This is a genomic window from Geodermatophilus aquaeductus, from assembly GCF_900182545.1.
GTDB lineage: Bacteria > Actinomycetota > Actinomycetes > Mycobacteriales > Geodermatophilaceae > Geodermatophilus > Geodermatophilus aquaeductus.
The window spans coordinates 342316-399559 of record NZ_FXTJ01000003.1 but is presented as its reverse complement, the minus strand read 5'-3'; the positions used below and the strand labels follow the sequence as shown (position 1 = coordinate 399559).

Here is a 57244-nt window from a genome sequence, read left to right as displayed (position 1 = left end):
CGAGGGCTTCTTCCGCATCCTGGCCGAGGCCAGCGAGACCGGCGGCTCGTTCGACGAGGCCTACCAGCGCGCCTCCCGGGACCACGGCGTCACCTGGCTCGGGCCGGACGACTGACCGCCCGGCCCGCGGGTACCGCGGCCGGCATGCCGAAGACGACGAAGAGCGGCGACGCGAAGGCCGAGGAGATCCCCAGCACGCTGGAGCGCTCGGACGAGAAGGCGCAGCGCACGTTCGCCAAGGCCCACGACTCCGCCGTCGAGTCCTACGACGGCGACGAGCAGCGGGCCAACCGGGTGGCGTGGGCGGCGGTCAAGCACACGCACGAGAAGGTCGGCGACCACTGGGAGCCCAAGGACCACAAGGGCCCGAGCGACGCGCAGGCCGAGGGCGGCGCGGACACCGACCGGGAGACGAAGGGCGGCGTCGACGCCAACGCCACCAAGGAGCACCTCATGGACGTCGCGAAGCGGCTCGACGTCCACGGCCGCTCGTCGATGAGCAAGGACGAGCTGGTCGACGCCATCCAGAAGGCCAACGACCGGGCGACGGCGAAGGCGCGCGAGAGCTAGCCGGGCGGGACCGTCCACAGCTCGCGCTGCGGCGCGCCCAGCGGCGCCGTCCCGGTGCGGGTGAGGACGACCTGCTCCTCCACCGCCAGCCGCAGGCACTGGCCGTCCCACTCGGGCACCGGCACGCGCACGGCCATCTCGAGGGCGAACACGGTGCCCGGGTGCAGCACCCGGTCGCCGTCGCCGGGGACGCCGCGCTGGTCGTCCCACCGGCCGATCGCCGGCCCCGCGCCGTGCCCGTGCACACCCACCGGGTGGGAGTAGACGTCAGTGGGCAGCCCCTCGGCGGCGGTCGCGGCCCGGGCGGCGGCCAGCACCTCGTTGCCGGTCCGGCCCGGGACGAACGCGGCCGCGGTGAGCTCCTGCGCCCGGAGGCCGGCCTCCCACGCCTGCCGCAGGCCGGCCGGCGGGCCCTCCTCTCCGGGCCGCAGCAGGTAGGCGCTGCGCTGCAGGTCGGTGGCCAGGCCCAGGCTGGAGAGGCCGGCGTCGCAGGTGACCAGGTCACCGGGCTCGAGGACGGCGGCCTGCGGCACGGCGGGCAGGTCGACCCCGCCGTCGGCGCGCAGGGGCACGCCGGCGCGCTGCACGGTGACCCCCGGGTGGAACCACGGCGGGGTGCCGAGGTCGGTCAGCCGCTCGCGCAGGCCCCAGGCCAGGTCGGCCGCGGTCGTCAGGCCCGGGACGAGCACGGCGGGGGAGAGGGTCTCGGCCAGCACCCGGTCGGTGAGCCGGGCCAGGGCGTCGAGCGCGGCGACCTCCTGCGGCAGCCGCGTCTCCAGCCAGCCGACGACGAGGTCCTCGGCCGGGACCAGCCGGTCGGCGAGGTCGCCGAGCGCGCCGGCGAGCAGCCGGTGCTCGGCCACCGACAACCCGTCGGCCAGCGGACAGCCGGCCGACACGTCGATGCCGATCCGGCGCGGGTCGGCCTGGGCCACGATCCGCCGCACCGCGGCCCACAGGGCGCGCTCGTCGCCCTCGCCGGTGTCGCCGTCCTCCTCGGCCGACCAGCCGGGCAGGTACTGGCCCACCGGGTAGCGGGAGACCGCCACCGGCGTGACGCCGTCGTCGCTGCGGTGCAGGACCAGGACGACCAGCCGGCGCGCGGACAGCCAGGTGGCCGGCAGCAGGGTGGGCAGCACCGGGTCCTCGCTGCCCTCGCGGCCGACGACCAGCCACAGGTCGATGCCGGCGCGGTCCATCAGGCCGGGCAGCAGGTCGAGCAGGCGCTGGGTCAGCCACCGGTCGCGGACGTCGGCCTGCTGACGCAGCGGCAGGGGCACCGTCCGCGTCGGGTCAGGGACGACGAGCGTCATGGGGACAGGGAAGCAGAGAACCGCCGCCGCCACCTGCTGGAAGTCAGCCCGGCTCGGTCGGGGGCGCGCCCGGCAGGCGCGGGACGGGGACCGTCGGCGGGTCGAACCGCTCGGCGGCCGGTGCGCGCCGCGGCGGGGGCGTCGGGGTCGGCGTCGGGGTGGCTCCCGACGGGGCGAGGGTGGCCACCCGGTCGCGGCCGCCCTGCTTGGCCACGTACATCGCCGCGTCGGCCCGGTCCACCAGCCGCCACAGCGCCCCGACCGCGTCCTCGCCGTCGCCGGGGCGGGCGAGCGCGACGCCGATGGAGGCGGTGACCGCGTGCCCGTGGCCGCTGCGCGCCGTCCCCACCGCGAGCCGCAGCCGCTCGGCGAGGTGCGCCGCCTCCCCGGGGTCGCCGACCAGCCCGAGCACCACCAGCTCCTCCCCGCCGAGGCGGGCGAGCACGTCGCTGGGGCGCACGGTGTCGGCCAGCACGCCGGCCACGGCCTGCAGGACGGCGTCGCCGGCGGCGTGCCCGTGCCGGTCGTTGACCTGCTTGAAGTGGTCGAGGTCGATGACCATCGCGGCCACCCGCTGGCCCTCGCGGCGGGCCTGGCGCCACAGGCGGGGGACCTGCTCGACCAGGTAGCGGCGGTTGGCCAGGCCGGTGAGCGGGTCGTGCTGCGAGAGCGCCGCGGTGGCCGCCAGCAGCCGCTGCTCGCGGCGGCGCAGCAGGTTCACGCCCACCGCGACGAGGTCGAGCATCCCCGCGGAGATCGCCACCTGGACGGCGAGCCCGCCCACGCTGTCGTAGCCGTGCTGCATGGCGATGAGGAGTGCCACCGGCACGGCGGCCATGTGCACCCCGAGCATCCACGGCACGAGGAACCAGGCGGCCACCATCGACGGGAACAGCAGCATGAGCGGCGTCGCGTAGCGGACCGGGTCCTCGACGCACAGCGCCGCGACGACGTAGACGAGGTCGGCGAGGAGCACCAGGCCGAAGGTCTGCCACAGCCCGGCGCGGCGGCGCACCACCAGCGGCACGGCCGCCAGCAGGCACGCGGCCATCGTGGCCGCGTATGTGGTGCGGACGACGCCGTCGCGGACGACCCCGTCGAGGGTGAGGCTCACCAGGCCCGTCAGGCCGCCGACGCAGAGCAGGACGGCGAGCAGGAGCGCGGCGACCCGGTTCTCGGGACCGCCGGGCCCGATGACGTTCCCGGACGGGGGCCCGTCGGGATCGCGTGGCCGGTGTGGGGTCACCGCCGCATCGTGCCCTACGGGGACGACGGCGGGGCGGTCGTCCGCGCGGCTCCCCCGATGGGACGACGGCGGCGTTCCCCGCCCGGCGTCGTCGCTGGCAGGCTCCCGGCATGTCGCTCCCGGAGCCCGGTCTCGTCGACGTCCGCACCCTGGCCGACCACCCGCTCACCGAGGCCGGGTCCGCGGCGCTGCGCATGGTGGCGCCCGGCGCGGTCACCGCGGGGCGCTTCGGGCTGGTCGAGTACCGCCTCGGCCCGCGGTCGCCGGGTGCGATGCCGCACTACCACCAGACGTTCTCCGAGTCCTTCTACGTGCTGTCCGGCGAGCTGACCCTCTACGCCGGTGGGCGCTGGCAGCCGTACCGGCCCGGCGACTTCGCCCTCGCCCACGAGCGCGGCGTGCACGGCTTCCGCAACGACTCCGACGAGCCGGCGTCCTTCCTCATCCTGTTCACCCCCGGCATCGCCCGGGAGGAGTTTTTCGCCGAGATGGCCGAGATGCGGCGCAGCGGGCGCCGGCCGGGCCCGGAGGAGATGACGGCCTTCTACGCGCGCCACGACCAGGTGATGGTCGAGGAGTGAGACCGGACGGGACGGCGGGGACCGGAGGAGCATGTCCGTCGCCGTCCCCGGGCATGCCGGGGTGGAGGCGTCCCCCGTCCGCGGGGACCGGCTGACAGGAGGCGCGCCCGTGGCGCAGGGACCGTGGTTCTACTGCCTGAAGCACAACACCGTCGAGACCCGCGACGGCTGCGCCGAGCGGCACCGCCTCGGCCCGTACGACACCCGCGAGGAGGCCGAGCACGCGCTGCAGGGAGTGGCCGAGCGCAACGAGAAGCTCGACCAGGAGGACCGGGAGTGGGAGGGCCGCTGACCGGCCCCGCCTGATCCGCCGGGCATGATCGGGCCCGGTGCGCCGGGACCGCCGGTGCCCGGGAGGAGGCAGCGTGACCACCGCAGCGGAGACTCGTCCGGTCGAGGACCTGGTCGTCGGGGTGCTCGGCGGCACCGGGCCCCAGGGGCGCGGGCTCGCCGTCCGGCTGGCCGCGGTCGGGCAGCGGGTGCTGCTCGGCTCCCGCGACGCCGACCGCGCCCGCGAGGTCGCCGAGGAGGTGGCCGGGCGGGCCGCCACCGTCTCCGGCGGTGAGGTGTCGGTGCAGGGCGGGTCGAACCTCGACGTCGCCGGCGCTGCCGACCTGGTCATCGTCGCCGTCCCCTACGCCGGGCACGCCGCCACGCTGGCCGAGCTGGCGGCGCCGCTGGCCGGCAAGGTCGTCGTCGACTGCGTGGTGCCGATGGGCTTCGACGAGCTCGGCGCCCACGTCCTCGACGTCGAGGAGGGCAGCGTCACCCAGCAGGCCGCGGCGCTGCTGCCCGACTCCGACGTGGTCGGCGCGTTCCACCACCTGTCGGCCCGGCTGCTCGAGGACCTCTCGCAGCCGACCATCGACGGCGACGTCATGGTCGTCGGCGACGTCCGCGCGGCCACCGACACCGTGCAGGCGCTGGCCGGGCGGCTGCCCGGGATGCGCGGCATCTACGCCGGCCGGCTGCGCAACGCCCGCCAGGTCGAGGCGCTGACCATCAACCTCGTCTCGGTCAACCGCCGCTACAAGGCCCACGCCGGCATCCGCGTCACCGACGTCTGAGCGCCCTCACCGGCCGGCCAGCGCCAGCAGGTCCGGGACGACGTCGGCCGGTGCGGGCATCGCGGCCATCTCGGCGGCGACCTCGCGGGCGGCGGTGGCCAGGGCCGGGTCGGACACCAGCCGCTCGAGCAGCGCCCGGGTGATCCCGCCGGGCTCGACGGCCAGGCCGGCGCCGCGGGCGGCGAGCAGGTCGCCGTTGGTGCGGCGGTCGCCGGCACCGCGGACCACCAGCTGCGGCCTGCCTGCGGCCAGCGCGGTGAGGACGGTGCCGGCGCCGCCGTGGTGCACCACGCCCGCGGCGGCCGGCACCACCCGCGGGAAGGGCAGCCAGTCCGCCGTCCGCACCGGGGGCGGCAGCCGGCGGCGGGTCACCCGGCGGTCGGGCCGGACCAGGACGACGTCGAGGTCGGTGCCCGCCGCGGCGGCGACGGCGTCGCGCATGAGCCGGTCGGGACCGGGCGAGGCCACGGTGCTGCGGCTGACCAGCAGGCGCGGGCGCGGGCCCGGGCGGGTGAACGACTCGTCGAAGGGCCGGTCCGGCGTCCACGGGACGGCGCGCATCGGGGTCCCCGTCCGCGGGCCCACCACGCTCGGCGGCGAGGAGGTGAGCACCCGCGCCGGCGGCGGGAGCCCGCCGAGCCCCCGGGCCGGGCGGTAGGTGGCGAGGGCCGCGGCGAGCAGCACCCCGGCGTCGAACAGGTTCCCCTCCACCAGGACCGAGGGCACACTGCGGCGGGCGGCGGCCTCCGCGCCCGCCGGCGCCAGGGACTCGTGCAGGACCAGGTCGGGGCGGTGCTGCCCGGCCGTGGTGAGGACGCCCTCGGCCATCCGGGCGCCGAGGGTGCCGAAGAGCAGCCCGACCGCCGTCGTCCCGCCCCGGCCGGCCATCTCGCGGCGGGCCAGCAGCGGCCGGCGCAGCATCAGCCGGCCGAACAGCGGGCCCAGCCGCAGGCCGGGGGCGACGTCGACGGGGGAGAGCTCCGGCGGGCAGGCCGCGACACCGTCCCCGGCCGTGGCCACGACCACCTCGGCGCCGGCGTCGCGCAGTGCCAGCGCGAGCGGGACCAGTGGCAGGACGTGACCGGTCAGCGGGGACGCGACGACCAGGACGCGCATGGGCCCAGGCTGGCCGCCCACGACCGGGCGGACAAGGGCACCATGGACGCGTGCTGCTCGCGAACGCGGTCGCGGTCCTGCACGCGGCCGTCGTGCTGTTCATGCTGACCGGCGCCCTGCTGGCGCTGCGGTGGCCGCGGCTGGTGCTCGTGCACGCGCCGGTGGCGCTGGCCGTGCTCGCGGTCAACGCCTCCGGGGCGCCGTGCCCGATCACGACCGTCGAGCTCGCGCTGCGGGAGCGGGCCGGCGCGGCGCCCTACGACGGCGGCTTCCTCGGGAACTTCCTGTTCGCCCCGCTGGGCCTCGACGTCCGCTCGGCCGGCGTCCAGATCGGGATGTACACCGTGGCCCTCGGCCTCAACGCCGTCGGCTACGCACTGCTGGCCGAGCGGGTGCGCCGGCGCCGGGCCGGGCTGCGCGTGCGGTGATGTGCGTTCGCGGCGCCTTCGGTGCCGGGAACGCGCCGCCGGCGCACACCACCCTGCCGGTGCGACCCGCGTCGGCACCCGCAGCCGCGTCGGGTGACTGAGCGGGTGCGCCGACGCCGGGTTGCCGGGCTCCGACAGCGGCGTCAGCGCACACGCTCGACCGGGGCGTCCCCGGCGGGATGACTACTCGAACGAGTGCTCGGGGCCCGGGAAGACGCCGCCGCGGACCTCGTCGGCGTACTCGCGGGCCGCGCGCAGCAGCTCGCCCCGCAGGTCGGCGTACCTCTTCACGAACTTCGGCACCCGGCCGCCGTTGAGCCCGGCCATGTCCGGCCACACCAGCACCTGGGCGTCGCAGTCCGCGCCGGCGCCGATGCCGATCGTCGGGATCGACAGCTCCTTCGTCACCTGGGCGGCGACGGGAGCGGGCACCATCTCGAGGACGACGGCGAACGCGCCGGCCTCCTGCACCGCGTGCGCGTCGGCGAGCAGCTGGTCGGCGCCGGCGCCGCGGCCCTGCACGCGGAACCCGCCGAGGGCGTGCTCGCTCTGCGGCGTGAACCCGACGTGCGCCATCACCGGCACGCCGTTGTCGGTGAGCATCCGGATCTGCGGCGCCACCCGGACCCCGCCCTCGAGCTTGACCGCCTGCGCGCCGCCCTCCTTCATCATCCGGACGGCGGTGGCGAAGGCCTCCTGCGGACCGGACTCGTAGCTGCCGAAGGGCAGGTCGGCCACGATCAGCGACCGCTTCGTCGAGCGGGTGACCGCCTTGGTCATGAGCAGCAGGTCGTCGACGGTGACCGGCACCGTCGAGCTGTGGCCGAGGACGACGTTGCCCGCCGAGTCGCCGACCAGCATCACCGGGATGCCGGCCTCCTCGAACACCTGCGCGCTGTAGGTGTCGTAGGCGGTGAGCATCGCCCACTTCTCGCCGCGCTCCTTGGCCTGCTGCAGGTGGTGGATGCGCACTCGCGCGGTCGACGTCCCGCCGTACAGCACCGACTCGGTCACGCTGTGCTCCCTGCCGAACTCGCGAGCTCGTTCACGCCTGGGCTCCTTCGCGGACGCTGGGCAGGCTCTCCCGCCAGCGGTTGGTGATCGGCAGCCGCCGGTCGCGGCCGAAGGCCTTGAGACTGATCTTGGTGCCGGGCGCGGACTGCCGGCGCTTGAACTCGGCGATGTCGACCATGCGCAGCACCCGGGCCACGATCTCGGGGTCGTGGCCGCGCTCGAGCAGCTCGGCCATCCCGAGGTCGCGGTCGACGTAGTCGGCGATGACGGCGTCGAGCTCCTCGTAGGAGGGCAGCGAGTCGCTGTCCTTCTGCCCGGGCGCGAGCTCCGCCGACGGCGGCTTGTCGATCGAGTTCTGCGGGATCGGCTCGGTCTCCCCGCGCTCCCGGGCGTACGCGTTGCGCCAGCGGGACAGCTCCCACACCAGCGTCTTGGGCACGTCCTTGATCGGCGCGAACCCGCCGGCGGCGTCGCCGTAGAGCGTCGAGTAGCCGACGGCGACCTCGCTCTTGTTGCTGGTGGCCAGCAGCAGGTGGCCGTGCTGGTTGGACAGCCCCATGAGCAGCGTGCCGCGGATGCGCGCCTGCAGGTTCTCCGCCGCTGTCCCCGACAGCTCGACCTGCCCCTCGAACGCGTCGACCATCGGCGCGATCGGCACGGTGGAGTAGTGCAGGCCCAACCGCCGGGCGCTGTCCCCGGCGTCGGCGAGCGAGTGCTCCGAGGACCAGCGCGAGGGCAGGGCGACGGCGTGCACCCGGTCGGCGCCGAGCGCGTCCACCGACAGCGCGGCCACCAAGGCCGAGTCGATCCCGCCGGACAGGCCGAACACCACCGACGGGAAGCCGTTCTTGTCGATGAAGTCCCGCAGGCCGAGCACCAGCGCCCGCCAGACCTCCTCGCAGTCGCTCAGCGGGTCGGCCACGTGCCCGGGCCGCGGCTCGAAGGCGGGCACCGGCTCCTCGGACAGGACCGTCCGGGTGACCGTCATCGGCCCGATCCGGCCCTCGCGCCGCTGCGGCACGCGCGCGGGGTCGAGGGTGAGGTCGACGCACAGCAGGTGCTCGACGAACTGCGGCGCCCGGGCGAGCAGCGCGCCGTCGGCGGAGACGGCGAGGGAGTCGCCGTCGAAGACCAGCTCGTCCTGCCCGCCCACCTGGTTGCAGTACAGGATCGGCGCGTTGGCCTCGGCGGCGCGGCGGCGGACCAGTGGCAGCCGCAGGTCGTCCTTGGCCCGCTCGTAGGGGGAGGCGTTGGGGGAGACGACGAGGTCGACGCCGGCCTGCCCGGCCACGCCACAGGGCCCGCCCTCGACCCACAGGTCCTCGCAGATGGTCAGCGCGACGTCGACGCCGTGGAACCGCACCACCTGCAGCTCGGTGCCGGGCACGAAGTAGCGGGCCTCGTCGAAGACGCCGTAGTTGGGCAGGTGCCGCTTGGCGTAGCGGCCCACCACGCGCCCGCCGTGCAGCAGGGCGGCGGCGTTGCGGGGCTGGCCGCGGCGGGGGTTGGCGTCGCCGGGCCGCTCGTCGTCGAGGGTCTCCTCGTCGCTCGGTGGCGTGTCGACCCGTGCCTGGCCCTCGGTGTGCGCCAGGTACCCGACGACGACGGCGAGCTCCCCGAGTCCCTCGCGCTCCAGCGTGCCGGCGAGGTCGGTGACCGCCTGCTCGCTGGCGCGGGCGAAGGACTCCCGCAGCACCAGGTCCTCGGCCGGGTAGCCGGTCAGCGTCATCTCCGGGAAGACGACCAGGTGCGCGCCGTCGTCCGCGGCCCTGCGCGCCCACTCGACGACGAGCGCGGCGTTGCCCTCCAGGTCCCCGACGCGGGTGTCGACCTGGGCCATCGCGACTCTCAGCTGCACCGGACCGCTCACACACCCAGTCTTCTCCCGCCCCCGGACGGGCGGGCGAGCGGGAGGTGTGACCAGCGCCACATCCGGTGCTGTACCGGGACGGGGCGGTGGGGCAGGGATCTCCGTCCCGCGCCGGCCGCGCCGCCGGAGCCGCGGAGCTGCCCGAACTGTATGACGAAGGCCGGTTGGTCCTAGAGTCGACCCGTGGATCCCCGCGCCGCGCAGGTCGCCGCCGTCGCCGCCCTGGCCGAGCCGACCCGACGCCGTCTCTACGAGCACGTCGCCCGCTCACCGCACCCGCTGAGCCGGGACGACGTGGCCGGCGCCCTCGGGATCGGCCGGCCCACGACGGCCTTCCACCTGGACCGGCTGGTGGCCGACGGCCTGCTCGACGTCCACTACGAGCGGCGGTCGGGCCGGACCGGCCCCGGCGCCGGGCGCCCGGCCAAGCTGTACCGCCGGACCGGGGACACGGTGTCGGTGTCCCTGCCGGAACGGCACTACGACCTGGCCGGTGACCTGCTCGCCACGGCGGTGGCGGGCGCCGAGCGGTCGGGGGAGCGACCGGCCGTCGTCCTCAGCGGGGAGGCCTTCCGCCGGGGCCGGGAGCTGGCCGCCGCGGAGGGCTCCGGGTGCGGCCCGGAGGGGGCGCTGCGCGTACTGGAGCGGCACGGCTTCGAGCCGCGGGAGGCGGACGGTGAGGTCGTGCTGGCCAACTGCCCCTTCCACGTCCTCGCCCGGGCGCATCCCGAGCTGGTCTGCGGCATGAACCTGCGCCTGGTCGAGGGGGTCCTCGACGGCGTCGGGGAGGCCGGCCTGACCGCGTCGCTGCAGCCGGACCCGGGTGCCTGCTGCGTCCGGCTCGATCGGTCCGGTCGCGGAGCGCGAACCGGTTGACAGCGGTGTGGCCCGGGTCTCTACTTCTAACCATCATTGGTTCTAGAAGGAGAGCGCCATGACGCTCGCGGACAGCAGCACACTCCGGCCGGGGGCCGGCACGACGGAGCAGCGGCCGGCACCGCTGCGGGTGGTCCGCGAGGGCGGGACCATCGACGTCCCCGCGGCCGAGCGGGCCGTCGCCGACCTCCTGTCCGCCCTGGGCCGCGACCCGGCCTCACCGCACCTGGCCGGGACACCGAGGCGGGTCGTCGACTCTTTCGCCGAGATGCTCACCGGCCCGTCGTTCGACCTGACGACCTTCCCGAACGACGAGGGGTACGACGAGCTGGTCCTCGCGACCGCGCTGCCCGTCCGGTCGCTGTGCGAGCACCACCTCCTGCCCTTCGCCGGGGTGGCGCACGTCGGCTACCTGCCCGGCGACCGGATCCTCGGGCTGTCGAAGCTCGCCCGCGTGCTGGACCTCCTCGCCCGGGACCTGCAGGTGCAGGAGCGGCTGACCCAGCAGGTCGCCGACTGGCTCCAGGAGCACCTGGCCCCGCGCGGCGTCGGGGTGGTCATCGAGGCGGAGCACCTGTGCATGTCGCTGCGGGGCGTCCGGGCAGCGGGCGCCCGCACCACCACCTCGGCCCTGCGCGGCGTGCTGCGCGACGACGCCCGGTCCCGCGGGGAGTTCCTCTCCCTCGCCCGGACCGCGGCCTGACGCCGGGACCCGGACCCGGGAGGAGGAGCCGTGGAGACGATCGTCCTGGTCGGTGGGGGTCTGGCCGGCGCCAAGGCGGCCGAGACCCTGCGCGCGGAGGGCTTCGACGGCCGGGTGGTGCTGGTCGCCGGAGAACCGGAGCTGCCCTACGAGCGGCCACCGCTGTCGAAGGGGTACCTGCTCGGCAGCGCGGAGCGGGAGAGCGCCCGCGTGCACGAGCCCGGCTGGTACGAGGCGAACGACGTCGAGCTCCGGACCGGCGTGGCCGCCGTCGGCCTCGACGTCGCCGCGCGCCGCGTCGAGCTGGCGACGGGGGAGGAGATGGCCTACGACCGGCTGCTGCTCGCCACCGGGGCGTCGGCCCGGCGGCTGCCCGTCCGCGGGGCCGACCTGGACGGCGTCCGGTACCTGCGGACCCTGGCCGACGCCGACCGGCTGAGGGCCGACCTCGCCGACGGCGGACGGCAGCTCGTGGTCGTGGGTGGGGGGTGGATCGGGCTGGAGGTGGCGGCGGCCGCCCGTTCCCGCGGCAACGCGGTCACCGTCGTCGAGCCGCAGCCGACGCCGCTGCACGCGGTGCTGGGGCAGCGGATGGGCGAGGTCTTCGCCCGCCTGCACCGGCAGCACGGCGTCGACCTGCTCACCGGGACGACCGTGCGGGAGATCCGGGGCGCCGGCGGCCGGGTCACCGCGGTGGTGACCGACCGGGACGTGGGGCTGCCCGCGGACCTGGTGGTCGTGGGCATCGGCGCCGTCCCGCACACGCAGCTGGCGGCGTCGGCGGGGCTCGAGGTCGACAACGGGGTGGTCACCGACCACGCCCTGCGGGCCTCCGCGCCGGGTGTGTTCGCGGCCGGCGACGTCGCGGCGTCCTTCTCCCTGCTCTACGGCCGGCACCTGCGCGTGGAGCACTGGGCCAACGCGCTGCACGGCGGGCCGGCCGCGGCGCGCTCGATGCTCGGGCAGGACGTCACGTACGACCGCGTGCCCTACTTCTTCACCGACCAGTACGACCTGGGGATGGAGTACTCCGGGCTGAGCGGACCCGGGGACACGGTCGTCTGCCGCGGCGACCCGGAGGACGGCGGTTTCATCGCCTTCTGGACGTCCGACGGTCACGTCACCGCGGCGATGAACGTCGACGTCTGGGACGTCACCGCGCCGCTGCAGGCGCTCGTCCGCAGCCGTCAGCGCGTCCCGGCCGCCGCGCTCGCCGATCCGGACGCGCCCCTGGAGTCGCTCGTCGTCTGACCGGCGACCGCGACACGGTGCCGGCTGCCGGTGTGCGGCCTGCCCCGACCGGGCAGGCTGTGCACCGACGACACGACCCGGAAACGAGCGGACCCGATCATGGCCAGCATGGACCGACAGCAGGAGTTCGTCCTGCGCACCCTGGAGGAACGCGACATCCGCTTCGTGCGGCTGTGGTTCACCGACGTCTCCGGCTACCTCAAGGCGGTCGCCGTCGCGCCGGCCGAGATCGAGGCGGCCTTCGCCGAGGGCATCGGCTTCGACGGCTCGGCGATCGAGGGCTTCGCGCGCGTCTACGAGTCGGACATGCTCGCCAAGCCCGACCCGGCCACCTTCCAGGTGATGCCGGCGTCGAAGGGCCAGGCCAGCGACACCGCCCGGATGTTCTGCGACATCACGCTGCCCGACGGGTCGCCGTCGTGGGCCGACCCGCGGCACGTGCTGCGCCGGGCGCTCGGCAAGGCCGCCGACATGGGGTTCACCTTCTACACCCACCCCGAGGTCGAGTTCTTCCTGCTCAAGGACCTCCCGACCGACGGCCGCCCGCCCGAGCCCGCCGACAACGGCGGCTACTTCGACCTGTCCACGCACAACGTGGCGCACGACTTCCGCCGCGAGGCGGTCTTCGCGCTCGAGGCGATGGGCATCTCGGTCGAGTTCAGCCACCACGAGGTCGCGCCCGGCCAGCAGGAGATCGACCTGCGCTACGCCGACGCGCTGTCGATGGCCGACAACGTGATGACGCTGCGGCACGTGGTCCGGGAGGTCGCCCTCGCCCAGGGCGTGCACGCCACGTTCATGCCCAAGCCGTTCACCGAGCTGGCCGGCTCGGCGATGCACACGCACGTGTCGCTGTTCGAGGGCGACCGCAACGCCTTCCACGACCCGGCCGACCCGATCCGGCTGTCGACCACCGGGCGCCAGTTCATCGCGGGCCTGCTCACCCACGCCCGCGAGTTCACCGCCGTCACCAACCAGACGGTCAACTCCTACCGGCGGCTGCTGGCCGGCACCGAGGCGCCGACGGCGGCCACGTGGGGCCGGGCCAACCGCTCGGCGCTGGTGCGGCTGCCCTCGTACAAGCCGAACAAGGGCCAGTCGGCGCGGGTCGAGGTCCGCTCGCCGGACTCCGCGTGCAACCCCTACCTCACCTTCGCCGTCCTGCTGGCCGCCGGTCTGCGGGGCATCGAGAAGGGCTACGAGCTGCCGCCGGAGGCCGAGGACGACGTCTGGTCGCTCACCGACACCGAGCGGCGCGCGGCCGGCTACGAGGACCTGCCGGTCTCCCTCGGCGAGGCGCTGACCGCGATGCAGGGCAGCGAGCTCGTGGCCGAGACCCTCGGCGAGCACGTGTTCGAGTTCTTCCTCCGCAACAAGTGGGAGGAGTTCAACTCCTACCGGCAGAACGTGACGCCCTTCGAGCTCAAGCGCTACCTGCCGGGGCTGTAGGGGCCGGCGCGCACCGCTCTGACGGTGTTCCTCGTGCTCCTGCGGTCCTGCAGGACCGCAGGAGCACGGAGAACACCCCCGGAGCGGTCCTGCCGGGCAGGGCGGTGAGGCGGAACTAGGCTCGGACACGTGCCGGACCGCCCCCGCCTGCTCGTCGTCGTGCCCAGCGACACCGCCCCGCCCGCCCGTCTGGGGGAGTGGCTGCGCGCCGCCGGCCTCGACCTCGACGAGCGGCACCTCGACGCCGGCGACGACGTCCCCGCCGACCTGTCCGGGTACGACGGGCTGCTGGTCACCGGCGGCCCGCAGTCCAGCCTCGACGACGACGCGGTCAGCGGCCTGGGTCCGGTGCGCGCGCTGCTCGCCCGCGCCCTGGCCGACGGCGCCCCGGCGCTGGGCGTCTGCCTCGCCGCGCAGCTGATGGCGCAGGCCGGCGGCGGCCGGGTGCGGGTCGGCGCCGACGGGCCCGAGGTCGGCGCCGCGCTGGTCGCGCGGCGCGACGCCGCCGAGACCGACCCGCTGTTCGCCGCGGTGCCGCTGAGCCCCGACGTCGTGCAGTGGCACCACGACGAGATCAGCGAGCTGCCCGCCGGCGCCACCCTGCTGGCCAGCGGCGTGCGCTACGCCCACCAGGCCTTCCGCGTCGGCCGCGCGGCCTACGGGCTGCAGTTCCACGTCGAGACGACGCCGGAGATCGTGCGGCGCTGGGCCGACAGCGACCCCGAGGGTGTCGCCTCCACCCCGTTCGACGCCGCGACCGTGGCCGAGCGCGCCGCCGCCGTGCACCCCGACCTCGAGGAGGTCTGGGCGCCGTTCGCCGCCCGCTTCGCCGACCTGGTGCGCGCGGCCCGCGGCGCCGCGGTCTGACCCGGTGACCACCGCTCGGGAGGTGCCCCGCCGCGCGGTCGTGCGGCTGGCCCGCTTCGGCTTCGAGGACGGCGAGAAGGCCGCCCTGCTGCTGTCCGACCCCGCCCTGGGGCTGTGGGACCTCGACCGCAACGAGCCGGCCGACCCCGAGGCCGCGCCGGTCGTCTCCGCGCTGGCCCGCGCCGGCGACCCCGACCTCGCCGTCCGCTCGCTGTCCCGCCTGGTCGAGGCCCTCGACGCCGCCGACCCCGACGGCGCCGCCGCCGCGGCCCTGCTCGCCCGGCTGCGCGGCTCCGCGGCGCTGCGCAGCCGGCTGCTCGCGGTGCTCGGGGCCAGCGCGGGCCTGGCCGACCACCTCGCCGCCCACCCCGGGGACTGGACGGTCCTCGACGACGAGGACCGCGGCCAGGTGCGCCCGGCCGCCTACGCGCTCGAGCGGGACATGCTGGCCGCCGTCGGCGCCGACCCCGACGACCCGCCGTGGGGCGTCCGGCTCGGGAAGGCGGCGCCCGACGCCTCCCCGCAGCGGGTCGCCGCGCTCCGGCTGGCCTACCGGCGGGCGGTGCTGAGCCTGGCGGGGCGCGACCTCGGCGAGGGCCTGTCGGCCGAGGACGTCGCCGCCGAGCTCGCCGACGTCGCCGCCGCGGTGCTCACCGCCGGGCTCGCGCTCGCCGTCGCCGAGCAACCCGACACCGCGGCGGCCTGCCGGCTGGCGGTCATCGCGCTCGGCAAGACCGGCGGCCGCGAGCTCAACTACGTCAGCGACGTCGACGTCGTGTTCGTCGCCGAGCCGGTCGACCCCAGCGACCCCGAGGCGCCGGCGCTGCAGAGCGCCACCCGGGTGGCCGCCGCGCTCATGCGGATCTGCCGCGAGGCGGCGTGGGAGGTCGACGCGGCGCTGCGCCCCGAGGGCAAGGCCGGCGCCCTGGTGCGCACGCTGGCCAACCACGCCGCCTACTACCGCCAGTGGGCGAGCACCTGGGAGTTCCAGGCGCTGCTGAAGATGCGCCCGGTGGCCGGCGACCCCGACCTCGGGCGGTCCTACGTCGACGAGCTGTTCCCGATGGTGTGGCAGGCCGGCGACCGGCCGGGCTTCGTCGCCGAGGTGCAGGCCATGCGGCGGCGGGTGGAGGACAACATCCCGCCGGGGCAGGCCGACCGGGAGCTCAAGCTGGGCCGCGGCGGCCTGCGCGACGTCGAGTTCGCCGTCCAGCTGCTGCAGCTCGTGCACGGGCGGGTCGACGTCCGGCTGCGGGTGGGCGGCACGCTCCCGGCGCTGACCGCGCTGCGGGCCGGCGGCTACGTCGGCCGCGACGACGCCGACACCCTCATCGCCTCCTACCGCTTCCTGCGCACCGTCGAGCACCGGCTGCAGCTGCTGCGGCTGCGGCGCACCCACCTGCTGCCCACCGACGAGCAGCAGCTGCGCTGGCTGGCCCGCTCGATGGGCTACAAGCCCGACGCCCGCGGCACCGCCGTCGACGTGCTGCGCGCCGAGCTGAACCTGCACACCCGCGAGGTGCGCCGGCTGCACGAGAAGCTCTTCTACCGGCCGCTGCTGTCGGCGGTGGCCAAGGTGCCGGCCGAGGCCGCGCAGCTGGGCAGCAAGGCCGCCGGCGACTGGCTGCGCGCGCTCGGGTTCGGCGACCCGCAGGGCGCGCTGCGGCACATGGGCGCGCTCACCGGCGGGGTGTCGCGGTCGGCGTCGATGCAGCGCTACCTGCTGCCGGTGGTGCTGCAGACCCTCGCCGACTGCGCCGACCCCGACGCCGGCCTGCTGGCCTACCGGCAGGTGAGCGAGGCGCTCGGCGGCAACCAGTGGTACCTGCGGCTGCTGCGCGACGAGGGCCAGGTGGCCGAGCGGCTGGCCCGGCTGCTCGGCTCCAGCCGGTACGTGGCCGCGCTGATCACCCGCACCCCCGAGGCGCTGCGCATCCTCGCCGACGACGACGAGCTCGAGCCGCGCGGCGCCGCCTCGTTGGCCGGGGCCTGGCGCGCCGCGGCCGGGCGCGCGCCCGACCCGCAGGCCGGCATCCGCGTGATCCGCGGGCTGCGCCGCCAGGAGCTGCTGCGGATCGCCTCGGCCGACCTGCTCGGCCGCCTCGACGTCGTCCGGGTCGGGCAGGCGCTCACCGACGTCGCCGTGGCCACGCTGCAGGCCGGGCTCGACGTCGCCGTCCGGGCGTGGGCGCGGGAGACCGGCACCGCCCCCGCCGACGTGCCCATGGAGCTCGCCGTCATCGGCATGGGCCGGCTCGGCGGCGGGGAGATGGGCTACGGCTCCGACGCCGACGTCCTCTTCGTCCACCGCCCGCGGGCGGGCGCCGAGGAGGGCCGGGCGACGCAGGCGGCGAACGCGGTCGCCCACACGCTGCGCCGGCTGCTCGGCGAGCCCGCGCCCGACCCCGCCTTCGAGGTCGACGCCGACCTGCGGCCCGAGGGTCGCCAGGGCGCGCTGGTCCGCAGCCTCGACGCCTTCCGCGAGTACTACGAGCGCTGGGTGTCGGTGTGGGAGGTGCAGGCGCTGCTGCGCGCGGCGCCGGTGGCCGGCAGCCCGGAGCTGGGCGCGGCGTTCATGGAGCTGGTCGACCCGCTGCGCTACCCGGAGGCGGGCCTGTCGGCCGAGCAGGTCGCCGAGATCCGCCGCATCAAGGCCCGCGTCGAGCGCGAGCGGCTGCCGCGCGGTGCCGACCCGGCCACCCACACCAAGCTCGGCCGCGGCGGCCTGGCCGACGTCGAGTGGACCGTGCAGCTCCTGCAGCTGCAGCACGCCGCCGCGGTGCCGGCGCTGCGGACGCCCTCCACCGTCGACGCGCTCACCGAGCTGCCCGCCGCCGAGCTGCTGGGCGCGGAGCAGGCCGGGGCGCTGCGCGACGCGTGGGAGCTGGCCAGCCGCGCCCGCAACGCCGTCTTCCTCGTCCGCGGGCGCCCCGGCGACCAGCTGCCGCGGCCCGGGCTGGAGCTGGCCGGCGTCGCGCGGGCCAGCGGCCACGGCGCCGACGTCGACCCCGGGCAGTTCCTCGACGACTACCGGCGCACCACCCGGCACGCCCGCGGCGTCGTCGAGCAGGTCTTCTACGGCCAGCCGGCCGGGTGACCCGCCGGGTGTGCCGGTGGCGCGCGCGGGGCACGCTGGGGGAGTGAGCTCAGCCGCCGCCGACGACCTCCCCGACGCCGACCTGCCCGCCGACCTGCCCGCCGAGGGGGCGGCGACCATCACGCCCTACCGCGACGGGCCGCTGATCGTGCGCGGGGACTTCCGGCTGGTCGACCAGGACGGCGCCGAGATCGACCCCGGCCGGAAGACGGTCGCCCTGTGCCGGTGCGGCAAGTCCGGCATCAAGCCCTTCTGCGACGGCAGCCACAAGCGCTCGGGGTTCTCCGCGCCGAGCGCGCCGAGCCGGCCCCGGCCGGCCGCGGCCATCCTGCGTCAGGCCCGCCGGCCCGACACCGACTGAGAGGGGTGCGGCGGCACGGGCCGGCCCCGTGCCCGGCCCGTGCCACCGCTGTCTGTGTTCGTGCTCAGGCGGCGTCCTGGATGGACCGCGCCATCCGGACCTGGTCCTCGAGCACGTCGGTGATCCGCGCCTGCACGGCGTCGAGCTGGCCGATCACCTCGCTGGTGGCGTGGATGCCGGCGGTGACCTGGTCACTGCTGGCCTGGATGCCGGCGATCTGGTCCGACACCCGCTGGGTGGCCGCCGCGGTCTCCCGGGCCAGGTCCTTGACCTCGCTGGCGACGACGGCGAAGCCGCGGCCGAGCTCGCCGGCCCGCGCCGCCTCGATCGTGGCGTTGAGCGCGAGCAGGTTCGTCTGGTCGGCGATGCCGGAGATGATCCGGATGACCTCGCCGATCGACGTCGAGGCCTCGGTCAGGGCGGCGACCTCGGCGGTCATCGTGGAGGCCTGGGCGACGGCGTTCTCGGCCACCTGGCCGGCGGCGTCGGCGGCCTCGCGCAGCCGGTCGACGCTGTCGAGCAGCTCGCGGGAGCGCTCGGCGTCGGCCGAGGCGCGGCGCAGGGTGTCCAGGCGCTGGCTGACCAGCTGCTGCACGTTGCGCAGCGCGTCGGCCCGCGAGTCGGACAGGTCGATGGTCTCGGTGACGAAGAAGTCCATCGTGCCGATGACCCGGCCGCCCACGGTGACCGGGAAGCAGACGCCGGACTTCACGCCGGCCCGCTGGGCGGCGGGGCGGCGCACGCAGTCGGTGACCTCGGCCAGGTCGCGGACGAACACCAGGTCGCGGCGCTGCCACGCCCGGCCCGAGAGCCCGACGCCCTCGGCGAAGCTGGCCGCGAGGGTGACCGTGCGGAACTCCTCGCCGGCCGAGCCGGACTCGGTCTGGAAGCGCAGCACGTTCTCGGTCTCGTCGAGCGCCCAGTAGGAGCCGTAGGCCCAGCCGAAGGCCGTGCGCACGGTCTCCAGCGCCGTCCGCAGGGCCGAGGCCTCGTCGGTGGCCTCGCCGACCCTCGTGACGACGGTGGTCACGGCCGCGCGGTCGTCGAGGGTCGCGCGCAGCGCCGAGGTGGCCAGCGCCGCGCGGCGGGCGTGGTTGAGCAGGCGGGTGATGGTGCGCCACTTCTCCTCGCGGACGCCGAAGAACGGCAGCGGCGTGGCGCTGTGGAACTCGAGGACGGCGGTGACGCGGCCGTCGTCGACGGCGGGGACGAAGCAGCCGTCGCGGGCCCCGGCCGACCAGGCGGTCTCCCAGCGGACGCACTGGCCGCGACCGGCCGGGGCGGTGTCCATGTGCACCGTCCGGCGCTCGCGCAGCGCGCGCCCGCCCAGGCCCGCGGCCTCGGTCAGCCGGCCGTCGCCCGGCCACGTCGCGGTCATCGCGGGCGTGAGGGGGCCGCCCTCCCAGGCGAGCCGGAACGCGCCCTCGCCGTCGGGCAGCCACACGGCGCCGTACCCGAGGCCGCAGGTCTCCCGGATCGTGCGGACGACGGCGACGTGGGCGTCGAGCACCGTGGCCACGCCCTCGTCGAGGACCTCCACGACCTTCTCGAGGGTCTCGACGTCGCGCGGCATCGCCGCGGTGTCCTGCGTCGCGGACGGGTCCTGGTCGGTGCGCCGCCACATGGTCGTCCTCCGGGGTCGGGGGACCGCGCGCTGTTCGGCGGTCCTCGCGCCCAGAGGTTCGGCAGCGGTGTCGCGGACTGCAGCCGGAACGGATCCGGCGCAGAACGCGAGACCCGATCGCGACTCAGGCCGCGAGCGCCCGCCTCCCGCGCAGGGCCGAGCGGCCGGCCTCCCACGCGCCGAGCAGGTGGTGCGCGGCCAGCCCGTCGAGGGCCAGGGAGCAGGCGGCGCCGAAGAGCACGTCCGCGGCGAGGGAGGGGTCCTCGGCCACCAGGGAGCCGCACATGTCGACCGAGGCGATCTGCTCGTGGACGGCGTCGGCCTCGACGTGCTCGTCGTAGAAGACCGTCGTCGTCGCGTCGTGGCCGAGCCGGCGCAGCCCGGCGGAGTAGCGGCGGCTGGGCTCCGAGGAGGTCATCTCCACGCAGGCGAGGTGCCCCAGCGCCGCGGCCCGCCAGCGCCGGTGCAGGCCGAACAGCGACATGGTGTTGACGGAGGTGAAGGCGACGGCCGGGGCGTCGTCCCACAGGGCGCCGTAGCCGGCGTCGAGGCCGAGGTCGCGCATCATCCCGGCGAACAGCTCGCTGTGCATGCGCTCGGGCGCACCGCCGCCGTACTCGTCGGCCTGGATCTCGACCATCGCGGCCTTGGCGCGGCCGGAGAGCCGGGGGATGGCGAAGGTGTGCGGGTCGGCCTCCTTGAGGTGGTAGACCGACCGCAGGGTCAGGTACTCGCGCCACTGCTCCGCGGTGCCGCGCTTGGCCATGAAGCTCGACAGCGACGGGCCGTCGTCGGCGGCGATCAGCGCGGTCAGCTGCTGGTCCACCGGCTCCCCGCTGACGGCGACCGGGCCGGTGAGCTCGCGCAGTGCCGCGAGGTGCCGGCGCTCCAGGTGCGCGCGCAGCGTGAGCAGGTCGGGGTCCCACTCGAGCGCGTCGTCGACGCCGTCGAACCCGCGGTAGTGCAGCTCGTAGCAGAGCGCCAGCGCCAGCTGCAGGTCGTCGTCGTGCAGCGGGTCGGGGCTGTCCGCGGCGGTGGTGCGGGCCAGGTCGACGGTGGCGGGGGAGACCGACCCGGCGGGCAGGTCGTCGCGGAGGGCGGCGGAGAGGGGGCCCCGTGGCTCGGGCAGGCGCATGGTCCGGGCCATGCCCAGCGACCGCGGGTTCGATGCACCGCGCGCGATGGAGTGCCGCACAGGCGGTCCCGTGTCGACCGATCGGTGGACGTCGCCGTTGCGCGCGTCAACCAGTGTCCAACGGGGTACGGCGCGCCGCGGTTCCCGAACTGGAGGTGCTCGATGACGAGCCTGTCGAAGCCGGCCGAAGCGCCGGGAGTGATCCGCAGCCTCATCCCGGCACGGATCGACCGGTTGCCCTGGTCGCCGTTCCACACCCGGATGGTGGCCGCGCTGGGCACGGCCTGGATCCTCGACGGGCTGGAGATCACCGTCGCCGGCGCCGTCGTCGACCGCCTGACCGAGCCCGAGACGCTCGGGCTCTCGGGGACCGAGGTCGGGCTGATCGCGACCGTCTACCTGCTCGGCGAGGTCGTCGGCGCGCTGTTCTTCGGCCGGCTGTCGGACAAGCTGGGCCGCCGCAAGCTGTTCATGATCACGCTCGCCGTCTACCTGATCGGCAGCGGCCTGACCGCCCTCACCCTCGGCAACGGGCCGGGCTGGGTGGCCTTCCTCTACGTCACCCGGTTCATCGCCGGCATGGGCATCGGCGGGGAGTACGCCGCCATCCACTCCGCCATCGACGAGCTCATCCCGGCGAAGTACCGCGGCCGGGTCGACATCATGGTGAGCGGCACCTACTGGGGCGGCGCGGTCCTCGGCACCCTGGGCACGTTCATCCTGCTCAACGCCTTCGAGCCCAGCGTGGGCTGGCGGATCGCGTTCCTCATCGGCCCGGTGCTGGGCCTGGTCATCCTCCTGGTCCGGCGGCACCTGCCGGAGAGCCCGCGCTGGCAGGTCATGCACGGCCGCGAGGAGGAGGCCGAGGGGACCATCGCCTACATCGAGCACGAGGTCGAGCACGGCGGCCGCACGCTGGAGCCGGTCGACGAGAGCCGGGCGATCGAGCTCAAGCCGACGCCGGACATCGGCTACGCGGCGCTGACCCGGGTGCTGTTCAAGGAGTACCCCGCGCGGGCGGTCTACGGCGCGACGCTGATGATCACCCAGTCGTTCCTCTACAACGCGATCTTCTTCACCTACGTGCTGGTGCTGGGCACCTACTACGACGTGGACTCCGGCGACGCGCCGCTGTTCCTCATCGCCTTCGCCGTGGGCAACCTGGCCGGGCCGTTCGTGCTCGGGCACCTGTTCGACACCGTCGGCCGCAAGAAGATGATCGCCGGCACCTACATCCTGTCCGGCGTCCTGCTGGCGGTCACCGCGGTGCTCTTCCAGGCCGACGTGCTCAACGCCTACACGCAGACCATCGCCTGGTCGGTCATCTTCTTCTTCGCCTCGGCCGGCGCCAGCTCGGCGTACCTGACCGTCAGCGAGATCTTCCCGATGGAGGTCCGGGCCAAGGCGATCGCCGTCTTCTTCGCCATCGCCCAGTGCTTCGGCGCGCTCGGGCCGGTCGTCTACGGCTCGCTGATCGGCGACGGCTCGGAGCCGATCCGGCTGTTCTGGGGTTACCTCCTCGGGGCGGCCGTGATGGTCCTCGGCGGGATCGTGGCCGCGGTGCTCGGCATCGACGCGGAGGGCAAGTCGCTCGAGGACATCGCCACGCCGTTCGCCGCGCGCCGTCCGGGTGCCCGCGCCGAGGGCGCGGCCCGGCCGCGGCTCTGACGTGCCGTTCGAGCCGGCGTCGGCGGTGCTGCGCACCGCCGGCGCCGACGGCTGGACGCTCGTCGAGCCGCTGACCTACGTGGGGGAGCGGGACCGCTTCGTCGTCCCCGCGGGCTTCGTCACCGACCTGGCCAGCGTGCCGCGGCCGGTGCTGTGGCTGGTGCCGCGGTCGGGGCGCTACACCCTGGCCGCGGTGCTGCACGACTGGCTGTGCACCGTCGGCATCCGCACCGGGGTGGTCACCTCCCGGCAGGCCGACGGCGTCTTCCGCCGGGTGATGCGGGAGGCCGGCGTGCCCGTCCTGCTGCGCTGGCTCATGTGGGCCGGCGTCCGCTGGGGCGCGCTGACCGATCCCGAGCGGCGGCCCGGCTGGGTGTTCAGCGCCCCGGGTGTCCTGGCGATCTCGGTGCTTGCCGCGCCGCTGGTGCTGCCGCCGTCGCTGCTCGTCGTCCCCGGCCTGCTGGTCTACGCGGCCGCCGAGCGGCTGGTGTCGGGGGAGTCGGGCGTGCGGCCGTGGAGCCGTCGGCCGAGCGGCTGAGGAGCCTCCCCGGCGTGCCCGGGGTGTGCCGGTCCGTCACACTCGCGTCACCGGACGCGGGTGCGATGGCCGGCGTCCCCGCCGCACGACCACCGGAGTCCTGCATGAGCCCCTCAGTCCTGCGCCGCGCGACCGTGGCCGCGGCCGTGACGACGACGATGACCGGCCTGGTCGTCGGGGCCGCCCTGGCACCCGCCGGCGCGGCCCCGAACGGCCCGAAGCCGGTCGACGTCCAGCTCCTCGCCCTCAACGACTTCCACGGCCAGCTCGAGGAGCCGACCGGCTCGGGCGGCCGCATCCAGACCGGCCCGGACCCGGACGGTAGCGGTCCGCTGCCGGCCCCGACCGTCGACGCCGGCGGCGTGGAGTTCCTGTCCACCCAGCTGCAGCAGCTGGCCGCCGAGCAGCGCAAGCACCACAGCATCACCGTCGCGGCCGGTGACCTCATCGGTGCCTCGCCGCTGCTGTCGGCCGCCTTCCACGACGAGCCCGCCATCGAGGCCCTCGGGCTGGCCGGCCTGGACTACGCCAGCGTCGGCAACCACGAGTTCGACGAGGGCGCGGCCGAGCTGCTGCGGATCCAGAACGGCGGCTGTCACCCCGTCGACGGGTGCGCCGACGGCACCCCGTACGAGGGCGCCGACTTCCAGTACCTCTCGGCCAACGCCTTCGTCACCGAGACCGGCGAGCCGCTCCTGGCGCCCTACGCGATCGACCGGGTGCAGGGCGTGCCGATCGGCTTCATCGGCATGACCCTCGAGGGCACCGAGCAGATCGTCAGCCAGCAGGGTGTCGCGGGCCTCGACTTCGCCGACGAGGTGGAGACGGCCAACCGCTACGCCGCGGAGCTGCAGGCCCAGGGCGTCGAGACCATCGTCGTCCTGCTCCACGAGGGCGGGCAGCAGGCGCAGGGCTCCTGGGACGTCAACGGGTGCACCGGGCTCACCGGGCCGATCACCGACATCGCCACCGGGATGAGCGACGCCATCGACGTCGTCGTCAGCGGCCACACCCACCAGGCCTACAACTGCGAGATCGACGGCAAGCTGGTCACGAGTGCCAGCTCCGCCGGCCGGCTGGTCACCGACATCGACCTGACGGTGGACCGGCGCTCGGGCGACGTCCTCACCGCCGCGGCGGAGAACGTCGTCGTCACCCGCGACGTGCCGCGGGACCCGGCGCAGACCTCCCTGATCCAGCGGTACCGGACGGCGCTGGGCCCGATCGCCGGCGAGGTCGTCGGCACGGTGGCCACCGACCTGACCCGGGCGCAGGAGCCGGTGGCCGACGGCGCCGAGTCGACCCTGGGCAACGTCATCGCCGACGCGCAGCTGGCCGACACCCTCGACGAGGGAGCCGTGGCGGCGTTCATGAACCCGGGCGGGGTGCGGGCCGACCTGCTGGCGGGTGAGGTGACCTACGAGGAGGCGTTCACGGTCCAGCCCTTCGCCAACAACCTGGTCACGCTCGACCTGACCGGCGCCCAGCTCAACTGCCTGCTCGAGCAGCAGTTCCAGGTGAACCGGGTCCTCTACGCCTCGGCCGGCGTGGCGTACCAGGTGTCGGCGAGCGGGACGGCGGCCGCCGCGGGCGCCGACCCGTGCACCGGCAGCAAGGTGCCGGACGCCTCGGTCACCATCGGTGGCGAGCCGGTCGTGGCGTCGGAGACCTACCGGGTCACGGTGAACAACTTCCTCGCCGGCGGCGGGGACGGGTTCACCGTGCTCAGGGACGGGACCGGCGCGGTCACGACGTCGATCGACCTCGACGCGTTCACCGCCTACCTGGGCGCGAGCTCGCCGGTGCCGGCACCGGCGCTCGACCGGATCACCGCGGTCGCCTGAGCCGAGCCGCACCCCCGCACGTCGGCGGCGGCCCTCTCCGGGGGGCCGCCGCCGACGCGCGTCCGGAGGCGGTCTGCGCGAGGCTCGCGGGCATGACCGATGCCTCCGGCCCGCCGTTCCGCGCCGACCACGTCGGCAGCCTGCTGCGTCCCGCGTCGCTGCTCGAGGCCCGCGCCCGCCACGCCGCCGGGGAGATCGACGACGCCGAGCTGCGCGGTGCCGAGGACGAGGCGATCGCCGACGTCGTCCGGCTGCAGGGTGACATCGGGCTGCGCACCGCCACCGACGGCGAGTTCCGCCGGGCCTCGTGGCACATGGACTTCATCTACGCCATCGACGGCATCAGCCGGGTGACCGGCGAGGACATCGTCGTCCACTTCCGGAACGCCGACGGGACGCTGGACTACACCCCGGCCGGGTTGCACGTCGACGGTCCCCTGGGCATCCCGGAGCCGATCTTCGGCCGCGACCTCGCCCACCTGCAGGGCCTGGTCACCGATCGGCAGACGGCGAAGCTCACGATCCCCTCGCCGTCGATGGTCCACTACCGCGGTGGCGCGGCGGCGATCGACCCGGCCGTCTACCCCGACGAGGACGCGTTCTGGAACGCGCTGTCGGCCGCCTACGCCTCGCAGGTGCAGGGCATCGCCGCGCAGGGCTGCCGCTACCTGCAGCTCGACGACACCAGCCTGGCCTACCTCAACGACCCCGCCCAGCGGGCCGAGCTCGCCGCCCAGGGCCGCGACGCCGAGCACCAGCACGAGCGCTACATCCGGCAGATCAACGCCGCGCTGGCCGGCCGTCCCGAGGGGCTGACCGTGACCACGCACCTGTGCCGCGGCAACTTCCGCTCGTCGTGGGTCGCGGAGGGCGGCTACGACTTCGTCGCCGAGGCGCTGTTCGGCGGCCTGGAGGTCGACGGGTTCTTCCTCGAGTACGACGACGCCCGCTCCGGTGGGTTCGAGCCGCTGCGCTTCGTGCCGCCGGGCAAGCGGGTCGTGCTGGGCCTGGTGACGACGAAGCGGCCGGGGCTGGAGAGCAGGGACGACCTCAAGCGCCGCATCGAGGAGGCGGCGCGGCACGTCCCGCTCGAGCAGCTGGCGATCTCGCCGCAGTGCGGGTTCTCCTCGACCGTGGAGGGCAACGCGCTGACCCGCGACGAGCAGGTGGCCAAGCTGGCGCTCGTCGTCGAGGTCGCCCAGGAGGTGTGGGGCTATGCCTGAGTCGTGGCCTGAGTCGTGGCCTGAGTCCCGGCCAGGGCCGGCACCGGGTCACTGCCGCCCGCTCCGGGGCGGCAGCGGCGCAGCCGGGCGAGGGTCAGCCGCAGCCCGCGCAGGGCGCCGTGCGTCCGCAGCGCCTCGAGACCGTAGGTCGAGCAGGTCGGGGTGAACGGGCAGCACGGCGGCCGGGTGGGGCTGACGCGCTCGCGGTAGGCGACGACGAGCCGGACCGCCCCGCGCGCCGCCCACGGGGTGCCGGCCGGGGCCGGGGTCGCGAACGCCGCGGGCAGGGCCAGCCACAGCAGGGAGAACAGGCTGATGGCGTCGCAGCCGCTCTCGCAGCCGTCGCAGGAGCTGTCGGCGCTGCTCGCGCCCTTCCGCTTGGAGCGCTGGCGTCGTCGGGTGCACCCGGGGCGGCTGGTCACGGCGGGGGATCGTGCAGGTCGGCGCGTTCCGGGGGAAGGGCCTGCCGCGCGGGTCGGGCACGCAACGTCTCGTCCCTCCCGTCACAGGGGTCGGCGGGCGCCCCAGGAGGGCTCCACCCCGGCCGCCGGGGTGCCGACTCTGAGGGCACGTCCCGAGCTCATCGGGCCCGTCCGAGAGGAGACGTCATGTCCGTGCCGTCGTCCCCCGACCGCCGCTCCCGCCGTCTGACCGAGCTGCGCGCCGGCATGTCCGTCCTGACCAGCGCCGCCGCCGACCTCGGCGTCGGCAGCCAGACCGACGTCCGGGTGCTGCCCGACGGCCGGCTCTGGCTCGACGAGCTCGACATGGCCGTCTCCGCGGCCGACGTCTACCAGGCCGCCCGCGGGCTGGTCGCCGCCCAGCTCGACGCCATCGCGCAGGTCACCGGCCGGCCGGTGGAGGACCACGCGCTGGCCTGGCTGGTCACCCTGCAGACCAACGAGGTCATGGTCGGCCTCCAGGACGCCGCGGCCGCGGACCACGCGGTGGACGAGGCCGTCGACGACGCGGTCGACGACGCGGTCGACGACGCCGCCTGACACCCGGGACCTCCGACCCCGTGTGCGGGGCGGCTCCGGCGCCTAGCCTGCGACCCACGGGACGCCACCGGGCGGGCCGGTGGCCGGGCGCCGCTGCGGCGGGGGACGGAAGGCGACCGGTGGAGACCGACCGGAGGCCCCGCACGACGACCGTCTTCCTGCTCGACGACCACGAGGTCGTGCGGCGGGGCGTGGCCGCCGTCCTCGGGGCCGCCCCGGACCTGACCGTCGTGGGCGAGGCCGGTACCGCGGCGGAGGCGCTGGCGCGGGTCCCGGCGCTGCGGCCCGACGTCGCCGTCATCGACGTCCGGCTGCCCGACGGGGACGGCATCACCATCGGCCGTGAGCTGCGCTCGCGCGTGCCCGGCCTCGCGCTGGTCGTGCTGACCAGCTACAGCGACGACGAGGCGATGGTCGACGCGATCCTCGCCGGCGCGTCGGGCTACCTGCTCAAGCAGGTGCTCGGCCGGGACCTCGTCGAGGGCGTGCGCACGGTCGCCGCCGGCGGGTCGCTGCTGGACCCGGCGGCGACGGCGGCGGTCTTCGCCCGCCTGCGCCGGACGGTCGAGCCGACCGGACCGGTGACCCGGCTGTCCGCGCAGGAGCGCACGGTCCTGCAGCTGATCGGGGAGGGCCTGACCAACCGGCAGATCGGCCAGCGGATGTTCCTCGCCGAGAAGACCGTGAAGAACCACGTCTCGCACCTGCTGGCCAAGCTCGGGCTCGAGCGGCGGACCCAGGCGGCCGTGCTCGCGACCGAGATCCGCACGGGCGTCCAGTCGCCCTGAGGCCGGCGCTCAGCCGAGCGGCGCCCACCAGCGCAGGCAGGTGCCGCCACCGGGCCGGCGGGCGACGGTGAGCCCGCCCCCGCGCCGCTGCGCGCGCTCGGCCAGGTCGCGCAGCCCGCTGCGCGCGGCGCGGGGGTCGATGCCGCGGCCGTCGTCGACCACCTCGAGCACCACCTCGCCGGTGACGTCGAGGGTGACGGTGACCTGCCGACCCCCGGAGTGGCGGACGCAGTTGCTCACCGCCTCGCGCGCGACCGCCTCGACGTCGGCGGCCAGCGACCCGGTGACCAGGTCGTCGACGACCCCGGACACCCGCACGGTCGACGACAGCGAGCCGGCCGTCGCCGTGACGACGTCGAGCAGCCGGCGGCGCAGGCCCGCGCCCGCGGCGTCGCGGGTGTGCAGGTCGAAGATCGTCGTCCGCAGGTCGTGCACCGTCCCGTCCAGCTGCTCGACGACCTCGGCGATGCGGCGGCGGGCCGCCGGGTCGGCCACCCGCGGCAGCACCGCCTGCAGGGACAGGCACGCGGCATAGACCTGCTGCACGACGTGGTCGTGCAGGTCCCGCGCGATGCGGTCGCGGTCGGCGGAGACGGCGAGCTCCTCCGGGGAGGGCTCGGGGTCGCCGGGGAGGAGGGCCGGGCCGGGGGAGGGAGCCGTGCTGAGCAGGGCGTCCAGGAGGTCGGCGACCCGCTCCTGGCTGCGGTGGACGTCGGCGAGGCGCTCGCGCACCTCGTCCAGTACGACGTCGTCGCCGCTGCGCGGAGCCGGCACGATGCGCGACACGGTCACGGCCGCCTCCTCTCGGTCAGCCCTGCTGCCCCCAGCGTGACACCCGACCGGGCGGGCGGGAACCCACCGTCGGCGCGCCGTCTTCCCGGATGCGGCCGGGGCGGAGGTCCCGGTGGGCCCGGGTCGTTGGTCGGTGTCCCGCGGACGCGGGCGCGAGCAGCGTCGGGGAGGTCCGCCGGCGACCCGGGACGACCCGGTCGCGGGCCCTGTGCGGCGGGGAGGGGGAGCCCCGTGACCGAGATCCGGACGTCCCACCCGGTGCGGGTGGACGGCGTGCTCGACGCCCCGCTCTCCCGCTGGCTGTGGCTGCTCAAGTGGCTGCTGCTGGTGCCGCACGTCGTCGTGCTGGCGTTCCTGTGGCTGGCCTGGCTGCTCGTGACCGTCGCGGCGTTCTTCGCCGTCCTCGTCACCGGCCGGTACCCGCGGTCGCTGTTCGACTTCTCCGTCGGGGTGCTGCGCTGGACCTGGCGCGTGCAGTACTACGGCTACAGCGCGCTGGGCACCGACCGGTACCCGCCGTTCACGCTCGCGGAGGTCCCGGGCTACCCGGCCTCCTTCCACGTCACCTACCCGGAGCGGATGTCGCGGGGCCTGGTCCTGGTCAAGTGGCTGCTCGCGCTGCCGCACTACCTCGTCGTCGCGCTGTTCGTCGGCGGTGGCGTCTGGGCGTGGAGCACCGACTGGGCCGGTGACGGCTGGGACGACGGCTGGGCGTTCGGCGGGCTGGTCCCCCTGCTCGTCGTCGTGTCGGCCCTGGTGCTGCTGTTCACCGGGCGCTATCCCGAGCCGCTGTTCGACCTCGTCCTGGGGATGGACCGCTGGGTCCTGCGCGTGGCCGCGTACGTCGGCCTGCTCACCGACGTCTACCCGCCGTTCCGGCTCGACCTCGGCGGCACCGACCCCGGCTCGGGGCCGGCGGTGCCCGCGACCGCCCCGGCGGTGCTCACCGCGACGTCGGCGGGGCCGGCGGCGGCACCGCCGAGCCCGTACCCGGTGCCCGGACGGTGGACGGCCGGTCGCGTGACCGCCGTCGTCGTGGGCGCAGCGCTGCTGGCCGTGTCCACGGGGCCGCTGGTGGCCGGCGGGGCGCTGCTGTGGGCCGACACCACCCAGCGCGAGGACGGCCTGCTGTGGTCGGCCGACGCCGAGGTCAGCAGCGACCGGTACGCCGTCACCACCGGGGACCTGGCCCTGGGCGGGGAGGGGCTGGACTGGGTCGTCGACGACCTGCTGGGCACCGTCCGGCTGCAGGCCACCCCGGTCCGTCCGGACGACGAGCTGTTCGTCGGCGTCGGCCGCACCGCCGACGTGGCCAGCTACCTCGACGGCGTCGGGCACTCCGTGCTGGACGAGATCGGTGGCGACGGCGTCCCCTCCGACACCGTCACCACCCGCGACGTCCCCGGCGAGGCCCCGGCCGCGGCACCCGGCGAGGCGGGCATCTGGGTGGCCTCGGCCGCCGGTGCCGGCACCCGGGAGCTGGACTGGCGCCCGGCCGACGGCGACTGGACGCTCGTCCTCATGCGGGCCGACGGCGGGGCCGGCGTCGCCGCGGAGGTCGCGGTGGCGGCACCGGTGCCGGGCCTGACCTGGATCGCGGTCGTGCTGCTGCTCGCCGGCGTGGTGCTGGCCGCCGGGGGCACGGCGCTGGTGGTCCTGGGCGTCCACCGGGCCGCCACCACCCCGCCCCCGACGGACGGGGTCCGGATCCCCGAGCCGCGCCCGGCGCCCAGCGACGGCACCCGGGTGCGGCCCTGAGACGGGCCGTGCAGTGCCCGGGGGCCGGGCACCGCACGCCGGCCGCCGGGTGAGAACGGGCACACCCGGGATGCACCGGCGCCGCGGCCGCATTGACCTGCTCCGTGGAGAACGTCTGGGGGCTCACGCGGCGCCGTGAGCTGGACTTCGGCCGGGTGACGACCGCCGGCTGACGACGCCGCACGCCGTCGTCCCCCTCCTCCAGCACCCCCGGAAGGCACCTCCTCTCGTGTTCGCCCGTCTCCGCCGCGTCCCGTTCGCGGCGCAGGTCCTCCTCGCCCTCGTCGTGGGCGTCGCGCTCGGCCTCGTGGCCCGCGACCTCGGTCCCGTCGCCGACGGCACGCCGAACTGGCTCACCAGCACCCTGCAGACCATCGGCAGCACCTTCGTCACGCTGCTGAAGGTCCTGGTCCCGCCGCTGATCGTCACCGCGGTGATCGTCAGCATCGCCAACCTCAAGCAGGTCTCCAACGCCGCCCGGCTGGCCGGGCAGACCCTGCTGTGGTTCGCGATCACCGCGCTGATCGCGGTCTCCATCGGCATCGGCCTGGGCCTGCTCACCCAGCCCGGGCGCAACAGCTCCGTCGACGCCGCCGCCCAGCAGTTGCCCGAGTCCACCGGCTCCTGGTGGGACTTCCTCACCGGCCTGGTCCCGCAGAACGTCCTGGGCCTGCAGGGCTCGCCCGACGGCTCCCTGTCGTTCAACGTCCTGCAGCTCATCGTGCTCTCGGTCGCGATCGGCGTCGCCGTGCTCAAGGTCGGCGAGCCGGCCGAGCCGTTCCTCGGCCTGGTCCGCTCCGCGCTGGCCGTCGTCCAGAAGGTGCTGTGGTGGGTCATCCTCCTGGCCCCGCTGGGCACCGTCGGCCTGATCGGCAACGCCGTGGCCACCTACGGCTGGGACTCCCTCGGCTCGCTGGGCGTCTTCGCCGGCTCGGTCTACGCCGGCCTCGCGCTGGTGCTCTTCGTCGTCTACCCGGTGCTGCTGCGCCTGCACGGCCTCTCGCCGCTGCGGTGGTTCGCCGGTGCGTGGCCGGCCATCCAGCTGGCCTTCGTGTCGCGCTCCTCGATCGGCACCCTGCCGGTGACCGAGCGGGTCACCGAGCAGAGCCTCGGCGTGCCGCGGTCCTACGCCTCCTTCGCCGTCCCGCTGGGGGCGACGACGAAGATGGACGGCTGCGCGGCGATCTACCCGGCGCTCGCGGCGATCTTCGTGGCGCAGTTCTTCGACGTGTCGCTGTCGGTCACCGACTACCTGCTCATCGCGCTGGTCTCCGTGGTCGGCTCGGCCGCCACTGCCGGCGTGACCGGCGCGGTGGTCATGCTGACGCTCACGCTGTCCACCCTGGGCCTGCCCCTGGCCGGCGTCGGCCTGCTGCTGGCGATCGACCCGATCCTCGACATGGGCCGCACCGCGGTGAACGTGGCCGGCCAGGCGCTGGTCCCGACGATCGTCGCCAAGCGCGAGGGCATCCTCGACCTCGAGCGGTTCCGCTCGGGCCGCGCGTCGGCTCCCGTCGCCCCCGAGACCGGCGGGATCGACGCCGACCTGCGGCAGCCCGCGGCCGTCTGACACTGGCTGGTCCCGCACCGGGCCGGCGGCCTCCCTGCGGAGGTCGCCGGCCCGGTGCCGGTTGCGCGCCCTCCCCGCGGCCGGGACCGTGGCGCGCGTGCGCGATCTCGTCTACTACATCGGGGTCTCGATCGACGGGGTCATCGCCGGTCCCGACGACGAGGTGGACTTCTACGTCCTGGGCGAGCCGTTCACGCAGTGGATGGCGGCCGAGTACGCCGACGCCCTGCCCACCCACGTGCGCCGCGCGATGGGGATCGACGGCACGCCCAACCGGCGCTTCGACACGATCGTCATGGGACGGCGAACCTACGACCCGGCCCTGGCCGCCGGGATCGTCAGCCCCTACTCCCACCTGCGGCAGGTCGTGGTCTCGCGGACCCTGGAGTCGCCCGGCCCCGAGGTCACCGTCGTCCGGGACGACCCGCTGGCGGCCGTGCGCGCCCTCAAGGCCGAGGACGGGCTCGACGTCTACCTCGCCGGCGGCGGGCACCTGGCCGGACAGCTGCTGGGTGAGATCGACCGGCTGGTGGTCAAGCAGTACCCGGTCGTCGCCGGTGCCGGCCGCCGCGCCTTCGGGGCGCAGTTCGCGCCGATCGGCTTCGTCCTGGACGACGTCCGGACCTTCCCGGGCGGTCCCGCGGTGCTGACCTACTCCCGCGCGCGCTGACCGTCCCGTGTCAGCCCGGGGCTCCGACGTCGGCTGGGCCGCGGGACTGACGCTGCTGCTCGCGGCGTGGAACGACCTGCTGGTGCCGCGGCTGCCCCGGCGCGCGTACGCGCCCGCGAACGCCACGGCCGCCGTGGCGCTGCTGGCGGCCGCCCGCGCCCGCGGGACGTCGTGGTCCGAGCTCGGCCTGGACCCGCGGCGGCTGGCCTCCGGCGCCCGGTACGGCGGGACCTGCGCCGCGGTGGTCGGCGCCGGGTACGCGGCGGCGCTCGCCCTGCCCGCGCTGCGGCCGCTGCTCGCCGACGCGCGGGTCACCGGGCTGGGCCGGCGGGAACTGGCGGAGCGGGTGCTGGTGCGGATCCCGGTCGGGACCGTGCTGTGGGAGGAGGTCGCCTTCCGCGGGGTCCTGCCGCCGGCGCTGCACCGCGTGCTGCCCCGGCGGGCGGCGGACGCCGCGGCCGCGGCGCTGTTCGGGCTGTGGCACGTCGCGCCGACGCTCGAGGGCCTCGCGCTCAACGGCGTCGGGACGGGTCCGGCGCGCCGGGCCGGGCTGGTCGCCGCCTGCCTCGGCACCGCCGCGGTCGACGTCCTGTTCACCGGGCTGCGCCGGCGCAGCGGCAGCCTGCTGGCGCCGGCGCTGGTCCACCTGGCCGCCAACGACCTCGGGACCGTCGCCGCGGCGGCCGCCGGCCGCCGTGATCGTGAGTAGGCTGCCCGACCTGACCGGACGGGGGACCCGAGCGCACGCTGAGGGGACAGATGGACTGGGACGCGTACGCGCAGACCTACCGGCAACTCGACGACGAGGCGACCGTGCCGCACCTGCTGCGGCGGGTGCTGGACGGGTCCGGCGGCTCGCTGATCGACGTCGGGTGCGGCGAGGGCGCGCTGCTGGACCGGCTCCGCAGCGGCTACGGGGACTCCTGGACGGTGACCGGCTACGAGGTGTCGAACCTGCGTGCGGAACTGGCCCGCAGCCACGGCCACACCGTGCTCACCTCGCCCGACGGCGTCGTGCCGGTCGAGGACGGCACCTTCGACGTCGCGACCGCGAGCCACGTGATCGAGCACGTCCCCGACGACTCCGTCTTCGCCCGGGAACTGCTCCGCATCACCCGGCCCGGCGGGTACGTCTACGTCGAGACGCCGGTGAAGCTGCCCGGCGCCTGGTACTTCCGGCGCAACCCGCAGGCCGGCTGGGTCCTCGACAAGACCCACGTCCGGGAGTACCGCTCGGCCGCGGCCGTCGACGAGGTGCTGGTCGGTGCCGGGCTCACCGTCGTCGCGGAGGACCTCACGCCGCTGTCCTATCCGCTGGCCGCGGCGGGCCTGCTGATCCGGCGGGTGCTCCGCCTGCCCCAGTCCACGAAGCGGCCCTCGGGGCTGGCTGCCCGGACGGTGAGCATCCCGCGCTACCGGCAGCAGGCGGTGCTGACCCGGCGGCCGGACGGGGCCGCCGGCTGACCGCTCACCCGTGCGGGGCGTCGGAGTCCAGGGACAGTTCCTCCAGCGGGAGCTCCCGCGCCACCACGCGGGCGGCGACCTCGTCGAGGTCCACCCCCTCGCCGTAGGCGTGTGCCCGCAGCAGCTCCAGGGCGTCCGCGCTGCTGATCCCGAGGCCGGCGTTGACGAACCCCATCGCCTGCCACACCAGCGACCGGCGCCCGGCCGACGGCGCGTCCAGCCACGCCGGCCCGTCCGCCTGCGGCGAGGCCCTGCGGTTGGTCGCCCGGAACACCCCCGCGACCTCGGCGACGACGTCCAGGGCGTCGGCCAGGCTGACCGCGCGGACGTCGCCGGGCTCGGCCAGGTAGAGGTCGAGGGCACCGAACCCGCGGAACTCGTCCTCCATCGGCAGCGAGATGACACCGCGGATCGCGGTCCGTGCGCTGAGCTCCTCGTAGAACGCCGGCCAGCGCAGCCGGATGGTGGCCTCGTCCGCGGTGACCGGCCGTCCCGTCGCGTGGGCGGACAGGCACGGCCCCTCGCCGACGGTGAACTGCAGCCGCTCGGCCACCGCCGCGTCGTCGTCGCTGGCCCCGAGCGGCAGCCGCCGGCCGGAGGTGAAGAACAGGCTCAGGCCGGCGCCGTCGACGGGCAGCACCTGCGCCGCGGTGCGCGCCAGCCGCTCGGGGACGAGCTCAGGACCGGGCAGCTCGACCGCCGAGGCGGCCAGTGCGACGGAGAAGCGCTCCAGGATGCTCACGGCGGACTCCAGCGAGGACCGGGCCCGGCAGTCCTCTCCGGGCAGCCGGGAGGGTGTTCCCCCGCGAGTCCGCCGGCAATCGCATCCTCCGTGGTCCGACGCGCCCGGACCTGCTGAGAGCCGATGGAGAGCGGGCCCGCGCAGCGACGTCCGTGAGGGCGGCAGGCGTCGGTACGGAGCCGGCCGAGGGCGCCCGCTCTCCCTTCGACAGCTCGCGCCGAACCCGTCCACGCTCACTGCGGTCACAGCTCTGGACAACAGCGAGCACGGGGGCGAGCGTGAGCCGACGCGATGCCTCGACTTCTCATCCGAGACCTGGAATCCGCGAGGAGTGGCGCCCGTGAGTCCCTCAGAGGCCGCGATGCTGCGAGCACGCGAACTGGCTGTGCATGCACACCACGGCCAGGTCGACGAGGCAGGACTCGACTACTTCAGGGCACACGTCGCCGACGTCGCTCGGCGCGTGGGCGACGACCCGGTGCTGCGGACCGTCGCCTACCTGCACGACGTCGTCGAGGACACCGCCGTGTCGCTGGAGGAGCTCGCCGCACGTCACTTCAGCGAGCAGGTGCTGGCCGCTGTCGATGCCCTCACGTTCCGGCCGCACGAGGCTCGGGTGACCTACTACGCGCGGGTTCGTGCCGATCCGGTGGCTCTCGCGGTCGAGCTCGCCGACATCGCCTCCAACACCGACCCGGACCGCATGGCGCTCCTCGATCACGAGACCAGGACGCGCCTCCGTCGTAGATACATTGCCGCCTTGCCTGCACTGCTGCAGCACGCCGGCCCGAGGTGACCCGCGCCCCGCGTGCACGAACACAGGCGCCGCCCCTCCCGCTCCACCTGTCACGTCGGCTGGCACCGCCAGGGCGATTCGGGGAGGTGGGATGCCTTGGAGGCCTGCGAGCATCCGGTGGATGACGACACCGATCGGCCCCGAAGCGCAGCGACCCAACCCCGCACTCGAACCGCTCGCGCAGGTGCTGGGCACCTGGCGCACGACCGCGACGCATCCGCACGTGCCGGGGACGACCTTCCACGGCCGTACGTCGTTCGCACGCCACGAGGGCGGCGCCTTCGTCCTGATGCGCTCCGAGATCGACGAGCCGGAGATCCCCAGCGCCGTGGCGGTGATCGGCTCGGACGACGCCGCCGGCACCCTCACGATGCTCTACTCCGACGAACGGGACGTCTCCCGCCGGTACACCGTCGAGGTGGGCGACGGCGAGGTGTCGTGGCACCGCGACGAGGCGGGGTTCGCCCAACGCATGGTCCTCACGATCGCCGGCGACGGCAGCCGGCTCGACGCCAAGGGGACCATGTCGCACGACGGCGGCCCCTGGGAGGACGATCTGCAGCTGACCTACGAGCGGATCGACGTGTCGGACTGATCCACGACCCCGTTCCCCGCCGGCGGGGAACTCCCAGCACTGCCCGTCGCGACTGACGACGACCTCGCCGCTGCCGGTGATGCACGAGCCTCCCGCGCCCTGACGCCGGCCATGCGGCGGCCGATGAGTTCGTGGCTCCAGGCCGGTCCGAGCTCGTGACACCCGAGGAAAGGACACGGCCATGTCGGAGCTGCTCGTCGACTTCATCACCTCCCTCGACGGCTACGCATCGGGCGAGGGCTGGCCCGGGTTCTGGGGCCTCGAGGGCCCGGAGTACCTCGCATGGCTCGGCGAGCAGCCCGAGGTCACCTACCTGATGGGAGCCAACACCTACCGCCTGATGTCGGGCTTCGCCGCCGGCGAGGTCCCGGACGGCCAGGACGAGTTCAGGCCCGAAGAAGAGGCGTCGGTCGACGAGCTCACGCGAGCGTCCAAGGTGGTGTTCTCCTCCTCACTCGAGGAGCCACTGACGTGGGCCAACTCCACACTCGTCCGCGACGACGCCGTCGAGGCGGTCCGCGCCATGAAGGAGAACGGCTCGGGGCTCCTCAGCACGATCGGCAGCCTCAGCCTGTGCCGGTCCCTGCTCCGAGCCGGACTCGTCGACCGCTTCCGGGTCGGGATCTTCCCGGTGATCACCGGGGCCACGGGCGAAGAACGCATCTACGACGGCTATCCGGACGTCGCCCTCGAGATGATCGAGCACCGCACCTTCGACGGCCGCATCCAGCTGGTCGAGTACAAGCCGCGCGTGCTCGAGCACCCGCCGCTCGGCGCCCCTGCGTGACGTCGCCCCGTCCGCCGGTCCAGACGGGGGCCCACAGCACAGACCGCGGTCGACCCTGCGGGTCGAGGACCACGGTTCAGTCCTCGGGTCGACCGGCTGTCTCACCTGCCCCCGGTGAGCCCGCCGGCGGAGCGCGATGACCGGGCGCGGACGTCGGCTCGTCCTGGTGAGCACGGGTCGCCCTGACGGCCGCGTCGACGTCGGGGTGGACGCTGAGCGTGGCTGCGGTGCTCGACGCTGCGCGTCGGAGCACGTCGCGGGTCTGGCCGAGAGGATGGGCGATGGCCAGGGTCACGTGGGCGCGGGCGAGGTCGTGGGCGAGCTGGGTGAGCATGCCGGCAGCGGTGACGTCGATGAACGGGGCGGTCTGGGCGTCGAGCACGACGGCGCGGGTGTCGTCGGTCAGGCGGCTGCGGACGTGGTCGCGGACGTGGTCGGCGTTGGCGAAGAACAGCCCGGACTCCACCCGCAGGACCAGAATCGCCGGATCCGCCGACAGGTCGGGATGGCGGTCGAGATCCAGCCACGTGTCGGGGTCGGAGCCGCGGGCCAGCCGGGCGATATGCGGCCGGGAGGCCCGGTACAGCAGCAGCACCAGGGAGACCGCGATCCCGATGAACAGGCCGGGCAGGGTGTCGAAGACGAGGACGCCGAGCAGCGCGGCGAGGGCGGCGAGGAAGTCCGCGCGGGCCGCCCAGCCGTAGATGCCGCCCAGCTGCGGCGTCCACACCCGGTAGAGGCGGCGCAGCGCCGGGACGTCGACGAGCTCGACGACGGCCGCGATGACGACGGCGGCGAGGGTGGCCTCGGGCAGCTGCTCGAACAGCCCGGTGAGGAAGAGCAGGGTGACGACGGTCAGTGCGGCGACGGTCAGGCCCGACAGCTGGGTCCTCGCGCCGGCGCCGCCGTTGACCGCGGTCTTGGACAGGCTGCCGTTGACCACCATGCCCGAGGCCAGCCCGGAGCCCAGGTTGGCCGCGCCGAGACCGAGCAGCTCCCGGTTGGGGTCGACGTCGTAGCCGGCCCTCGCCGCGTAGGTCTTGGCCGCGCCCAGGCCCTCGGCGTACCCGATGAGCAGCACGCCGACCGACGCGCCGACCAGGGTGAGGTAGTCGCCGGCCTGGGCGTGTGGCAGGCCGAGGCGGGGGAGGCCCGCGTCGATCGGGCCGACGATCGCCACGCCCTCCTCGTCGAGGTCGAGCAGGGCGACCGCGGCGATCCCCAGCAGCACGACCACCAGCGAGCCGGGGACCAGCGGCAGCCAGCGGCGCAGCAGGAGGACGAGCAGCAGGCTGGCCACACCGACGAGCAGCGTCGGGACGACGGTGTCGCCGAGGTCGCCGACCAGGGAGCCGAGCTGCCGGAAGAAGTCGCCCTCGCCCTTCGGGACGCCGAACAGCTTCGGCAGCTGCCCGACCATGATCGTCAGTGCGAGCCCGACGATGAAGCCCTTGAGGACCGGCTCGGAGATGAACGCGGCGAGGAACCCCATCCGGGCCAGTCCGGCGCCGATGCCGACCAGGCCGGTGACCACGGCGAGCGCGGTGGTGAGCGCGACGTACCGGTCGCTGCCGCCCTCGGCCAGGTCGCCGACGATGCCGGCGGACAGTGCCGCGGTCGCCGACATGGAGGCCACGACCAGGTGCCGCGAGGACCCGAGGACGGCGTAGAGCACCAGCGCCGGCACCGCGGCGTACAGGCCGACCACCGGCGGGACCCCGGCGATGGTGGCGTAGGCCAGCGACTCGGGGACCAGCACGGCCCAGACCGTCACCCCGGCCACCAGGTCGGCCCGCAGCCAGCCGAGGTGGTAGCCGCGCAGCGAGCCGAACAGCACCGGCGTGCGGGGCCGGCCGCTCACACGAGGCCGCCCAGCCCCTTGCCGATCAGGACGACGCCGATGACGAGCAGCAGCGTGGCCATGACGGCTCCGCTGTGCGTCGTCAGCCAGCCCCGCAGCGACTCCAGTGGCCCGGCCATCCGCTTGCGGCCGACGGCGTAGCCGACCACGGGCACCGCGACCGTGCTGGCCGCGAGGACCGTGAAGACGGCCACCGACCCGATGGCCTGGCCGGTGGGGAGACTCCCGCCGGCGATCGTCGTCCCGGCGGCCACGCACATCAGCAGGTTCTTCGGGTTCACCGCCGACAGCAGCACCCCCAGGCCGAGGGCCTTGCCGGCGGTGAACCGGTCGATCGCCGTCATCCACTTCGGCATCGACGGGTCCTCGCCGGGCTTCGGCCGGGAGCGCCACTGCCCGGCAGCCAGCAGGAGCAGCAGCCCACCGAGAGCGAGCTTGATCCACGACGACGCCGCGGAGGGCTCACTGCTGCTGCCCTGGTCCAGGGTCCCGGCGAGCAGCAGGAACACGGTCGTCGCGCCGGCGATCCCCACCAGCCACCCGAGCAGGAACCCGGTGCTCGTTCCGCCGGCCTTCGGGGCGAGCAGCATCAGGATGACCGCGATGATCGGGATCGGCGAGATCGCCACCCCGACCGCGAGCGGGAGGAGGTCCCCGAGGACGGGCCCCATCGGCTGCTCTTCCCGGTCTCAGGGCGTGACGATCGGGAAGTCCGGATCGGGGTTGTCCAGCATCGACAGCAGCTTGGGCAGGACACTGCTGTCGCCGGTCATGCCGACCCCGTCGTGTCCGGCGCCGGCCAGCAGGCCCAGCAATTGCTGGCGGGTGAGGCTGACCGTGAGGTCGGCGCCGCGGTCCTGGCGGGTGGGGTGGTGCACCAGCGCGCCGTTGCTCAGCTCCATCCGGTAGCGCTCGCCGCTGTCGGTGATCTCCCAGGTGAGGGCGAACCGCTCGTTCCACGCCTTCGGCCCGTCGACGCGGATGGCCAGGGCGTCGAAGAGCTGGGTGATCGTCATCGCCGGGGCCAGCCCCGCGCTCGCGGTGATCGCCGTGTGAGCGATGCCGTGCTGCAGCTCGAGGGCGCCGGTGAGGAAGTTGTTCCGCCAGGTCGCGCACTCCGACCCGTAGCCGAGCCGCTGGAGCGCCTCGGTCAGCACGGTCCGGGCGTCGGTGTGATCGGGGTCGGCGAAGACGGCGTGCGAGGCGAGTTCCGCGGCGAAGCGGAGGTCGCCGCGGTCGAGGAACTCCCGTGCCCGGTCGACGGTGGCCCCGACGCCGCCGATGACCTCGACGTACCGCTGGGCGGCGGCCTGTGGCGGGTGCTGCCACAGGTGCGCGGGGTTGCCGTCGTACCAGCCGAGGTAGCGCTGGTAGATGGCCTTGACGTTGTGGCTGACCGAGCCGTAGTAGCCGTGGGTGTGCCAGGCGCGGTCCAGCTCCGGGGGCATCTCGATCTGTTCGGCGATCTCGCTGCCGACCAGACCCTGGTTGAGCATGCGCAGGGTCTGGTCGTGCAGGTAGGCGTAGAGGTCGCGCTGTTCGGTGAGGAACCGGACGATCTGCTCCCGGCCCCAGGTGGGCCAGTGGTGGGAGGCGAATGCGACCTCGGCGTCGTCGCCGAACAGTTCGATGGCCTCGGCGATGTAGCGCGACCAGCCGCGGGCGTCGCGGACCTCAGCGCCGCGCAGGGTGAGCAGGTTGTGCAGGTTGTGCGTGGCGTTCTCGGCCAGGCACAGCGCGCGGCGGTCGGGGAAGGAGAAGTTCATCTCGGCCGGCGCCTCGGTGCCGGGCGTGAGCTGGAAGACGATCCGGACACCGTCCAGGACCGCCTCCTGCCCGGTGGCCGTGATGTCGACGGTGGGGGCGACCAGGCCGACCGTGCCGGTCGAGGCGGCCGGGCCGAGTCCGACACCGACCATGCCGGTCGGCCCCACGTCCAGGAGTGGCCCGGCGTGGTACATGCCGCGCCGCAGCATCGCCGTCCCGGCGTAGACGTTCTCCGACACGGTGTGCTCGAGGAAGCCCTCGGGCGCCACGATCGGAACGTCGGTGTCGGGGTCGACGACGCCGAGGACCCCGCCGAAGTGGTCGATGTGCGAGTGCGTGTAGATCACCGCGGTGACCGCGCGGTCGCCCCGGTGCGCCCGGTAGAGGGCGATCGCCGCGGCCGCGCACTCCTGGGAGATGAGCGGGTCGATGACGATCACCCCGGAGTCGGACTCGACCAGCGTCATGTTCGACAGGTCGGCGCCGCGGACCTGGTAGATGCCGTCGGTGACCTCGTACAGCCCCTGCTTGGAGGTGAGCTGGAACTGCCGCCACAGGCTCGGGTTCACGGTCGGCGGGCAGTCACCGGCCGACGCACGGGTGTGGGCGTCGATGTCCCAGACGACGCGACCGGAGGCGTCCTTCACGACTCCCGGGTCGAGGGCCGCGATGAAGCCGCGGTCGGCGTTGTCGAAGTCCGTCCTGTCGGCAAGGTCCAGCACCATGCGAGATCCCCACTCCACGACCGGCTGTCGGCTGTGAGAGGGACCGTGCCTCGGGCCTCGCCTGCGGGGATCACCCTCGACGGATGAGCGCAGGCACCAGGGGCTCCGGCACGGCTCGGCCACCACGACGCTGAACGCCTACGGACGCCTGTGGCCGACCGGGACGGGGCCACCAGGTCAGTCGTCGAGGCGGTGCTCCGCTCCCGCTCAAGCGCGGAAGACCATCAGCGCTGAGAGCAGATCGAGAGCACGAGAAGGGCCGGTGACCTGCTCGCGCAGATCACCGGCCCTGTCGCCTACGGAGGATCAGATGTCGTAGTACATCGCGAACTCGTGCGGGTGCGGGCGGAGGCGGATCGGGTCGATCTCGTTCTCCCGCTTGTACTCGATCCACGTCTCGATCAGGTCGGGGGTGAACACCCCGCCGTCGATGAGGTACTCGTGGTCGACCTCGAGCCGGTCGAGGACGGCGTCCAGCGACGCGGGCACCTTCTCGATGCCCAGGGCCTCCTCGGGCGGCAGCTCGTAGAGGTCCTTGTCCACCGGCGCCGGCGGCTCGATCTTGTTCTTGATGCCGTCGAGGCCGGCCATCAGCATCGCCGAGAAGGCGAGGTAGGGGTTGGCCGACGGGTCGGGCACGCGGAACTCGATGCGCTTGGCCTTCGGGTTGTCGCCGGAGATCGGGATGCGGCAGCAGGCCGAGCGGTTGCGGGCCGAGTAGACGAGGTTGATCGGGGCCTCGTAGCCGGGCACCAGGCGGTGGAAGCTGTTGACCGTCGGGTTGGTGAAGGCCAGCAGCGACGGCGCGTGGGCCAGCAGGCCGCCGATGTAGTGGCGGGCGGTGTCGGACAGGCCCGCGTAACCGGTCTCGGCGTGGAAGAGCGGGTCCCCGTCCTTCCAGAGGCTCTGGTGGCAGTGCATGCCCGAGCCGTTGTCACCGAAGAGGGGCTTGGGCATGAAGGTGACGGTCTTGCCCGCCTGCCAGGCCGTGTTCTTGATGACGTACTTGAACAGCATCAGGCTGTCGGCGGCACGCAGCAGCGTGTCGAACTTGTAGTTGATCTCGGCCTGGCCGCCGGTGCCGACCTCGTGGTGACCGCGCTCGAGCTCGAGGCCCACGCCGGCGAGGTTGGCCATCATCGTGGCGCGCAGGTCGCTGTAGTGGTCGAAGGGCTCGACGGGGAAGTAGCCGCCCTTGGCGCGGGTCTTGTAGCCGAGGTTCGGACCGCCGTTCTCGCCGGTCAGCGCCCCGGAGTTCCAGGAGCCCTCGACCGAGTCGATGTGGTAGTAGCCCTCGTTGATGCCGGTCGAGTGCCGGATGGAGTCGAAGATGTAGAACTCCGCCTCCGGCCCGAAGTAGGCGGTGTCGGCGATCCCGCTGCTGGCGAGGTACGCCTCGGCCTTCTTCGCCACGTTGCGCGGGTCGCGGCTGTAGGCCTCGCGCGTGATCGGGTCGTGGATGAAGAAGTTGACGTTCAGCGTCTTGTGCTTGCGGAACGGGTCGAGGAAGGCGCTGTTGGCGTCGGGCAGCAGCAGCATGTCCGACTCGTTGATCGCCTGGAAGCCGCGGATCGACGAGCCGTCGAAGCCGAGACCGTCGGAGAAGGTGTCCTCACCGAACGTCGACGCCGGGATGGTGAAGTGCTGCATGACGCCGGGCAGGTCGCAGAAGCGCACGTCGACGAACTCGACGTCGTTGTCGCGGATGTAGGCGGCGACCTCGTCGGGACTGGTGAACATCGATCCTCCGGGAGTGGGCGGACAGCCGTCTGCGAACCTATGGCCGGGGGGTTGCCCCGGGGTGTCCCGTCTGTTTCAGCGCGGTAACAACGCCCCCGGCGTGTCGGGCCGGACGTCGTCGCCGCTGGTCGGACGGGGCGGCAGCGGGCAGGTCCTACGCTGGTGGGCATGGTCGGGGACGCGCAGCCACCCTCTCAGGAGCGACGGCGGGGCGCCTCCCTGGGGCTGCCCTCGAGCGGCCCCGGATCACTCGCGTCCTTCGGCACGCGGGTGGTCGCCTTCCTCGTCGACGCGTTCCTCTCCGCCGTCGTCGCGGCCTTCTTCACCGCGCCGGACCTGCCGGGCAACTGGAGCCTGCTGTCGTTCGCGGTGGTCTACGTCGTCTCCCTCGTGGTGGCCGGACAGACGCCGGGCATGAAGCTGACCGGCCTGCGGCTGGCCCATCCGCGGCCGGCCGCCCGCCTGGCCCTGTGGCGCGCCGTCGTCCGCACCGGGTTGCTGATGCTGCTCGTGCCCGCGCTGGTCGTGGACGCCGACGGCCGCGGGCTGCACGACCGCCTCACCGACACCGCCGTCGTACACGACCGGTGATCGTCCGGCGCGAGCGGCCGGCCGACGTCGGCGCCGTCGACGCGCTGCACCGCGCCGCGTTCCCCACCGACGTCGAGGCCCGCCTGCTCGCCGAGCTCCGGGAGGACGCCGGCTTCCTGCCGCACCTGTCGCTGGTCGCCGTCGACGGGGACGACGTGGTCGGCCACGTCGTCGGCACCCGCGGCCGCATCGAGCCGCACGGTGTCCCGGCCGTCGGGCTGGGGCCGCTCGGCGTGCGGCCGGACCGGCAGGGGAGGGGCATCGGGGCGGTGCTGGTGCACGCGCTGGTCGCCGTCGCCGAGGCCACGGGGGAGTCCCTGGTCGCGCTGCTCGGGGACCCGGCCTTCTACTCGCGCGCGGGCTTCGTGCGCGCCTCGGAACTGGGCGTCGAGCCGCCCGACCCGGCGTGGGGAGCCCACTTCCAGGCCCGCCGGCTGGGCGGCCCGGAGGGGCGCGGCACCTTCCGCTACGCCGCGCCCTTCGACCGCCTCTGAACCGCCGTCCCCCGCGCACGGCCCGGAGGGCGGTAGCGTCGCCGGATGGCGCACGGGGGCGGGCGCGGCAGGCTCGCCGCCGCCACAGCCGCCTTCACCAGCAACGCCCGCAACCCCGCCCTCCGCCGGGCCCAGCTGAGCTTCCTCGGGGCGTGGACGGCCGAGTGGGCGTTCACCGTGGGGCTCGGGATCGTGGCCTACCGGGACGGCGGGGCGACGGCCGTCGGGCTGGTCGGGCTGCTCCGGATGGTGCCGTCGGCGGTGCTGACCCCGCTGCTGTCCCCGCTGGCCGACCGGGGACGCCGGGAGCGCGTCCTGGTCCTGGTGTCCGCGGTGCGCGGCGCCGCCACCGCCGCCGCCGCGGTCGTCGTCGGCGTGGGCGGGCCGCCGCAGATCGTCTACGCGCTGGCCGTGGTGTCGACGGTCGCCGCGACGCTGTTCCGGCCGGCGCACTCGGCGCTGCTCCCGTCGCTGTGCCACACCGGGTACGAGCTGGCCAGCGCCAACGTGGTCCGCGGGTTCCTGGACTCCGTGGCCACGCTGGCCGGGCCGCTCCTGGCCGCGGTGCTGCTGCAGTTCTCCGGTGTGACGGTCGTGTTCGCCGTCTCGGCGGGCGCGTCCCTCTGGGCGGCCGCCCTCCTGCTCGGGCTGCGCTACGACGCACCCCCGCGGCCGTCCGCCTCGACGGAGATCCACCTGGTGCGTGAGGCGGTCGACGGCGTGCGGGCCGTCGCCGGCAACCGCGACCTGGCGCTCATCGTGGGCCTCGCCGCGGCGCAGACGTTCACCAAGGGCGCGCTGACCGTGCTGACCGTGGTGGTCGCCATCGACCTTCTCGGCACCGGCGAGCCGGGAGTCGGCACGCTCACGGCCGCGATCGGGGCGGGCGCGGTCCTCGGCTCGCTGGCGGCGTCGCTGCTGGTCGGGACGCGGCGGCTGGGTGCCTGGTTCGCCCTGGGCGTGGTGCTGTGGGGTCTGCCGGTCACGCTGGTCGGCGTCGTCCCGCAGGAGGCGGCGGCGCTGGTCCTGCTGGCCTGCGTCGGCGTCGGGAACGCGCTGATCGACGTCGGCGGGTTCACGCTGCTCGCCCGGAGCGCCCCCGACGACGTCCTGGCGCGGGTCTTCGGCGTGCTGGAGAGCCTGGTCGCCCTGGCCATGGGCGTCGGGGCGATCGGCGCCGCGCTGCTGGTCGAGCAGATCGGCGTCCGCCCGGCACTGGTCGCCGTCGGCCTGCTGTGCCCGCTCGCCGCCGCGGCGTCCTGGCGGCGGCTGCGGCGCATGGACCGGTCCCTCGGCGTCCGCGACCGGGACATCGGCCTGCTGCGGGCGGTCCCGATGCTCAGCGTGCTGCCCCTGCCCGCCGTCGAGCAGCTCGCCCGTCGCCTGGAACCGCTCACCGTGCCCGCGGGCGACGTCGTCTTCGAGCAGGGCGACACCGGCGACCGCTACTACCTGATCGAGTCCGGCCGAGCGGACGTCATCGGCGACGGGCACGCCGTCGCGGCCCTCGGCCGCGGGGAGGGCTTCGGGGAGATCGCACTGCTCCGGAGCGTCCGCCGGACGGCGACCGTGCGGGCGGCGAGCGAGCTCCGGCTCCAGGTGCTGAGCTCGGACCACTTCCTCCCGGTCGTCCTCGGCTACACGCCGAGCGCCCGGGAGGCGGAGACGGGCGTCGACACGATGCTGGGCCGGTACTCACCGGAGGACGAGCAGCCGCCCGGGATCAGCCGCTGACGGCCCGGTGGCGACTCTCCGCCGGGGAGTCGGAGGTCAGCGCCGGCGGACCTGCCGCTGGCTGACCGTCATCTGCCGGCCGCCGGGCAGCGGACCGCCGGGGACCGGGGGACGCGCGCCGCCGAGGGCCGCCAGGCGCCGGCCGAGGGTGTTGACCTCACCGGCGGAGAGGTTGCGCGGCAGCTTCATCACGTGGGTGCTGAGCCGGCGCAGGGGCACCTGCCCCTCCTCGTCGCCGACGGTGATGTCGTAGATGGGGGTGTCGCCGACGACGCGGGCGATCCGCTTCTTCTCCTGCGCGAGCAGGCCGCGGACCCGGGCGGGGGAGCCCTCGGCGACCAGGATCACGCCGGGGCGGCCGAGCACCCGGTGCACCGAGTCCAGCTGGGCGGTGCCGGCGACCCCGGCCGAGACGCGCCAGTCGCCGCGCATGCCCTCGAGCACCCACGCGGCGGCGCCGGGCTGACCCTCGACCTGACGGTAGGCCGACCCCTGCGCCCGGCGGCCGAACACGATCATCGCGGCCAGCACGCCGAAGACGATCGCGATCGGGAGGAACAGGAACGGCGCCCCGAACAGGATCGCCAGCAGCTCGACGACGCCGGCCACCACCACGAAGGCGATGAGCATCAGCCACGGCAGCTTGGGGTCGTTCTTGCTGGTGAGCGAGTAGGCCTGCTTGAGCAGGCGGACCTGGTTGCCGACCTTCTTCAGCCGGCCGACCTTCGGCTCGCCGTCCTTGCCGGTCTTCGCGGGCTTGGCGGCCTTGCCCTTGCCGACCGCGGTGGCTCCAGCGCCCGAGGACCGGCCGCGTCCCGCGGCGGGGCCCCGCCCGGCGTTGCCGGCGGGAGCGGAGTCTGTGGGCTTGCTGCGTGCCATGTCCCCAGGATAGGGGCGTGCGGCGCCGGGCCCGGGGAGCCCGCGGGCCGGTCAGCCCCGAGTGGTGAGACCGCGGGCCTCGACGGCCTGCTGGTAGAGCCGGCCAGCGCGGTAGGAGCTGCGCACCAGCGGCCCGGCGAGGACGCCCGGGAAGCCGATCTCCTCGGCCTGCTGCTGGAAGCCGACGAACTCGTCGGGCTTGACCCAGCGGACGACGGGGTGGTGCCGCGGCGAGGGCCGCAGGTACTGGGTGATCGTCAGCAGGTCGCAGCCGGCGTCGTGCAGCGCCCGCATGGTCTCGACGACCTCGTGCGGCTCCTCGCCCATCCCGAGGATGAGGTTGGACTTGGTGACCAGCCCGGCCTCGCGGGCGGCGGTGATGACCGACAGGGACCGCTCGAAGCGGAAGCCGGGCCGGATGCGCTTGAAGATCCGCGGCACCGTCTCGACGTTGTGCGCGAGGACCTCGGGCCGGGAGGAGAAGACCTCGGCGAGCTGCGCGGGGTCGGCGTTGAAGTCGGGGATGAGCAGCTCGACGCCGCAGCCGGGGACGGCGGCGTGGATCTGACGGACCGTCTCGGCGTAGAGCCACGCACCGCCGTCGGGCAGGTCGTCGCGGGCGACGCCGGTGACGGTGGCGTAGCGCAGCTGCATCGCCGCGACGCTCTCGGCCACGCGGCGCGGCTCGTCGGCGTCGAAGTCGGCGGGCTTGCCGGTGTCGATCTGGCAGAAGTCGCAGCGGCGGGTGCACTGGTCGCCACCGATGAGGAAGGTGGCCTCCCGGTCCTCCCAGCACTCGTAGATGTTGGGGCAGCCGGCCTCTTCGCAGACGGTGTGCAGGCCCTCGCGGCGGACCAGCGACTTGAGCTCGGTGTACTCCGGCCCGGTCTTGAGCCGGGTCTTGATCCACTCGGGCTTGCGCTCGATCGGCACCTGGCTGTTGCGCACCTCGAGGCGCAGGAGCTTGCGGCCGGCGGGGCCGGTGGGGGACGGCTCGGAGGTACTGGTCGTCACCGTCTCGCTCATGATCCCCACGGTACCCCCGGACGCGGACCGCCCCCGCTGCCTCGGGAGGCGGCGGGGGCGGTCTGCGGGAGTGCGGGTCGGCTCAGGCCTGGCCGGCCGCCGGACCGGCGGTCGGGCCCTCGTCGGCCCCGCCGCCGCTGGTGAACGGCTCGGGGGCGGTCTGCGTGGGGTCGGTCTCGCCGGCCCCGCCGTCGCCCGCGACGAACTGGGCGTCGCGGATGCCCATGTCGTCCTCGGCGGGCGCGGAGTCGCCCGCCACGAACTGGGCGTCGGAGACGGTCTTGCCGGCGTTGTCGTTGCTCGGTGAGCTGGGCACGGGGTCCTCTCGGTAGCTCGGCACGGGCCCGTCACCGGCCGGGGCCGGCGTCCACGGGTCCGTCTTCCTGCGGCGGAGGACCGCGAACGCGGCCGCACCGACCGCGAGTGCCACCAGCAGCCACGGCCAGCGCCGCGACCCCTGCTCGACGGCCACCGTCCGCTTCACGTGCGCGGCCTTCCTGGCGGTCTTCCGCCTGGTCTTCTTGCCCGCCTTCTGGGTCCCCGACACCAGTTCGGCGCGGCGGTTCTCCAGCTCGCCCAGCGCGGTGCCGACGCCGGCCACCAGGGTGCCGCGCGCGTTCTCCAGCGCGGGGACGACGGTGTCGCGGGCGGCGGCCACGCGGGGCGCCACCTCGCTGGCCAACGCCTTGCGGGTCGCGGCCGAGGCGGCCTCGACGCGCGGTGCGAGGTCGGCGGCGGCCTTCGCGGCGGCGGCACCGGCGGCGGTCAGCGCCGAGGTGACGGTGGGGGCGGCGGCCTCGCGGGCGGCGACGACGCGCGGGGTCAGCGCCACGACGGCGGCGTCGACCCGCTCGCGGGCGGCCTCGAGGACGGGGCTCGCGGCGTCGCGGGCGGCGTCCACCCGTGGCGTCAGGGCCTCACGGGCGGAGGCGACGGCGGGCGCGGCCACGGCGACGGCGGCGGCCACCTTGGGGGCGACCGCCACGCGGGCGGCGTCGAGCACCGGTCCGGCCGCCTCGAACGCGGCGTCCATCCGCGGGCCGAGCTGCTCCGCGGCGGCTCGGCCGGCCTCGGTGACGGCGACGCCGAGGTGGTTCAGCCCCTCCTGGAGCTCGGCCTGGATGACCTGGCCGCGGGACTGTGTGCGGAACACGGGATGCACCTCCGGGTTGATCGACTCCGGTCATCCTGCCCGCTCCGGCGGACCGGCACACCCCCGCGGGCGCTCAGACCGAGCGGAGCAGCCCGCTGCGCTCGGCCGACAGCCAGTGCAGGAGGTCCTCGACCGGCATCGGCCGGGCGACGGCGTAGCCCTGCGCGACGTCGCAGCCCAGCGCCGCCAGGCGGCGGGCGGTGGCGACGTCCTCGACGCCCTCGGCCACCAGGCTCAGGCCCAGGTCGTGGGCGAGCGCGACCGTGTGCCGGACGATCGCCGCGGCGCGCTCGTCGACGTCGACGTCGGCGGTGAGGCTGCGGTCGAGCTTGAGCTCGTCGGCGGGCAGCCGCCGCAGGTAGGCCAGCGAGCTGTAGCCGGTGCCGTAGTCGTCGATGGAGGTGCGCACGCCGAGGCGGCGCAGCTCGCCGAGCACGCACCGGCCGCGCTCGGGATCGGCCATGAGGGTGTCCTCGACCAGTTCCAGGGTGAGCGCGGCGGCGGGCAGCCCGCGCCGGGCGAGCTTCGCGGCGACCTTGCCGGGCAGGTCGATGTCGGCCACGTTGGCCGCCGACAGGTTCACCGACACCGGCACCCGGTGCTCGTCCCACCACTGCGCCACCGCGTCGAGCGAGCGCTCGAGCACGGTGTCGGTGAGCGGGCGCAGCAGGCCGGCCTGCTCGGCGGCGGGCAGCACGTGCGCCGGCGAGAGCAGCCCGCGCTCGGGGTGGTGCCAGCGCAGCAGCGCCTCGACGCCGACCACGCGGCCGTCGTCCATGGCGACCTGCGGCTGCAGGTGGACGTCGAGCTGGTCCGACACCAGGGCGGTGCGCAGCTCCTCCATCGTGCGCAGCCGCTCGCCGGAGCCGCTGTTCGGGTCGGGGACGTAGACGTGCACGCCGGTGCGCTCGGTCTTGGCCGCGTACATGGCGACGTCGGCGCAGCGCAGCAGCTCCTGGACGTCGTCGGCGGGGACCGGCGCGGTCGAGACGCCGATGCTGACGCCGACGTGCAGCCGGATGCCGTCGACCTCGAAGGGCTGCCGCAGAAGGTCGTGCACGATGCCGGCGCGCTCGGCGGCGGCGTCGAGGTCGACGTCGGGCAGCAGGACGGCGAACTCGTCGCCACCGAGGCGGGCGAGCACCTCGCCGGGGCGCAGCGCCGGGGCCAGCCGCGGTCCGACCTGGCACAGCAGCTGGTCGCCGGCGCCGTGCCCGAGGCTGTCGTTGACCTCCTTGAAGCCGTCGAGGTCGAGCAGCAGCAGCGCGGCGGGGGAGGCGGTGCTCGCCCCGGCGACGACGGCGCGGGCCCGCTCGAGCAGGGCGCGGCGGTTGGGCAGCCCGGTGAGCTCGTCGGTGCGCGCCTCCTGGCGGACCACCGTGAAGGACCGGACCTCGCTGAAGGTGACCGCGGTGCGTGCCAGCGCGGCCAGGACGCAGCCGACGGCGAGCCACCCGGCGCTGTCGGGCAGGTCGTCGCCGTAGCCGGCGGCGAGGACGACGAGGGCGGCGAGCGTGCCGGCCAGCGGCAGCGCGACGAGCCGCCAGGTGATGCGGACGCCCTGGTCGGCGTCGCGCGGCTGCGGGTCGCCGGTGGTGCGCTGCGCGGCGATCGCGGCGCACAGGACGCCGGCCAGCCAGATCAGCTCGAGGGGACCGCCGTCGGAGTAGCGGCCCGCCGCGCTGAGCGCGAACAGGGCGACGTCGGCGACGCAGAAGAGGGCGACCGACGCGCCGGCCAGCAGCAGCGTGCGGTCGAGGTGCACGCCGACGATCGCGCCGACGCCGACGACGAGCGCCAGGAGCAGGACGTCGGCGGCCGGCCAGGCCAGCTGCAGCACCGAGACGTTGGCGGCGTCGGTCATGTACGGGCCGAGCAGGAAACCGGTGCCGACCGCCGTGGTGCCGAGGGCGCCCACGACGCCGTCGAGCCACATGCTCGGCAGGAAGCGGGTGACCCGGGCCCGGATGAGGACGAACAGCGCGACGTAGAGGCTGGCGTAGGCGACGGCGACGCAGGTGTCGCCGACCGCGGACGGCGTCGTGCCGGCCGAGCCGGTCTCGATGATGCGGGCGACGTTGCCGACGGCGCCCACGGTGAGCGTGGTGGCCAGGGCCCGCCAGGCGAGCGCCTCGCGCGGTGCACGACGGGCGGTCAGCCAGCACGCGGCGGCGGCCGCCACCCAGGGCACGTGGTAGACGACGACGTCGTAGAGGACGTCCCACACCGCGCCGCCGGGCCGTGGGCCCACGCCGGTGGCGAAGGCGGTCACGCCGAAGGCCGCGACCACCAGGAGGAGGTCGCGGGGATCGGTCCCGGCACGCCGGGGGGACTGCGGACCGCGTCGCACGGATGCGACAACGGCAGATGCGGCCCCGAAGTGCAGTCCGGCGTCCGTGACCGACCCCTCCGGGTGAGCCGCCGGGCGCTAGACTCGGGGTGTGACCGGCGGACAGCTGCTTCTGCGGCCGTGCTGACCTGACCGATCAGGCAGCACGGCGACCCCTCCTGCGTGAGGGGTCTTTTCATGTCCGCCGACGGATGACCCCGGGAGCACCGCGATGAGCCAGACGGCCAGCCAGCCCACGACCGAGCCGGCCGAGGAGGGCGTCCCCCCGCACCGCTACACCCCGGCCCTGGCCCAGCGGATCGAGCTGGAGTGGCAGGACCGGTGGGAGCGCGAGGGGACCTTCCACACGCCCAACCCCGTGGGCCGGCTCTCCGCCGGCTTCGACCGGGTCGCCGACCGGCCCAAGACCTTCATCATGGACATGTTCCCGTACCCCTCGGGTGCGGGCCTGCACGTCGGGCACCCCCTGGGCTACCTGGGCACCGACGTCACCAGCCGGTTCCGCCGCATGGACGGCGACAACGTGCTGCACCCGATGGGCTACGACGCCTTCGGCCTGCCCGCCGAGCAGTACGCCGTGCAGACCGGGCAGCACCCGCGGATCACCACCGAGGCCAACATCGCGGCGATCCGGGCGCAGCTGCGCCGGCTGGGCGTGGACCACGACGAGCGCCGCACCTTCGCCACGATCGACCCGGGCTACTACAAGTGGACCCAGTGGATCTTCCTGAAGATCTTCGGTGCCTGGTTCGACGAGGAGTCCGGCCGCGCCCGCCCCGTCGAGGAGCTGGTGGCCGAGCTGGACGCCGGAACCCGCGAGCCCGCGCCGGGCACCAACCCCTCGGGGCGGCCGTGGGCGGAGCTGTCCGACGTCGACAAGCGGAAGGTCGTCGACGCCCACCGGCTGGCCTACCTGCACGAGGCGCCGGTCAACTGGTGCCCGGGCCTGGGCACGGTGCTCTCCAACGAGGAGGTCACCCCCGACGGCCGCTCCGAGCGCGGCAACTTCCCGGTGTTCCGGCGCCCGCTGACCCAGTGGATGATGCGGATCGCCGCCTACTCCGAGCGGCTGCTGGCCGACCTCGACCGGCTGGACTGGTCGGACTCGGTCAAGCAGATGCAGCGCAACTGGATCGGCCGCTCGACCGGCGCGCGGATCGGCTTCAGCTGCGGCGACGAGACCATCGAGGTCTTCACCACCCGCCCGGACACGCTGTTCGGCGCCACGTACATGGTGCTGGCGCCGGAGCACCCGATGGTCGCCGAGTTGACCGCCGACGTGTGGCCCGACGGCACCGACCCGCGCTGGACCGCCGGCGCGACGACCCCGCGGGAGGCCGTCGAGGCCTACCAGCGGCAGGCCTCGCGGCGCTCGGAGCTCGACCGGCAGAACGAGAGCCGGGAGAAGACCGGCGTCTGGCTGGGCGTCACCGCCACCAACCCGGTCACCGGCGTCGAGCTGCCGGTGTTCATCGCCGACTACGTGCTGACCGGCTACGGCACCGGCGCGATCATGGCCGTCCCCGGCGAGGACACCCGCGATTGGGAGTTCGCGCAGGTCTTCGGCCTGCCGGTGGTGCGCACCGTGCAGCCGCCCGCCGACTTCGACGGCGGCGCGTACACCGGCAGCGGCCCGATGATCAACTCGTCGAACGAGCACGTGTCGCTGGACGGGCTGACCGACAAGGCCGCCGCCATCGCGCGGGTGACCGAGTGGCTGGTGGCCAGCGGGCACGGCGAGGCCACGACCACCTACAAGCTGCGCGACTGGCTGTTCAGCCGGCAGCGCTACTGGGGCGAGCCGTTCCCGATCGTGTACGACGCCGACGGCCTGCCGCGTGCGGTGCCCGAGTCGCTGCTGCCGGTGCTGCTGCCCGACGTCGACGACTACTCGCCGAAGACCTTCGCCGACGACGACGCCACGTCCGCGCCCGAGCCGCCGCTGTCGCGGGTGGCCGAGTGGACGACCGTCGAGCTCGACCTGGGCGACGGCGTGAAGCCCTACCGCCGCGAGACCAACACGATGCCCAACTGGGCAGGCTCGTGCTGGTACTACCTGCGCTACCTGGACCCCGCCGACGACGCACAGCTGGTCGACCCGGAGCTGGAGCGCTACTGGCTGGGCCCGCGGACGCCCGGCGACGTCGGCGGCGTGGACCTCTACGTCGGCGGCATGGAGCACGCGGTCCTGCACCTGCTCTACGCCCGGTTCTGGCACAAGGTGCTGCACGACCTGGGCTACGTGTCCAGCGAGGAGCCGTTCCGGCGGCTGGTCAACCAGGGCTACATCTCGGCCTACGCCTACACCGACGAGCGCGGCTTCTACGTGCCCGCCGCCGACGTGGTCGAGGAGGACGGGCGGTTCCTCTACGAGGGCAAGCCGGTCAACCGCGAGTACGGGAAGATCGGCAAGTCCCTGAAGAACATGGTCACGCCCGACGAGATGATCGGCGCGTACGGGGCCGACACCTTCCGGGTCTACGAGATGTCGACCGGGCCGCTGGAGCAGTCGCGGCCGTGGGACACCAAGGCCGTGGTCGGCTCGCAGCGGCTGCTGCAGCGGATCTGGCGGGTCGTCGTCGACGAGCAGTCCGGCGCGGTCCGCGCCGGCGACGCCACCCCGTCCGACGACGTCCAGCGGGCGCTGCACAAGGCGATCGCCGGCGTGCGCGACGGCATGGCGACGCTGCGGTTCAACGTGGCGATCGCCCGGATCGCCGAGCTGACCAACGCGCTGACCGCGGCCTACGGCGCCGACTCACCCGTGCCGCGGTCGGTGGCCGAGCCGCTGGTGCTGCTGGTGGCGCCGCTGGCCCCGCACCTGGCCGAGGAGCTGTGGGCGCGGCTGGGGCACGAGGAGTCCGTGGCGTGGGCGCCGTTCCCGGTGGCCGACGAGCGGTGGCTGGTCGAGGACACCGTGCAGGTCGCCGTGCAGGTCAACGGCAAGGTGCGCGCGCAGGTGACCGTGCCGGCCGACGCCGACGCCGCGGCCCTCGAGGCGGCGGCGCGCGAGGACGAGCGGGTCGCCGCGCAGCTGGCCGGCAAGACGGTGCGGCGCGTCGTCGCGGTGCCCGGGCGGCTGGTCAACTTCGTCGTCGGCTGACGCGGCCGCCCCTCCTGGCCCCGCGGGTCAGGAGGGGCGGATCCGCAGCAGCTCGTGGCGCTCGGTGCCCGGCTCCGTCAGGCGGGTCCACAGCCGCGAGGTGACGTAGCCGGCCTGGAAGCGCCACCCGTAGGCGCGGCGGAGTGCGGCCAGCGCCTGCGGCCGGTCGGCGCGGTCGACGAACCCGGCGGTCGCCTCGACGGCGGGTCCCCGCACCCGGCCGCGGACGTCGCAGGGCGCCACGGTGACCCGCGCGGTGTGCCGCAGCCGCTTGACCTTCCCGGAGTCCGCGCGGGTCCACACCACGAGGTCCTCGCCGTCGGGTGCGGCCCACACCGGCGTGGGCACCGGCTGCCCGGTGCGGCGGAAGGTGGTCAGGCTGACGTAGGTGCTGTGCGGCAGGTCGGCCACGGATCAGACGGCCGGCGTGAGGGTGAGCACGCGGCGCATCGCGGCCTCGACCGCGTCGACAATCTCGGGGACGGGGACGTCGCGGCCCAGTTCCGCCGACAGCGAGGTGACCCCGGCGTCGACGATGCCGCAGGGCACGATCGCGCCGAACGCAGCGAGGTCGGGATCGCAGTTGAGCGCGAAGCCGTGCATCGTCACGCCGCGGGCGACGCGTACGCCGATGGCGGCGATCTTGCGCTCCGGCCGGAACCGGCTGTCCGGTCCGGGGGCGTCGGCGGGCAGCCACACGCCGCTGCGGCCCTCGACGCGCACCGTCTCCACGCCGAGCGAGCCGCACACCTGCATGAGCGCGTCCTCGAGCCGGCGCACGTGCGCGACGACGTCGACCGGGTCGGGCAACGCGACGATCGGGTAGCCCACCAGCTGCCCGGGCCCGTGCCAGGTGATCTTGCCGCCGCGGTCGACGTCGACGACCGGTGTGCCGTCGAACGGGCGCTCGTGCGGCTCGGTGCGCCGGCCGGCGGTGTAGACCGACGGGTGCTCGAGCAGCAGCAGGGTGTCCGGCCCCTCGCCGGCGACGCGGGCGGCGTGGATCTCCCGCTGGCGCGCCCACGCCTCCTCGTAGGGGACGGTGCCGGCCCGGACGACGCGCAACTCGGTCACGGTGCCCAGCCTAGGCCGGTCCTCACCGCAGCCGCCGGGGCTCGATGCGGGTCTCGACGGCGGTGCCGTCGGGACCGCGCTCGACGCGGTAGGCCGCCTTGCCCGGCCGGTCGGCGACGACCTCGGCCAGCGCGGTGCCGCGGTAGACCAGGCCCACGCCGTCGTCCGTGGCGTGACCGGCGGGCAGCGTGCCGTCGGCGACCAGGCGCTGGTAGAGCGGCCGGCGCTGTTCCTCGGAGTCGTGGTGGACGCCGTTGGAGGTGGGGATCAGCCCCAGCCCGTTAGTGACCGGCCGCAGGTCGGGGCCGTAGGAGTCGGTGGTGCCGCCGACGTGCCAGCACAGCGAGCCGGCCGACACCCCGCCGAGCACCACCCCGGCGCGCCAGCACTCGGCGAGGACCTCGTCGAGGCCGTGCACACGCCAGACGGCGAGCAGGTTGGCGACGCTCCCGCCGCCGACCCAGATGACGTCCTGCGCGAGCAGGTGGGCCCGCACGTCGGGGACGGTCGGCATCGGGAACAGGCTCAGGTGGCTGACCCGCGCGCGGCTGCCCGCGAACGCGCCGTAGACCCCGGCGATGCGGGCCGGGTCGTCACCGGTGGCGGTGCCGAGGTGGCACAGCCGGGGCTCCGCGGGCGCTCCGGCGAGCTCGGCGGCGAGGTCGAACACCGGTCCCGGAGCCCAGTCGTACGGGCCGCGTCCCCGGGAGTCGAAGCCGATGCTGGTGGCGAGGATCGTCGGCACGGTCGCGGGCATCAGGCGGCGCCCGCCCGGCCGTGGGGCTGGGCGGTGGACTGCAACGCGTCCAGCACGGCCGCCGCGGTCCGCCGGCCGCTGGCCATGGCCCCCTGGATCGACGGGGTGTCCCGGTGGTCGCCGCACACGTAGAGGCCTCCGCCGAGGTCGACCGGGCGGCGGTGCCGCAGCGGGGGCAGCGCGGCCGGTTGCGCGCCGGTCACGGTCACCGTGGCCAGGTGCTCGAGGTCGCCCGCCGCGACGTCGTGCAGCCGGGCCACCTCGTCGCGCACCTCGGCCGCCCGCGTCGGGGCGAGGGTGTTGCTGGCGACCAGGGCACGGCCGTCGGGGGAGTAGGCCGGCTGGGCGTCGCTGAGGACCACGCTGTTGACCAGCTGCCCGCCCGGCGTCCCGAGGACGATGAGCGGCTCGGTCCAGGGCGAGGCGGGCAGCACGTGGTAGTGCGTCGTCACCTGCCGGGGAGCCGCGGCCTCGACGGCGGGGACGAGGCCGGCGGCCGTGTCGGGATCGGTGGCCACGACGACGGCGTCGGCGCGGATCCGGCCGGCGTCGCTGTCGACCGAGGTCCCGGACACCGCGGTCACGCGCACGTGGTGGTGGACGCGGTCCTCGCCGACCCGCGCGGCCAGCTGCTCACCGATCGCCTGGATGCCCCGCGCAGGCAGGGCCGTCCCGCCGCGGGCGAAGCTGCGCCAGAGCAGGTCGAGGTAGCGGCTGGAGGTCTCGAGCCGGTCCTCGAGCAGCACGCCGGCGAGGAACGGGCCGAAGAAGCGCTCCAGGGCCACCTCCCCGACGCCGGCCTGCTGCAGGTGGACGGCGGCCGAGGTCTCGCGGGCGTCCAGCAGTCGGGAGACCGGCCAGTAACCGGCCCGGGCCGAGAAGGCGGCGATCGCGACCTTGTGCGGCAGGGAGCCGAGCGGTGCGCGGAGGGTGTCCGCCAGCGCCGAGGGCCGGCGGCGGGGGTCGGCTACCCGGTGGGCCCGGTCCCCGACCCGCACCACGGCTCCCGGCGTGAAGAACCCGAGGTCGAGGGCGGGCAGGTCGAGGTCGGCGGCGCGCGGGTAGCCGGTGTTGAACACCTGGAAGCCCCGGTCGACGACGAAGCCGTCGACCCGCTCGGTGGCCAGCCGTCCGCCCGCGTGCGCGGAGGCCTCCAGGACGTGCACGTCGCACCCTGCGGCGACCA

The 57244-nt window shown here is 74.9% G+C and carries 53 protein-coding genes (2 of these 53 running past the window's edge); 31 read left to right on the top strand and 22 right to left on the bottom strand.

From position 1 onward, the window contains the following. A protein-coding gene (locus FN207_RS10770; protein ID WP_142458471.1) for a cupin domain-containing protein crosses the window boundary here: on the top strand, positions 1-115 show its end. Its footprint begins 347 nt before the window's first position; 115 of the gene's 462 nt are visible here — the last part of the coding sequence; its start codon lies beyond the left edge, outside the window; the stop codon is at positions 113-115. 29 nt (positions 116-144) lie between these two features. Next, positions 145-570, top strand: coding sequence for a ChaB family protein (locus tag FN207_RS10765; RefSeq protein WP_142458470.1), 426 nt, complete (start codon positions 145-147; stop codon positions 568-570). On the opposite strand, the gene FN207_RS10760 is transcribed toward FN207_RS10765, so the two are convergent. Next, positions 567-1883 (bottom strand): M24 family metallopeptidase, encoded by a 1317-nt coding sequence (locus tag FN207_RS10760; protein WP_142458469.1) that lies wholly within the window; start codon positions 1881-1883, stop codon positions 567-569. The two genes, FN207_RS10765 and FN207_RS10760, sit on opposite strands and share 4 nt — an antisense overlap. 43 nt (positions 1884-1926) lie before the next feature. Further along, positions 1927-3129, bottom strand: coding sequence for a GGDEF domain-containing protein (locus tag FN207_RS10755; RefSeq protein WP_142458468.1), 1203 nt, complete (start codon positions 3127-3129; stop codon positions 1927-1929). A gap of 110 nt (positions 3130-3239) precedes the next feature. Between FN207_RS10755 and FN207_RS10750 the strand changes: the two genes are divergently transcribed. The 3 genes from FN207_RS10750 (at position 3240) to npdG (ending at position 4777) form a co-directional block, all read left to right on the top strand. Continuing rightward, a complete protein-coding gene (locus FN207_RS10750) occupies positions 3240-3710 on the top strand; it encodes a cupin domain-containing protein (protein ID WP_142458467.1) in 471 nt (156 codons plus the stop codon). Between the two features lie 109 nt (positions 3711-3819). Next, positions 3820-4002 (top strand): hypothetical protein, encoded by a 183-nt coding sequence (locus FN207_RS10745; protein ID WP_110910018.1) that lies wholly within the window; start codon positions 3820-3822, stop codon positions 4000-4002. Between the two features lie 73 nt (positions 4003-4075). After that, positions 4076-4777, top strand: a complete 702-nt coding sequence (npdG, locus tag FN207_RS10740; RefSeq protein ID WP_142458466.1) for an NADPH-dependent F420 reductase — start codon at positions 4076-4078, stop codon at positions 4775-4777. Positions 4778-4783: 6 nt separating this feature from the next. Here npdG and FN207_RS10735 read toward each other — a convergent pair whose 3' ends face one another. After that, on the bottom strand, positions 4784-5893 hold the full coding sequence (locus FN207_RS10735) for a glycosyltransferase (RefSeq protein ID WP_142458465.1): 1110 nt from the start codon (positions 5891-5893) through the stop codon (positions 4784-4786). A gap of 50 nt (positions 5894-5943) precedes the next feature. On the opposite strand from FN207_RS10735, the gene FN207_RS10730 reads away from it, so the two are divergent. After that, positions 5944-6321, top strand: coding sequence for a DUF2784 domain-containing protein (locus FN207_RS10730; protein WP_142458464.1), 378 nt, complete (start codon positions 5944-5946; stop codon positions 6319-6321). Positions 6322-6504: 183 nt separating this feature from the next. Here the strand turns inward: FN207_RS10730 and panB are convergent, their stop codons facing one another. Both panB and FN207_RS10720 read right to left on the bottom strand, forming a co-directional pair. Continuing rightward, the gene (panB, locus tag FN207_RS10725) at positions 6505-7335 is read right to left on the bottom strand and encodes a 3-methyl-2-oxobutanoate hydroxymethyltransferase (protein ID WP_142458463.1); all 831 of its coding nucleotides are present in this window, start codon (positions 7333-7335) and stop codon (positions 6505-6507) included. Positions 7336-7366: 31 nt separating this feature from the next. Continuing rightward, positions 7367-9205: an NAD+ synthase gene (locus FN207_RS10720; protein ID WP_221888135.1), complete on the bottom strand. Its 1839-nt coding sequence runs from the start codon at positions 9203-9205 to the stop codon at positions 7367-7369. Positions 9206-9388: 183 nt separating this feature from the next. On the opposite strand from FN207_RS10720, the gene FN207_RS10715 reads away from it, so the two are divergent. From FN207_RS10715 to FN207_RS10685, 7 genes are all read left to right on the top strand, one after another. After that, positions 9389-10081, top strand: a complete 693-nt coding sequence (locus tag FN207_RS10715; RefSeq protein ID WP_142458462.1) for a helix-turn-helix transcriptional regulator — start codon at positions 9389-9391, stop codon at positions 10079-10081. A 58-nt stretch (positions 10082-10139) separates the two neighbouring features. Further along, positions 10140-10784 (top strand): GTP cyclohydrolase I, encoded by a 645-nt coding sequence (folE, locus tag FN207_RS10710; protein WP_142458461.1) that lies wholly within the window; start codon positions 10140-10142, stop codon positions 10782-10784. 30 nt (positions 10785-10814) lie between these two features. Next, on the top strand, positions 10815-12035 hold the full coding sequence (locus tag FN207_RS10705; protein WP_142458460.1) for an NAD(P)/FAD-dependent oxidoreductase: 1221 nt from the start codon (positions 10815-10817) through the stop codon (positions 12033-12035). A gap of 108 nt (positions 12036-12143) precedes the next feature. Further along, a complete protein-coding gene (gene glnA / locus FN207_RS10700; RefSeq protein ID WP_142458459.1) occupies positions 12144-13484 on the top strand; it encodes a type I glutamate--ammonia ligase in 1341 nt (446 codons plus the stop codon). Between the two features lie 129 nt (positions 13485-13613). Continuing rightward, positions 13614-14351, top strand: a complete 738-nt coding sequence (locus FN207_RS10695; RefSeq protein WP_142458458.1) for a type 1 glutamine amidotransferase — start codon at positions 13614-13616, stop codon at positions 14349-14351. A gap of 4 nt (positions 14352-14355) precedes the next feature. Beyond that, positions 14356-17448, top strand: a complete 3093-nt coding sequence (locus FN207_RS10690) for a bifunctional [glutamine synthetase] adenylyltransferase/[glutamine synthetase]-adenylyl-L-tyrosine phosphorylase (RefSeq protein WP_142458457.1) — start codon at positions 14356-14358, stop codon at positions 17446-17448. A 43-nt stretch (positions 17449-17491) separates the two neighbouring features. Further along, entirely contained in the window at positions 17492-17809 is a 318-nt protein-coding gene (locus tag FN207_RS10685) for a CDGSH iron-sulfur domain-containing protein (protein WP_221888134.1), read from the top strand. 64 nt (positions 17810-17873) lie between these two features. Here FN207_RS10685 and FN207_RS10680 read toward each other — a convergent pair whose 3' ends face one another. Next, complete coding sequence (locus FN207_RS10680) at positions 17874-19433, bottom strand: methyl-accepting chemotaxis protein (RefSeq protein ID WP_142458456.1); 1560 nt, start codon at positions 19431-19433, stop codon at positions 17874-17876. A gap of 124 nt (positions 19434-19557) precedes the next feature. After that, positions 19558-20580, bottom strand: coding sequence for an iron-containing redox enzyme family protein (locus FN207_RS10675; RefSeq protein WP_246065975.1), 1023 nt, complete (start codon positions 20578-20580; stop codon positions 19558-19560). Positions 20581-20730: 150 nt separating this feature from the next. Between FN207_RS10675 and FN207_RS10670 the strand changes: the two genes are divergently transcribed. From FN207_RS10670 to FN207_RS10655, 4 genes are all read left to right on the top strand, one after another. Continuing rightward, entirely contained in the window at positions 20731-22236 is a 1506-nt protein-coding gene (locus tag FN207_RS10670) for an MFS transporter (protein WP_142458455.1), read from the top strand. A gap of 1 nt (position 22237) precedes the next feature. Further along, positions 22238-22774 (top strand): DUF1353 domain-containing protein, encoded by a 537-nt coding sequence (locus FN207_RS10665; protein WP_142458454.1) that lies wholly within the window; start codon positions 22238-22240, stop codon positions 22772-22774. A 104-nt stretch (positions 22775-22878) separates the two neighbouring features. After that, positions 22879-24618: a bifunctional metallophosphatase/5'-nucleotidase gene (locus tag FN207_RS10660; RefSeq protein ID WP_142458453.1), complete on the top strand. Its 1740-nt coding sequence runs from the start codon at positions 22879-22881 to the stop codon at positions 24616-24618. 92 nt (positions 24619-24710) lie between these two features. After that, the gene (locus FN207_RS10655; protein WP_142458452.1) at positions 24711-25841 is read left to right on the top strand and encodes a 5-methyltetrahydropteroyltriglutamate--homocysteine S-methyltransferase; all 1131 of its coding nucleotides are present in this window, start codon (positions 24711-24713) and stop codon (positions 25839-25841) included. On the opposite strand, the gene yidD is transcribed toward FN207_RS10655, so the two are convergent. Continuing rightward, positions 25832-26263: a membrane protein insertion efficiency factor YidD gene (gene yidD / locus FN207_RS10650; protein WP_221888133.1), complete on the bottom strand. Its 432-nt coding sequence runs from the start codon at positions 26261-26263 to the stop codon at positions 25832-25834. The genes FN207_RS10655 and yidD overlap by 10 nt on opposite strands. Before the next feature lie 186 nt (positions 26264-26449). On the opposite strand from yidD, the gene FN207_RS10640 reads away from it, so the two are divergent. Both FN207_RS10640 and FN207_RS10630 read left to right on the top strand, forming a co-directional pair. Next, positions 26450-26842, top strand: coding sequence for a hypothetical protein (locus tag FN207_RS10640; RefSeq protein ID WP_246065974.1), 393 nt, complete (start codon positions 26450-26452; stop codon positions 26840-26842). A gap of 119 nt (positions 26843-26961) precedes the next feature. Beyond that, on the top strand, positions 26962-27630 hold the full coding sequence (locus FN207_RS10630) for a response regulator (protein WP_142458451.1): 669 nt from the start codon (positions 26962-26964) through the stop codon (positions 27628-27630). A gap of 9 nt (positions 27631-27639) precedes the next feature. On the opposite strand, the gene FN207_RS10625 is transcribed toward FN207_RS10630, so the two are convergent. Continuing rightward, positions 27640-28422 carry a sensor histidine kinase gene (locus FN207_RS10625; protein WP_185938277.1) on the bottom strand — a complete coding sequence of 261 codons (783 nt, stop codon included), beginning with the start codon at positions 28420-28422 and terminating at the stop codon, positions 27640-27642. A 231-nt stretch (positions 28423-28653) separates the two neighbouring features. Between FN207_RS10625 and FN207_RS10620 the strand changes: the two genes are divergently transcribed. The 5 genes from FN207_RS10620 (at position 28654) to FN207_RS10600 (ending at position 33884) form a co-directional block, all read left to right on the top strand. Continuing rightward, positions 28654-30180 (top strand): DUF4389 domain-containing protein, encoded by a 1527-nt coding sequence (locus FN207_RS10620; RefSeq protein WP_142458449.1) that lies wholly within the window; start codon positions 28654-28656, stop codon positions 30178-30180. Positions 30181-30409: 229 nt separating this feature from the next. After that, entirely contained in the window at positions 30410-31750 is a 1341-nt protein-coding gene (locus tag FN207_RS10615) for a dicarboxylate/amino acid:cation symporter (protein ID WP_246065973.1), read from the top strand. Between the two features lie 97 nt (positions 31751-31847). Next, positions 31848-32420: a dihydrofolate reductase family protein gene (locus FN207_RS10610; protein ID WP_142458448.1), complete on the top strand. Its 573-nt coding sequence runs from the start codon at positions 31848-31850 to the stop codon at positions 32418-32420. A gap of 7 nt (positions 32421-32427) precedes the next feature. Further along, entirely contained in the window at positions 32428-33129 is a 702-nt protein-coding gene (locus FN207_RS10605; RefSeq protein WP_246065972.1) for a CPBP family intramembrane glutamic endopeptidase, read from the top strand. A gap of 50 nt (positions 33130-33179) precedes the next feature. Beyond that, positions 33180-33884, top strand: coding sequence for a class I SAM-dependent methyltransferase (locus FN207_RS10600; RefSeq protein WP_142458447.1), 705 nt, complete (start codon positions 33180-33182; stop codon positions 33882-33884). A 4-nt stretch (positions 33885-33888) separates the two neighbouring features. On the opposite strand, the gene FN207_RS10595 is transcribed toward FN207_RS10600, so the two are convergent. After that, positions 33889-34626 (bottom strand): ANTAR domain-containing protein, encoded by a 738-nt coding sequence (locus FN207_RS10595; RefSeq protein ID WP_246065971.1) that lies wholly within the window; start codon positions 34624-34626, stop codon positions 33889-33891. A 340-nt stretch (positions 34627-34966) separates the two neighbouring features. Here FN207_RS10595 and FN207_RS10590 point away from each other — a divergent pair, with 340 nt between their 5' ends. The 3 genes from FN207_RS10590 to FN207_RS10580 all read left to right on the top strand — a co-directional run bounded on the left by FN207_RS10590 (position 34967) and on the right by FN207_RS10580 (position 36804). Continuing rightward, positions 34967-35422, top strand: a complete 456-nt coding sequence (locus FN207_RS10590) for a hypothetical protein (protein WP_246065970.1) — start codon at positions 34967-34969, stop codon at positions 35420-35422. 121 nt (positions 35423-35543) lie between these two features. After that, complete coding sequence (locus FN207_RS10585) at positions 35544-36017, top strand: hypothetical protein (RefSeq protein WP_142458446.1); 474 nt, start codon at positions 35544-35546, stop codon at positions 36015-36017. Between the two features lie 181 nt (positions 36018-36198). After that, the gene (locus tag FN207_RS10580; protein WP_142458445.1) at positions 36199-36804 is read left to right on the top strand and encodes a dihydrofolate reductase family protein; all 606 of its coding nucleotides are present in this window, start codon (positions 36199-36201) and stop codon (positions 36802-36804) included. Positions 36805-36880: 76 nt separating this feature from the next. On the opposite strand, the gene FN207_RS10575 is transcribed toward FN207_RS10580, so the two are convergent. The 4 genes from FN207_RS10575 to glnA (FN207_RS10560) all read right to left on the bottom strand — a co-directional run bounded on the left by FN207_RS10575 (position 36881) and on the right by glnA (FN207_RS10560) (position 42897). Then, entirely contained in the window at positions 36881-38665 is a 1785-nt protein-coding gene (locus FN207_RS10575; RefSeq protein WP_246065969.1) for a SulP family inorganic anion transporter, read from the bottom strand. Continuing rightward, positions 38662-39336 (bottom strand): GAP family protein, encoded by a 675-nt coding sequence (locus FN207_RS10570; RefSeq protein WP_142458444.1) that lies wholly within the window; start codon positions 39334-39336, stop codon positions 38662-38664. The genes FN207_RS10575 and FN207_RS10570 overlap by 4 nt, the downstream gene beginning before the upstream one ends. Positions 39337-39354: 18 nt before the next feature. Then, the gene (locus tag FN207_RS10565; RefSeq protein WP_142458443.1) at positions 39355-41157 is read right to left on the bottom strand and encodes an alkyl/aryl-sulfatase; all 1803 of its coding nucleotides are present in this window, start codon (positions 41155-41157) and stop codon (positions 39355-39357) included. A 306-nt stretch (positions 41158-41463) separates the two neighbouring features. Beyond that, complete coding sequence (glnA, locus tag FN207_RS10560; protein ID WP_142458442.1) at positions 41464-42897, bottom strand: type I glutamate--ammonia ligase; 1434 nt, start codon at positions 42895-42897, stop codon at positions 41464-41466. Between the two features lie 168 nt (positions 42898-43065). Here glnA (FN207_RS10560) and FN207_RS10555 point away from each other — a divergent pair, with 168 nt between their 5' ends. From FN207_RS10555 to FN207_RS10545, 3 genes are read left to right on the top strand one after another with little or no spacing between them, the layout of a single operon-like run. Continuing rightward, positions 43066-43488, top strand: a complete 423-nt coding sequence (locus FN207_RS10555) for an RDD family protein (RefSeq protein WP_142458441.1) — start codon at positions 43066-43068, stop codon at positions 43486-43488. Continuing rightward, on the top strand, positions 43485-43982 hold the full coding sequence (locus tag FN207_RS10550; protein WP_142458440.1) for a GNAT family N-acetyltransferase: 498 nt from the start codon (positions 43485-43487) through the stop codon (positions 43980-43982). Before FN207_RS10555 ends, FN207_RS10550 begins: the two co-directional genes overlap by 4 nt. Before the next feature lie 45 nt (positions 43983-44027). After that, positions 44028-45716, top strand: a complete 1689-nt coding sequence (locus FN207_RS10545) for an MFS transporter (protein ID WP_142458439.1) — start codon at positions 44028-44030, stop codon at positions 45714-45716. Between the two features lie 36 nt (positions 45717-45752). Here the strand turns inward: FN207_RS10545 and FN207_RS10540 are convergent, their stop codons facing one another. From FN207_RS10540 to FN207_RS10525, 4 genes are all read right to left on the bottom strand, one after another. Next, positions 45753-46595: a DUF4191 domain-containing protein gene (locus FN207_RS10540; RefSeq protein ID WP_142458438.1), complete on the bottom strand. Its 843-nt coding sequence runs from the start codon at positions 46593-46595 to the stop codon at positions 45753-45755. A 51-nt stretch (positions 46596-46646) separates the two neighbouring features. Next, a complete protein-coding gene (gene lipA, locus FN207_RS10535) occupies positions 46647-47621 on the bottom strand; it encodes a lipoyl synthase (RefSeq protein ID WP_142458437.1) in 975 nt (324 codons plus the stop codon). Between the two features lie 82 nt (positions 47622-47703). Further along, a complete protein-coding gene (locus FN207_RS10530; protein ID WP_142458436.1) occupies positions 47704-48774 on the bottom strand; it encodes a hypothetical protein in 1071 nt (356 codons plus the stop codon). A gap of 73 nt (positions 48775-48847) precedes the next feature. Beyond that, complete coding sequence (locus FN207_RS10525) at positions 48848-51064, bottom strand: putative bifunctional diguanylate cyclase/phosphodiesterase (protein WP_246065968.1); 2217 nt, start codon at positions 51062-51064, stop codon at positions 48848-48850. 271 nt (positions 51065-51335) lie between these two features. Between FN207_RS10525 and leuS the strand changes: the two genes are divergently transcribed. Beyond that, the gene (gene leuS / locus FN207_RS10520) at positions 51336-54227 is read left to right on the top strand and encodes a leucine--tRNA ligase (protein ID WP_142458435.1); all 2892 of its coding nucleotides are present in this window, start codon (positions 51336-51338) and stop codon (positions 54225-54227) included. Between the two features lie 27 nt (positions 54228-54254). Here the strand turns inward: leuS and FN207_RS10515 are convergent, their stop codons facing one another. The 4 genes in view from FN207_RS10515 to FN207_RS10500 are tightly spaced (at most 22 nt apart) and all read right to left on the bottom strand, a layout consistent with a single transcriptional unit that may run on beyond the window. Beyond that, on the bottom strand, positions 54255-54638 hold the full coding sequence (locus FN207_RS10515; protein WP_142458434.1) for a PPOX class F420-dependent oxidoreductase: 384 nt from the start codon (positions 54636-54638) through the stop codon (positions 54255-54257). A 3-nt stretch (positions 54639-54641) separates the two neighbouring features. Further along, positions 54642-55301, bottom strand: coding sequence for a lipoyl(octanoyl) transferase LipB (lipB, locus tag FN207_RS10510; protein WP_142458433.1), 660 nt, complete (start codon positions 55299-55301; stop codon positions 54642-54644). A gap of 22 nt (positions 55302-55323) precedes the next feature. Next, on the bottom strand, positions 55324-56058 hold the full coding sequence (locus FN207_RS10505) for a Type 1 glutamine amidotransferase-like domain-containing protein (RefSeq protein WP_142458432.1): 735 nt from the start codon (positions 56056-56058) through the stop codon (positions 55324-55326). After that, a protein-coding gene (locus FN207_RS10500) for an NAD(P)/FAD-dependent oxidoreductase (RefSeq protein ID WP_142458431.1) crosses the window boundary here: on the bottom strand, positions 56058-57244 show its 3' portion. 73 nt of this gene lie beyond the right edge of the window; 1187 of the gene's 1260 nt are visible here — the last part of the coding sequence; the start codon falls outside the window, past its right edge; it ends in the stop codon at positions 56058-56060. Before FN207_RS10500 ends, FN207_RS10505 begins: the two co-directional genes overlap by 1 nt.

Bases quoted from the DNA above. Each gene is read 5' to 3' on its own strand.
- FN207_RS10505 (WP_142458432.1), bottom strand. From the start codon at position 56,058: ATGCCCGCGACCGTGCCGACGATCCTCGCCACCAGCATCGGCTTCGAC.
- FN207_RS10735 (WP_142458465.1), bottom strand. From the start codon at position 5,893: ATGCGCGTCCTGGTCGTCGCGTCCCCGCTGACCGGTCACGTCCTGCCA.
- FN207_RS10545 (WP_142458439.1), top strand. From the start codon at position 44,028: ATGGCGCACGGGGGCGGGCGCGGCAGGCTCGCCGCCGCCACAGCCGCC.
- FN207_RS10580 (WP_142458445.1), top strand. From the start codon at position 36,199: ATGTCGGAGCTGCTCGTCGACTTCATCACCTCCCTCGACGGCTACGCA.
- FN207_RS10765 (WP_142458470.1), top strand. From the start codon at position 145: ATGCCGAAGACGACGAAGAGCGGCGACGCGAAGGCCGAGGAGATCCCC.
- lipA (WP_142458437.1), bottom strand. From the start codon at position 47,621: ATGAGCGAGACGGTGACGACCAGTACCTCCGAGCCGTCCCCCACCGGC.
- FN207_RS10675 (WP_246065975.1), bottom strand. From the start codon at position 20,580: ATGGCCCGGACCATGCGCCTGCCCGAGCCACGGGGCCCCCTCTCCGCC.
- glnA (WP_142458459.1), top strand. From the start codon at position 12,144: ATGGACCGACAGCAGGAGTTCGTCCTGCGCACCCTGGAGGAACGCGAC.
- FN207_RS10600 (WP_142458447.1), top strand. From the start codon at position 33,180: ATGGACTGGGACGCGTACGCGCAGACCTACCGGCAACTCGACGACGAG.
- FN207_RS10585 (WP_142458446.1), top strand. From the start codon at position 35,544: ATGACGACACCGATCGGCCCCGAAGCGCAGCGACCCAACCCCGCACTC.
- FN207_RS10680 (WP_142458456.1), bottom strand. From the start codon at position 19,433: ATGTGGCGGCGCACCGACCAGGACCCGTCCGCGACGCAGGACACCGCG.
- FN207_RS10660 (WP_142458453.1), top strand. From the start codon at position 22,879: ATGAGCCCCTCAGTCCTGCGCCGCGCGACCGTGGCCGCGGCCGTGACG.
- FN207_RS10760 (WP_142458469.1), bottom strand. From the start codon at position 1,883: ATGACGCTCGTCGTCCCTGACCCGACGCGGACGGTGCCCCTGCCGCTG.
- folE (WP_142458461.1), top strand. From the start codon at position 10,140: ATGACGCTCGCGGACAGCAGCACACTCCGGCCGGGGGCCGGCACGACG.
- FN207_RS10565 (WP_142458443.1), bottom strand. From the start codon at position 41,157: ATGGTGCTGGACCTTGCCGACAGGACGGACTTCGACAACGCCGACCGC.
- FN207_RS10540 (WP_142458438.1), bottom strand. From the start codon at position 46,595: ATGGCACGCAGCAAGCCCACAGACTCCGCTCCCGCCGGCAACGCCGGG.
- FN207_RS10555 (WP_142458441.1), top strand. From the start codon at position 43,066: ATGGTCGGGGACGCGCAGCCACCCTCTCAGGAGCGACGGCGGGGCGCC.
- FN207_RS10670 (WP_142458455.1), top strand. From the start codon at position 20,731: ATGACGAGCCTGTCGAAGCCGGCCGAAGCGCCGGGAGTGATCCGCAGC.
- FN207_RS10640 (WP_246065974.1), top strand. From the start codon at position 26,450: ATGTCCGTGCCGTCGTCCCCCGACCGCCGCTCCCGCCGTCTGACCGAG.
- glnA (WP_142458442.1), bottom strand. From the start codon at position 42,897: ATGTTCACCAGTCCCGACGAGGTCGCCGCCTACATCCGCGACAACGAC.
- leuS (WP_142458435.1), top strand. From the start codon at position 51,336: ATGAGCCAGACGGCCAGCCAGCCCACGACCGAGCCGGCCGAGGAGGGC.
- FN207_RS10570 (WP_142458444.1), bottom strand. From the start codon at position 39,336: ATGGGGCCCGTCCTCGGGGACCTCCTCCCGCTCGCGGTCGGGGTGGCG.
- FN207_RS10655 (WP_142458452.1), top strand. From the start codon at position 24,711: ATGACCGATGCCTCCGGCCCGCCGTTCCGCGCCGACCACGTCGGCAGC.
- FN207_RS10750 (WP_142458467.1), top strand. From the start codon at position 3,240: ATGTCGCTCCCGGAGCCCGGTCTCGTCGACGTCCGCACCCTGGCCGAC.